This is a genomic window from Methylobacterium sp. WCS2018Hpa-22 (genome assembly GCF_031843785.1).
In the GTDB taxonomy this organism is placed as follows: domain Bacteria; phylum Pseudomonadota; class Alphaproteobacteria; order Rhizobiales; family Beijerinckiaceae; genus Methylobacterium.
The window spans coordinates 1-57,671 of sequence record NZ_JAVTJA010000012.1; the positions used below are offsets into that span (position 1 = coordinate 1).

Annotated in this window: 42 protein-coding genes (1 of these 42 running past the window's edge); 23 read left to right on the forward strand and 19 right to left on the reverse strand. The window is 67.8% G+C overall.

The annotated features are described in order from the left end of the window. On the reverse strand, nucleotides 1-14,916 hold a 14,916-nt coding region (locus tag RQI43_RS16400), incomplete at its 3' end, for a cadherin-like domain-containing protein (RefSeq protein WP_311275840.1). Nucleotides 14,917-15,365: 449 nt separating this feature from the next. Next, a complete protein-coding gene (locus RQI43_RS16405) occupies nucleotides 15,366-16,355 on the reverse strand; it encodes a LysR substrate-binding domain-containing protein (protein ID WP_311275841.1) in 990 nt (329 codons plus the stop codon). Nucleotides 16,356-16,484: 129 nt separating this feature from the next. Here RQI43_RS16405 and RQI43_RS16410 point away from each other — a divergent pair, with 129 nt between their 5' ends. The 6 genes from RQI43_RS16410 (at nucleotide 16,485) to RQI43_RS16435 (ending at nucleotide 21,608) form a co-directional block, all read left to right on the forward strand. Further along, complete coding sequence (locus RQI43_RS16410) at nucleotides 16,485-17,165, forward strand: phosphoribosyltransferase family protein (RefSeq protein WP_311275842.1); 681 nt, start codon at nucleotides 16,485-16,487, stop codon at nucleotides 17,163-17,165. After that, complete coding sequence (locus RQI43_RS16415; RefSeq protein ID WP_311275843.1) at nucleotides 17,162-18,436, forward strand: hydantoinase/carbamoylase family amidase; 1,275 nt, start codon at nucleotides 17,162-17,164, stop codon at nucleotides 18,434-18,436. Before RQI43_RS16410 ends, RQI43_RS16415 begins: the two co-directional genes overlap by 4 nt. Before the next feature lie 167 nt (nucleotides 18,437-18,603). After that, the gene (locus tag RQI43_RS16420) at nucleotides 18,604-19,392 is read left to right on the forward strand and encodes a transporter substrate-binding domain-containing protein (protein ID WP_405030650.1); all 789 of its coding nucleotides are present in this window, start codon (nucleotides 18,604-18,606) and stop codon (nucleotides 19,390-19,392) included. Nucleotides 19,393-19,497: 105 nt separating this feature from the next. Then, entirely contained in the window at nucleotides 19,498-20,160 is a 663-nt protein-coding gene (locus RQI43_RS16425; protein WP_056427766.1) for an amino acid ABC transporter permease, read from the forward strand. 9 nt (nucleotides 20,161-20,169) lie between these two features. After that, entirely contained in the window at nucleotides 20,170-20,811 is a 642-nt protein-coding gene (locus RQI43_RS16430; protein ID WP_056427769.1) for an amino acid ABC transporter permease, read from the forward strand. Continuing rightward, nucleotides 20,808-21,608, forward strand: coding sequence for an amino acid ABC transporter ATP-binding protein (locus RQI43_RS16435; protein ID WP_311275845.1), 801 nt, complete (start codon nucleotides 20,808-20,810; stop codon nucleotides 21,606-21,608). Before RQI43_RS16430 ends, RQI43_RS16435 begins: the two co-directional genes overlap by 4 nt. A 675-nt stretch (nucleotides 21,609-22,283) precedes the next feature. Here RQI43_RS16435 and RQI43_RS16445 read toward each other — a convergent pair. Then, on the reverse strand, nucleotides 22,284-23,000 hold the full coding sequence (locus RQI43_RS16445) for a sulfate transporter family protein (RefSeq protein ID WP_056427781.1): 717 nt from the start codon (nucleotides 22,998-23,000) through the stop codon (nucleotides 22,284-22,286). 266 nt (nucleotides 23,001-23,266) lie between these two features. On the opposite strand from RQI43_RS16445, the gene RQI43_RS16450 reads away from it, so the two are divergent. Continuing rightward, complete coding sequence (locus tag RQI43_RS16450; protein ID WP_311275846.1) at nucleotides 23,267-24,598, forward strand: NAD(P)/FAD-dependent oxidoreductase; 1,332 nt, start codon at nucleotides 23,267-23,269, stop codon at nucleotides 24,596-24,598. Nucleotides 24,599-24,777: 179 nt separating this feature from the next. Then, entirely contained in the window at nucleotides 24,778-25,782 is a 1,005-nt protein-coding gene (locus RQI43_RS16455) for an HD-GYP domain-containing protein (RefSeq protein ID WP_244483624.1), read from the forward strand. Nucleotides 25,783-25,827: 45 nt separating this feature from the next. Here the strand turns inward: RQI43_RS16455 and RQI43_RS16460 are convergent, their stop codons facing one another. After that, nucleotides 25,828-26,310, reverse strand: a complete 483-nt coding sequence (locus RQI43_RS16460; protein ID WP_056427788.1) for a YaiI/YqxD family protein — start codon at nucleotides 26,308-26,310, stop codon at nucleotides 25,828-25,830. Continuing rightward, the gene (locus RQI43_RS16465) at nucleotides 26,307-27,398 is read right to left on the reverse strand and encodes an adenylate/guanylate cyclase domain-containing protein (RefSeq protein WP_311275847.1); all 1,092 of its coding nucleotides are present in this window, start codon (nucleotides 27,396-27,398) and stop codon (nucleotides 26,307-26,309) included. The genes RQI43_RS16460 and RQI43_RS16465 overlap by 4 nt, the downstream gene beginning before the upstream one ends. A 312-nt stretch (nucleotides 27,399-27,710) precedes the next feature. Between RQI43_RS16465 and RQI43_RS16470 the strand changes: the two genes are divergently transcribed. Both RQI43_RS16470 and RQI43_RS16475 read left to right on the forward strand, forming a co-directional pair. Then, nucleotides 27,711-28,526 (forward strand): methyltransferase domain-containing protein, encoded by an 816-nt coding sequence (locus tag RQI43_RS16470; protein WP_311275848.1) that lies wholly within the window; start codon nucleotides 27,711-27,713, stop codon nucleotides 28,524-28,526. 23 nt (nucleotides 28,527-28,549) lie between these two features. Continuing rightward, a complete protein-coding gene (locus RQI43_RS16475) occupies nucleotides 28,550-29,797 on the forward strand; it encodes a glycosyltransferase family 4 protein (RefSeq protein WP_311275849.1) in 1,248 nt (415 codons plus the stop codon). Here RQI43_RS16475 and RQI43_RS16480 read toward each other — a convergent pair. Both RQI43_RS16480 and RQI43_RS16485 read right to left on the reverse strand, forming a co-directional pair. Further along, nucleotides 29,737-30,384 (reverse strand): alpha/beta hydrolase, encoded by a 648-nt coding sequence (locus RQI43_RS16480; protein ID WP_311275850.1) that lies wholly within the window; start codon nucleotides 30,382-30,384, stop codon nucleotides 29,737-29,739. The genes RQI43_RS16475 and RQI43_RS16480 overlap by 61 nt on opposite strands. 56 nt (nucleotides 30,385-30,440) lie before the next feature. Continuing rightward, nucleotides 30,441-31,373, reverse strand: coding sequence for a ring-cleaving dioxygenase (locus RQI43_RS16485; RefSeq protein ID WP_311275851.1), 933 nt, complete (start codon nucleotides 31,371-31,373; stop codon nucleotides 30,441-30,443). A gap of 129 nt (nucleotides 31,374-31,502) precedes the next feature. Between RQI43_RS16485 and RQI43_RS16490 the strand changes: the two genes are divergently transcribed. After that, a complete protein-coding gene (locus RQI43_RS16490; RefSeq protein ID WP_311275852.1) occupies nucleotides 31,503-32,429 on the forward strand; it encodes a LysR family transcriptional regulator in 927 nt (308 codons plus the stop codon). A gap of 8 nt (nucleotides 32,430-32,437) precedes the next feature. Here RQI43_RS16490 and RQI43_RS16495 read toward each other — a convergent pair whose 3' ends face one another. Together RQI43_RS16495 and RQI43_RS16500 are read right to left on the reverse strand one after the other, a co-directional pair. Continuing rightward, on the reverse strand, nucleotides 32,438-33,013 hold the full coding sequence (locus RQI43_RS16495) for a PilZ domain-containing protein (RefSeq protein ID WP_056427806.1): 576 nt from the start codon (nucleotides 33,011-33,013) through the stop codon (nucleotides 32,438-32,440). 135 nt (nucleotides 33,014-33,148) lie between these two features. Beyond that, nucleotides 33,149-35,071 carry a sigma 54-interacting transcriptional regulator gene (locus tag RQI43_RS16500; protein ID WP_311275853.1) on the reverse strand — a complete coding sequence of 641 codons (1,923 nt, stop codon included), beginning with the start codon at nucleotides 35,069-35,071 and terminating at the stop codon, nucleotides 33,149-33,151. A gap of 160 nt (nucleotides 35,072-35,231) precedes the next feature. Between RQI43_RS16500 and RQI43_RS16505 the strand changes: the two genes are divergently transcribed. The 6 genes from RQI43_RS16505 (at nucleotide 35,232) to RQI43_RS16530 (ending at nucleotide 40,311) form a co-directional block, all read left to right on the forward strand. Further along, nucleotides 35,232-36,593 (forward strand): CmpA/NrtA family ABC transporter substrate-binding protein, encoded by a 1,362-nt coding sequence (locus RQI43_RS16505; protein ID WP_311275854.1) that lies wholly within the window; start codon nucleotides 35,232-35,234, stop codon nucleotides 36,591-36,593. A gap of 3 nt (nucleotides 36,594-36,596) precedes the next feature. Further along, complete coding sequence (gene ntrB / locus RQI43_RS16510; protein WP_056147646.1) at nucleotides 36,597-37,436, forward strand: nitrate ABC transporter permease; 840 nt, start codon at nucleotides 36,597-36,599, stop codon at nucleotides 37,434-37,436. Nucleotides 37,437-37,446: 10 nt separating this feature from the next. Then, entirely contained in the window at nucleotides 37,447-38,409 is a 963-nt protein-coding gene (locus RQI43_RS16515) for an ABC transporter ATP-binding protein (protein WP_311275855.1), read from the forward strand. 65 nt (nucleotides 38,410-38,474) lie between these two features. Continuing rightward, nucleotides 38,475-38,963 carry a cyanase gene (gene cynS / locus RQI43_RS16520; protein ID WP_056427819.1) on the forward strand — a complete coding sequence of 163 codons (489 nt, stop codon included), beginning with the start codon at nucleotides 38,475-38,477 and terminating at the stop codon, nucleotides 38,961-38,963. A gap of 156 nt (nucleotides 38,964-39,119) precedes the next feature. Further along, complete coding sequence (locus RQI43_RS16525) at nucleotides 39,120-39,527, forward strand: DoxX family protein (RefSeq protein ID WP_056427822.1); 408 nt, start codon at nucleotides 39,120-39,122, stop codon at nucleotides 39,525-39,527. A gap of 151 nt (nucleotides 39,528-39,678) precedes the next feature. Next, nucleotides 39,679-40,311 carry an AAA family ATPase gene (locus tag RQI43_RS16530; RefSeq protein WP_311275958.1) on the forward strand — a complete coding sequence of 211 codons (633 nt, stop codon included), beginning with the start codon at nucleotides 39,679-39,681 and terminating at the stop codon, nucleotides 40,309-40,311. A 71-nt stretch (nucleotides 40,312-40,382) separates the two neighbouring features. Here the strand turns inward: RQI43_RS16530 and RQI43_RS16535 are convergent, their stop codons facing one another. Together RQI43_RS16535 and RQI43_RS16540 are read right to left on the reverse strand one after the other, a co-directional pair. Continuing rightward, the gene (locus tag RQI43_RS16535) at nucleotides 40,383-41,774 is read right to left on the reverse strand and encodes a dipeptidase (RefSeq protein WP_311275856.1); all 1,392 of its coding nucleotides are present in this window, start codon (nucleotides 41,772-41,774) and stop codon (nucleotides 40,383-40,385) included. 337 nt (nucleotides 41,775-42,111) lie between these two features. After that, nucleotides 42,112-42,789: an HD domain-containing protein gene (locus RQI43_RS16540; RefSeq protein WP_311275857.1), complete on the reverse strand. Its 678-nt coding sequence runs from the start codon at nucleotides 42,787-42,789 to the stop codon at nucleotides 42,112-42,114. A 118-nt stretch (nucleotides 42,790-42,907) separates the two neighbouring features. On the opposite strand from RQI43_RS16540, the gene RQI43_RS16545 reads away from it, so the two are divergent. The 4 genes from RQI43_RS16545 (at nucleotide 42,908) to RQI43_RS16560 (ending at nucleotide 47,938) form a co-directional block, all read left to right on the forward strand. Beyond that, a complete protein-coding gene (locus RQI43_RS16545; protein ID WP_311275858.1) occupies nucleotides 42,908-43,873 on the forward strand; it encodes a helix-turn-helix domain-containing protein in 966 nt (321 codons plus the stop codon). Between the two features lie 266 nt (nucleotides 43,874-44,139). Beyond that, on the forward strand, nucleotides 44,140-44,658 hold the full coding sequence (locus RQI43_RS16550; protein WP_311275859.1) for a 2Fe-2S iron-sulfur cluster-binding protein: 519 nt from the start codon (nucleotides 44,140-44,142) through the stop codon (nucleotides 44,656-44,658). Beyond that, the gene (locus RQI43_RS16555) at nucleotides 44,655-45,668 is read left to right on the forward strand and encodes a xanthine dehydrogenase family protein subunit M (RefSeq protein ID WP_311275860.1); all 1,014 of its coding nucleotides are present in this window, start codon (nucleotides 44,655-44,657) and stop codon (nucleotides 45,666-45,668) included. Before RQI43_RS16550 ends, RQI43_RS16555 begins: the two co-directional genes overlap by 4 nt. 14 nt (nucleotides 45,669-45,682) lie before the next feature. Continuing rightward, nucleotides 45,683-47,938 (forward strand): xanthine dehydrogenase family protein molybdopterin-binding subunit, encoded by a 2,256-nt coding sequence (locus RQI43_RS16560; RefSeq protein ID WP_311275861.1) that lies wholly within the window; start codon nucleotides 45,683-45,685, stop codon nucleotides 47,936-47,938. A gap of 87 nt (nucleotides 47,939-48,025) precedes the next feature. Here the strand turns inward: RQI43_RS16560 and RQI43_RS16565 are convergent, their stop codons facing one another. The 8 genes from RQI43_RS16565 to RQI43_RS16600 all read right to left on the reverse strand — a co-directional run bounded on the left by RQI43_RS16565 (nucleotide 48,026) and on the right by RQI43_RS16600 (nucleotide 55,089). After that, nucleotides 48,026-49,309, reverse strand: a complete 1,284-nt coding sequence (locus RQI43_RS16565; protein ID WP_311275862.1) for an MSMEG_0569 family flavin-dependent oxidoreductase — start codon at nucleotides 49,307-49,309, stop codon at nucleotides 48,026-48,028. A gap of 24 nt (nucleotides 49,310-49,333) precedes the next feature. Further along, nucleotides 49,334-49,621 (reverse strand): MSMEG_0570 family nitrogen starvation response protein, encoded by a 288-nt coding sequence (locus tag RQI43_RS16570; RefSeq protein WP_056427847.1) that lies wholly within the window; start codon nucleotides 49,619-49,621, stop codon nucleotides 49,334-49,336. After that, nucleotides 49,614-50,792: an MSMEG_0565 family glycosyltransferase gene (locus tag RQI43_RS16575; protein WP_311275863.1), complete on the reverse strand. Its 1,179-nt coding sequence runs from the start codon at nucleotides 50,790-50,792 to the stop codon at nucleotides 49,614-49,616. Before RQI43_RS16575 ends, RQI43_RS16570 begins: the two co-directional genes overlap by 8 nt. 5 nt (nucleotides 50,793-50,797) lie before the next feature. Further along, nucleotides 50,798-51,772 (reverse strand): sll0787 family AIR synthase-like protein, encoded by a 975-nt coding sequence (locus RQI43_RS16580; RefSeq protein ID WP_311275864.1) that lies wholly within the window; start codon nucleotides 51,770-51,772, stop codon nucleotides 50,798-50,800. A 2-nt stretch (nucleotides 51,773-51,774) separates the two neighbouring features. After that, nucleotides 51,775-52,320 carry an MSMEG_0567/Sll0786 family nitrogen starvation N-acetyltransferase gene (locus RQI43_RS16585; RefSeq protein WP_311275865.1) on the reverse strand — a complete coding sequence of 182 codons (546 nt, stop codon included), beginning with the start codon at nucleotides 52,318-52,320 and terminating at the stop codon, nucleotides 51,775-51,777. An 8-nt stretch (nucleotides 52,321-52,328) separates the two neighbouring features. Further along, nucleotides 52,329-53,417 carry an MSMEG_0568 family radical SAM protein gene (locus tag RQI43_RS16590; protein ID WP_311275959.1) on the reverse strand — a complete coding sequence of 363 codons (1,089 nt, stop codon included), beginning with the start codon at nucleotides 53,415-53,417 and terminating at the stop codon, nucleotides 52,329-52,331. Continuing rightward, nucleotides 53,362-54,453, reverse strand: coding sequence for a Nit6803 family nitrilase (locus tag RQI43_RS16595; RefSeq protein WP_311275866.1), 1,092 nt, complete (start codon nucleotides 54,451-54,453; stop codon nucleotides 53,362-53,364). The genes RQI43_RS16590 and RQI43_RS16595 overlap by 56 nt, the downstream gene beginning before the upstream one ends. Nucleotides 54,454-54,606: 153 nt before the next feature. Further along, nucleotides 54,607-55,089 (reverse strand): MSMEG_0572/Sll0783 family nitrogen starvation response protein, encoded by a 483-nt coding sequence (locus RQI43_RS16600; RefSeq protein ID WP_056427869.1) that lies wholly within the window; start codon nucleotides 55,087-55,089, stop codon nucleotides 54,607-54,609. Nucleotides 55,090-55,443: 354 nt separating this feature from the next. Here RQI43_RS16600 and RQI43_RS16605 point away from each other — a divergent pair, with 354 nt between their 5' ends. Continuing rightward, nucleotides 55,444-56,895, forward strand: coding sequence for a PLP-dependent aminotransferase family protein (locus RQI43_RS16605; protein WP_311275867.1), 1,452 nt, complete (start codon nucleotides 55,444-55,446; stop codon nucleotides 56,893-56,895). Nucleotides 56,896-57,182: 287 nt separating this feature from the next. Further along, a protein-coding gene (gene gntA, locus RQI43_RS16610; RefSeq protein WP_056427872.1) for a guanitoxin biosynthesis heme-dependent pre-guanitoxin N-hydroxylase GntA crosses the window boundary here: on the forward strand, nucleotides 57,183-57,671 show its 5' portion. It continues 240 nt past the right edge of the window; 489 of the gene's 729 nt are visible here — the first part of the coding sequence; the start codon lies at nucleotides 57,183-57,185; its stop codon lies off the right edge, out of view.

Here is a 57,671-nt window from a genome sequence, read left to right on the forward strand (position 1 = left end):
AGCGAACGCGTTGCCGCCGAGCCTGATGGCGTCCAGGCCGGTGTCGCTCATGGTTCTCAGCGTCTCGATCTCCTGACCGGCCGACAGCGTGAAGCTCACACTGGTCCCGACCGTGTCGGTGCCGCCGTCGGCCGCCTCGATCACACGATCACCGGCATTGTCGACGATATAGGTGTCGTCGCCGTCATACCCGGAGGCGCTCGTCCCCGGGCCGGTCAGCAAGAAGACGTTGTTGCCTGCATCGCCTCGGTTGGAGCCAGTGACAGTCACCCGCAGATGCGAGGAACCGGCGCCACCCTGTCCATCCGAGAGCGTGTAGAGGAAGTCGTCGACGACGCTTGCTCCCACCGCGACCCGGCCCTCGGCCTTGGCTTCGTACGTGTAGCTGCCGTTCCCCTTCAGGGTGAGCGTGCCGTAGCGGCCGGCGATCACAATCTCGCCGTCGACGGCCGTCCGGGCCGTGCCGGCGGTCACTGCCCTGATCGCGGTGATCGTCAGGGTGCCGCTGTCGGGGTCGATGTCGTTGCCGAGCACGCCACTCGCCACGGAATTTCGCTGAACAACCTCGATCACGTCGTCGGTCGCGACGGGGGCGTCGTTGACTGAGGCGAGAGTCAGCGCCCGGGTCGCTGCCGTGATGGCCGTGCCGTCGCCGACATCGTAGCTGAGCGTAACCAAACCGTTATAGTCGGCGTCCGGCGTAAGCGTGAAGGTCCCGCCCGTGATCGTCACCGTGCCATGGTCGGCCCTCAGGTTCGTGACCGCGAGCGTTGCACTGTCGGTGTCGGTGAAGCCCTTCAGTAGGTTGGAGAGCAGACCCGTATAGGCAGTGTCCTCCCTGCCGGCCGCGAGTGTCGCCTGGGTGCCGGTGAGACGCGGCGCATCGTTCACCGCCGTGATCGTGACGGTGGTGGTGCCGGTGGTAGTCCCGACGCCACCCGAGCCCTGGGCGCCGGTATTGCCGTCCGAGAACGTCCAGACCAGCGTGGCAGAGGTCGGAGGCGTGTCGGAGGTGTTGGCGTAGGTGACGGCGCGCGCCACCGCGTCGGCGAGTGCCGAGGTGGCCACCTCCGTGCCGGTGAAGGTGAGGGTGAGGGTGCCGGCCGTGTCGGTGAAGGTGGCGAAGGTCGCCCCGTTCGTGTCGAGCAGGTCGTTGCCCGAGACCGTGAAGGTCGAGGCGTCGAAGCCGAACGTGTCGCTCGCGTCAGCCCCGCCCTGGCGGGCAAGGGTCAGCGTGGCGCCGGCATAGTCGCCGACGCCGCTTTGCAGCGCGTCGAGTTCGGCATCGGAGAGGATGACGTCGCTGTCGAGGATGACGGCGGCGCCGTTCTCGGTGAACGCCACCGTGCCGCCGAGCGAGCTCTGCAGGTTGAACGTGGTGTCGAGGCTGCCATCCGCGTTGTAGCGCACCACCGCGAAGTCGTAACCGGTGCCGCTCCCGATGCCGTAGCCCGCGACGACGATCTTTCCGTCCGCCTGGACCGTGATGCTTTTGGCAATATCCTCCGCTGTGCGGTCGCTGACCGGGGTGAGTATCTTGCCGGTCCCGTCCGGGCCGAAGCCGGTGTCGAGGCTACCGTCCGCGTTGTAGCGCACCAACGTGAAGTCTTGCCCGCCGCTGCCTATGCCTTCGCCCGCGACGAGGATCTTGCCGTCCGCCTGCACCGTGACGCTGTAGGCCATGTCGGCCGACGTGCCGGCGCCGACCGGGGTGAGGATCTTGCCGGTCCCGTCCGGGCCGAAGCCAGTATCGAGGGTACCGTCCGCGTTGTAGCGCACCAGTGCGAAGTCGTAGCCGGTCCCGCTGCCCTGGCCGTAGCCCGCGACGACGATCTTGCCGTCCGCCTGCACGGTGACGCTGTAGCCGGCGTCGTTCGACGTGCCGACGCCGACCGGGGTGAGGATCTTGCCGGTGCCGTCCGGGCCGAAGCCGGTGTCGAGGCTGCCATCCGTGTTGTAGCGCACCGCAGCAAAGTCTTGGCCGTTGCCCCAGCCGGAACCCACGACGACGATCTTACCGTCCGCCTGGAGCGTGACGCTGTTGCCCTGATCTGACGCCGTGCCCGCGCTGATCGGAGTGAGGATCTTGCCGGTTCCGTCCGGACCGAATCCGGTGTCGAGACTGCCGTCCGCGTTGTAGCGCACCAGCGCGAAGTCTTGGCCGCCGCTGCCCTCGCCGTAGCCCGCGACGACGATCTTGCCGTCTGTCTGAACCGTGACGCTGTAGGCGATGTCGCTCGACAGGCCGGTGCCGACCGAGGTGAGGATCGTGCCGGTCCCGTCCGGGCCGAAGCCGGTGTCGAGGCTGCCATCCGCGTCGTAGCGCACCAGCGCGAAGTCGTAACGGTTGTCGGCACCTACGCCATACCCCGCGACGACGATCTTGCCGTCTGTCTGGAGCGCGACGCTACGGCCATAGTCTGACGCCGTGCCGGGGGCGGCGGGGGTGAGGATCTTGCCGGTCCCGTCCGGGCCGAAGCCGGTGTCGAGGCTACCGTCCGCGTTGTAGCGCACCAACACGAAGTCGCTGCCGCCGGTCCCGTCGCCATAGCCCGCGACGAGGATCTTGCCGTCCGCCTGGACCGTGACGCTTTGGCCGACGTCTGACGATCCGTCGGCGCCAACCGGAGTGAGTACCTTTCCGGTTCCGACACCGATGAACGACGGTGCGTCGTTCATCGGGGCGATCACCGTGCTCAGAAAGGCGGGCGTGCTGGCCGTGCCGTCGCCGTCTCCGACGCTGTAGCTGATCGTGATCTGGCCGCTGTAGTTCGCCTCCGGTGTGACGATGTAGCCGTCCGCCCCGTCGCTCACGATGGTGCCGTGGTCGACGCTGAGGTCGGAGAGGACGAGGGTGTTGCCCTCGGGATCGGTGAAGCCCTGCAGCAGGTCGTCCTTCGTCACGGTGAAGGCGGTGTCTTCCCGGCCGCCCGGGAGGAAGGCCGGGCTGCCGGTGAGCAGCGGCGCGTCGTTCACCGCCGTGATCGTGACGGTGGTCGTGCCGGTGGTGGTCGCGGCTCCGCCGGTGCCCTGGGCGCCGGTATTGCCGTCCGAGAACGTCCAGACCAGCGTGGCGGAGGTCGGAGGCGTGTCGGAGGTGTTGGCGTAGGTGACGGCGCGCGCCACCGCGTCGGCGAGATCCGAGGTGGCCACGTTCGTGCCAGTGAAGGTGATGGTGAGGGTGCCGGCCGTGTCGGTGAAGGTGGCGAAGACCGCCCCGTTCGTGTCGAGCAGGTCGTTGCCCGAGACCGTGAAGGCCGCGGCGCCGAAGCCGAACGTGTCCTGCGCATTCGCCCCGCCCTGGCGGGCAAGGGTCAGCGTGGCGCCGGCATAGTCGCCGGCGCCGCTTTGCAGCGCATCGAGTTCGGCATCGGAAAGGGTGACGTCGCTGTCGAGGATGACGGCGGCGCCGTTCTCGGTGAACGTGACCGTGCCGCCGAGCGAGCTTTGCAGGTTGAACGTGGTGTCGAGGCTGCCATCCGCATTGTAGCGCACCACCGCGAAGTCATTACCGGTATTGTTGCCTGCACCACGGCCCACCACGACAATCTTGCCGTCCGTCTGCACCATGACGCTTTGACCAATGTCTTGCGACGTGCCGGTGCCGACCGGGGTGGTGATCTTGCCGGTCCCGTCCGGGCCGAAGCTGGTGTCGAGGCTGCCGTTGGCGTTGTAGCGGATCAGCGCGAAGTCGCTGCCGGTCCCGGCGCCGTCGCCGAAGCCCGCGACGATGATCTTGCCGTCCGCCTGCACCGTGATGCTGTAGGCAAGGTCGCTCGACGCCCCGGCGCCGACCGGTGTGAGGATCTTGCCGGTCCCGTCCGGGCCGAAGCCGGTGTCGAGACTGCCATCCGTCTTGTAGCGCACCAGCGCGACGTCAATGCCGTTGCCACCGTTGGCGCCGTAGCCCGCAACGAGGATGCTGCCATCCGTCTGCACCGTGACGCTGTTGCCTTGGTCCTGCCCCGTGCCGGCCCCGACCGGTGTGAGGATCTTGCCGGTCCCGTTCGGGCCGAAGCTGGTGTCGAGGCTGCCGTCCGCGTTGTAGCGCACCACCGCGAAGTCGGTGCCACCGCCGCCGGCGCCATAGCCCGCGACGACGACCTTGCCGTCCGCCTGCACCGTGACGCTTGAACCGAGGTCGAACGACGTGCCGGTCCCGACCGGTGTGAGGATCTTGCCGCCCGTACCGAAGCCGGTGTCGAGGCTGCCATCCGCGTTGTAGCGCACCAGTGCGAAGTCGTTACCGGTTTCGCCGCTATTGGCGCGGTAGCCGGCGACGACGATCTTGCCGTCCGCCTGCATCGTGACGCTGTTGCCGACGTCTCCCGACGTGCCGGTGTTGACCGGGGTGAGGATCTTGCCGGTTCCGTCCGAGCCGAAGCCGGTGTCGAGGCTACCGTCCGCGTTGTAGCGCACCACCGCGAAGTCTTGGCCGCCGCTGCCGTTGCCGTAGCCCGCGACGACGATCTTGCCGTCCGCCTGCACCGTGACGCTTGAGCCGGCGTCGCTCGACGCACCGGTGCCGACCGGGGTGAGGATCTTGCCGGTCCCGTCCGGGCCGAAAGTCGTATCGAGGCTACCATCCGCGTTGTAGCGTACCAGCGCGACGTCGAAACCGGTGCCGTTACCCTGGCCATAGCCCGCGACGACGATCTTGCCGTCCGCCTGCACAGCGACGCTTTGGCCGGAATCGTACGATGTTCCGGCGCCGACCGGGGTGAGAACCACGCCGGTTCCGACACCGTTGAACGACGGTGCGTCGTTCAACGGTGCGATCACCGTGCTCAGGGTCGCGGGCGTGCTGGCCATACCATCGCCGACATCGTAGCTGATCGTGATCTGGCCGCTGTAGTTCGCGGCCGGGGTGACGGTGTAGCCGCCAGCCCCGTCGCTGACGATGGTGCCGTGGTCGACGCTGAGGTTGGAGAGGACGAGGGCGGTGCCCTCGGGATCGGTGAAGCCCTCAAGCAGCTGGGCCGCCGTCACCGTGAAGGCGGTGTCTTCCGTGCCGGCCAGGAGTGTCGCCTGGCTGCCGGTGAGCAGCGGCGCGTCGTTCGCCGCCGTGATCGTGACGGTGGTGGTGCCGGTGGTGGTCGCGGCTCCGCCGGTGCCCTGGGCGCCGGCATTGCCGTCCGAGAACGTCCAGGTGAGCGTGACCGAAGAGGCCGGCGCCTCGGAGGTGTTGGCATAGGTGACGGCGCGCGCCACCGCGTCGGCGAGATCCGAGGTGGCCACGTTCGTGCCGGTGAAGGTGATGGTGAGGGTGCCGGCCGTGTCGGTGAAGGTGGCGAAGGTCACCCCGTTCGTGTCGAGCAGGTCGTTGCCCGAGACCGTGAAGGTCGAGGCGCCGAAGCCGAACGTGTCCTGCGCATTCGCCCCGCCCTGGCGGGCAAGGGTCAGCGTGGCGCCGGCATAGTCGCCGGCGCCGCTTTGCAGCGCGTCGAGTTCGGTATCGGAGAGGGTGACGTCGCTGTCGAGGATGACGGCGGCGCCGTTCTCGGTGAACGTGACCGTGCCGCCGAGCGAGCTCTGCAGGTTGAACGTGGTGTCGAGGCTACCATCCGCGTTGTAGCGCACCACCGCGAAGTCGTATCCGGTGCCGTTACCCTGGCCATAGCCTGCGACGACGATCTTGCCGTCCGCCTGCACCGTGACACTCTGGCCGACGTCGGTCGATGTCCCGGTGCCGACCGGGGTGAGGATCTTGCCGCCCGTGCCGAAGCTGGTATCGAGGGTGCCGTCCACGTTGTAGCGCACCACCGCGAAGTCGGCGCCGTTACCGATGCTGGAACCTTGGCCCGCGACGACGATCTTGCCGTCCGCCTGGACCGTAACGCTGTAGGCGAAGTCTGGCGCGGAGCCGCCGCTGATCGGGGTGAGGATCTTGCCGCCCGTGCCGAAGGTGGTGTCGAGGGTGCCATCCGCGTTGTAGCGCACCAGCGCGAAGTCGATGCCGTCGCTGCCGGAAGCTTGGCCCGCGACGAGGATCTTGCCGTCCGCCTGCACCGTGACGCTTTGGCCGAGGTCGTTCGACGTCCCGGTGCCGACCGGGGTGAGAACCTTGCCGCCCGTACCGAAGCCGGTGTCGAGGCTGCCGTCCGCATTGTAGCGCACCACCGCGAAGTCGGTGCCGATCCCGCTGACGGTGCCATAGCCCGCGACGACGATCTTGCCGTCTTTCTGCACCGTGACGCTGTAGGCCTCGTCTGCCGCCGTGCCGGTACCGACCGTGGTGAGGATTTTACCGCCCGTACCGAAGCCGGTGTCGAGGGTGCCGTCCGTGTTGTAGCGCAACACGGCGAAGTCGTAACCGGTCGTGCCGCCCTCGGCTCGGCCTGCGACGAGGATCTTGCCGTCCGCCTGCACCGTGACGCTTCGGCCAAAGTCGATCAACGTGCCGGTGCTGACTGGGGTGAGAACCTTGCCGGTCCCGTCCGATCCGAAGCCGGTGTCGAGGCTGCCGTTCGCATTGTAGCGTACCACCGCGAAGTCGGTGCCGCCGCTGCCCTCGCCTTGGCCCACGACGAGAATCTTGCCGTCCGCCTGCACCGTGGCGCTCATGCCGTAGTCGCCTGACGTGCCGACAGGGGTTAGGATCTTACCGCCCGTACCGAAGGTCGTGTCGAGGCTGCCGTCCGGGTTGTAGCGCACCACCGCGAAATCGCTACCGGTGCCGTTACCCTCGCCATAGCCCGCGACGACGATCTTGCCGTCCGCCTGCACCGTGACGCTTTTGCCGAAATCGTTCGTCCTCCCGGTGCCGAACGGGGTGAGCACCTTGCCGGTCCCTGCGCCGAGGAACGACGGCGCGTCGTTCACGACCGTGAGGGTCGTGCTCAGGGTGGCGGGGATCGAGGTCGCGCCGTCTCCGACGCTGTAGCTGATGACGAGCGGGCCGTTGTAGTTCGCGGCCGGGGTGACGGTGTAGCCGCCCGCCCCGTCGCTGACGATGGTGCCGTGATCGACGCTGAGGTTGGACAGGACGAGGGTGGTGTCCTCGGGATCGGCAAAGCCCTGCAGCAGGTCGACCGCTCTCACCGTGAAGGCGGTGTCTTCCGTGCCCCCCGTGAGGATGGCCTGGCTGCCGGTGAGCAGCGGCGCGTCGTTCGCCGCCGTGATCGTGACGGTGGTGGTGCCGGTAGTGGTCGCGGCTCCGTCGGGGCCCTGGTCACCGGCATTGCCGTCGGAGAACGTCCAGGCGAGCGTGACCGAAGAGGCGGGCGCCTCGGAGGTGTTGGCGTAGGTGACGGCGCGCGCCACCGCGTCGGCGAGATCCGAGGTGGCCACCTCCGTGCCGGTGAAGGTGACGGTGAGGGTGCCGGCCGTGTCGGTGAAGGTGGCGAAGACCGCCCCGTTCGTGTCGAGCAGGTCGTTGCCCGAGACCGTGAAGGTCGAGGCGCCGAAGCCGAACGTGTCGCTCGCGTCCGCCCCGCCCTGGCGGGCAAGGGTCAGCGTGGCGCCGGCATAGTCGCCGGCGCCGCTTTGCAGCGCGTCGAGTTCGAGATCGGAGAGGGTGACGTCGCTGTCGAGGCGAACGCTGCTGCCGTTCTCGGTGAACGCGACCGTGCCGCCGAGCGAGCTTTGCAGGCCGAACGTGGTGTCGAGGCTGCCGTCCGCATTGTAGCGCACAACCGCGACGTCAGTGCCAGTCCCGCTGCCCTGGCCATAGCCCGTGACGACGATCTTGCCGTCCGCCTGCACCGTGACGCTGTAGGCAAGGTCTGACGATGTGTCGGTGCCGACCGGGGTGAGGATCTTGCCGCCCGTGCCGAAGCCGGCGTCGAGGCTGCCGTTGGCGTTGTAGCGCACCACCGCGAAGTCTTGGCCGCCGGTGCCGGTACCGTAGCCCGCGACGACGATCTTGCCGTCCGCCTGCACCGTGACGCTTTGGGCAATGTCTGACAACCTGTCGGCGCCGACCGGGGTGAGGATCTTGCCGGTCCCGTCCGTGCCGAAGGTGGTGTCGAGGCTGCCGTTTACGTTGTAGCGCACCACCGCAAAGTCGGTGCCACCGCTGCCGGCGCCGTAGCCCACGACGACGATTTTGCCGTCCGCCTGGATCACGACGCTTTGGCCGTAATCGTTCGACGTGCCGGTGCCGACCGGGGTGAGGATCTTGCCGGTCCCGTTCGGGCCGAAGCCGGTGTCGAGGGTGCCGTTGGCGTTGTAGCGCACAACCGCGAAGTCGTTGCTGGTCCCGCTGTCGACGCCAAAGCCCGCGACGACGATCTTGCCGTCCGCCTGCACCGTGACGCCGTAGCCGGCGTCGTTCGACGTGCCGGTCCCGGTGCCGACCGGGGTGAGGATCTTGCCGCCCGTGCCGAAGGTGGTGTCGAGGCTGCCGTTGGCGTTGTAGCGCACCACCGCGAAGTCGGTGCCGCCGCTGCCGTTGCCGTAGCCCGCGACGACGATCTTGCCGTCCGCCTGCACCGTGACGCTTTGTCCGATGTCGGTCGACGTCCCGGTGCCGACCGGGGTGAGGATCTTGCCGCCCGTGCCGAAGCCGGTGTCGAGGGTGCCGTCCGTGTTGTAGCGCACCAGCGCGAAGTCGGTGCCGGTTCCACTGCCGGCGCCAGAGCCCGCGACAATGATTTTGCCGTCCGCCTGGAGCGTGACGCTGTTGCCCTGGTCGTTCGATACGCTGCCGACCGGGGTAAGGATCTTGCCAGTTCCAGCCGTGCCGAAGGTCGTGTCGAGGCTGCCGTCCGTGTTGTAGCGCACCAGGGCGAAATCGGGAGGGCCATCGCTGCCCGTGCCAATTCCCGCGACGACGATCTTGCCGTCCGCCTGGACCGTGACGCCTCGGGCCATGTCGAACGACTCGTCGGCGCCGACCGGAGTGAGAACCACGCCGGTTCCGACACCGATGAACGACGGTGCGTCGTTCACGGCCGCGATCACCGTGCTCAGGGTCGCGGGCGTGCTGTCCGTACCGTCGCCGACGCTGTAGCTGATCGTGATCTGGCCGCTGTAGTTCGCGTCCGGCGTGACGGTGTAGCCGCCCGCCCCGTCGCTCACGATGGTGCCGTGATCGACACTGAGGTCGGAGAGGACGGGCGTCGTGCCGTCGGCATCGCTGAAGCCCTGCAGCAGGTCGTCCGCTGTCACCGTGAAGGCGGTGTCCTCCGTGCCGGCCAGGAGCGTCGCTTGGCTGCCGGTGAGCAGCGGCGCGTCGGTCACCGCCGTGAGCGAGAAGCTGCGGGTCGCTGGGGCCGGGGCGTTGGTGCCGTCGCTGACGCCGTAGGTCAGCGTCACCGGACCCGTGGCGTTCGCTACCGGCGTGATGGTGAAGGAGCCGTCCGAATTCGCCGTGACCGTGCCGCTGGACGAGGTCAGGCCCGACACGGTCAGCATCGCGGTGCCCGCATCGGCCCAGCCCTCGAGCAACTGCGCCTCGGTCACCGTGTAGGCGACGTCCTCCGTGCCGTCGGCGAGCACGGTCTGCGTGCCGGTCAGGGACGGGGCGGTGGCGTCTATGGCCAGGTCGGTATCGGCGCCCGTGGTCGCGCTGGAGACACTGGCCGGGTCGAAGGACAGCGCGGTGGTCGTGGTGTTGAGCAGCACCGAGACGGTTCTGCCGTCGTTATTCGCAACGAGGATGTCGAGCCGGCCGTCGCCGTTCACGTCGGCCACCGTCGCGCTGCGAGGCTCGGAGCCGACGGCTAGGTCGGTCGTGCCGCTGAAGCCGCCGGCCCCGTCGCCCAGACGCACCGAAACGGTGTCGTTGCCACTGTTCGCGGTGAGGATGTCGAGATGGCCGTCGCCGTTCACGTCGGCCACCGTCACGCTGAAGGGAGCGGAGCCGACGGATATGCCGGTCGTGCCGCTGAACCCGCCGACCCCGTCGCCCAGACGCACCGAGACGGTGCCGTTGCCGTTGTTCGCGGTGAGGATGTCGAGCTTGCCGTCGCCGTTCACGTCGGCGACCGTCACGCCGAAGGGATCGGCGCCGACGGATATGTCGGTCGTGCCGCTGAAGCCGCCGGCCCCGTCGCCCAGCCGCACCGAGACGCTGTTGCCGTTGAAGTTCGCGGTGAGGATGTCGAGCTTGCCGTCGCCGTTCACGTCGGCCACCGTCATGCTTGTGGGAGCGGCGCCGACCGATATGTCGGTCGTACCGCCGAAGCTGCCGGCGCCGTCACCCAGCCGCACCGAGACGGTGTCGTAGCCGCTGCTCGCGGCGAGGATGTCGAGATGACCATCGCCGTTCACGTCGGCCACCGTCACGCTGCCAGGCTCTGAGCCGACGGATACTTCGGTCGTGCCGCTGAAGCCGCCGGCCCCATCTCCCAGGCGCACCGAGACGGTGCCGCCACTGTTGTTGGCGGTGAGGATGTCGAGATGGCCGTCGCCGCTCACGTCGGCCACCGTCACGCTCATAGGCTCGGAGTCAACGGATACGTCGGTCGCGCCGCTGAAGCCGCCGACCCCGTCGCCCAGCCGCACCGAAACCGTGTTGCTGCTGTTGTTGGCGGTAAGGATATCGAGCTTGCCATCCTCGTTCACGTCGGCGACCGTCACACTCGCTGGCGCGCCGCCCACCGTGACGTTCGGTGCCGCCGCGAAGTCGAGCAGGCCGGGCCTGTCCAGCGATCCGCCGTTGAGTTCGAGGCCGGTGACGGTGAGGCTCGCGTCGTCCTCCCCGTCCGCGATCGTATAGGTGAAGGTCGCACGCCCTTCCCCGTCGAGGCCGGCATAGGTGGCGGTTGCGCCGTTGCTCAGGGTCAGCCGCGGCGCGCCCGCGACAGCGACGGCCGTTTCCGTCTCCAGCGTGAAGGTGACGGTGTCGCCCGCCTTCAGCGTGCCGGCACGGCTCGCCGTCGTGACGATGCCGGTCGCTTCGTTCAGGTCGGTGACGTCGATGATCAGGGTTCTGGCGACACCGGCCAAGCCCGCCGCATCGGTCGCGACCACCGTCAGCGCATGGCTGGGCGCGGTCTCGTAGTCGAGGTGTTGTCCCGCAGCCAGCGTGACCACGCCTGTGACGGGATCGATCGTGAACAGCCCATCCGCGTTGCCGGCGGTGATGGTGTAGCGCAGCGCCGAGTCGGCATCGTCCACGTCGGTCGCCGCGAGGGTGGCGAACACCGTGCCGGGTGCCGCGCTCTCTGCGACCTCGATCGTCACTGGCTGCGTCAGAACCGGCGCGTCGTTCACGGCCTCAAGGGTGGTGCTCAGGGTGGCGGGGATGGAAGCCGCGCCGTCTCCGACGCTGTAGCTGATGACGAGCGGGCCGTTGTAGTCGGCGGCCGGGGTGACGGTGTAGCCGCCCGCCCCGTTGCTGACGATGGTGCCGTGGTCGACGCTGAGGTCGGAGAGGACGAGGGCGGCGCCCTCGGGATCAGCGAAGCCCTGCAGCAGCTGGGCCTCCGTCACGATGAAGGCGGTGTCCTCCGTGCCGGCCACGAGCGTCGCCTGGCTGCCGGTGAGCAGCGGCGCGTCGTTCACCGCCGTGATCGTGACGGTGGTGGTGCCGGTGGTGATCGCGGCGCCGCCGGTGCCCTGGGCGCCGGCATTGCCGTCCGAGAACGTCCAGGCGAGCGTGACCGACGAGGCGGGCGCCTCGGAGGTGTTGGCGTAGGTGACGGCGCGCGCCACCGCGTCGGCCAGCGCCGAGGTGGCGACGTTCGTGCCGGTGAAGGTGACGGTGAGCGTGCCGGCCGCGTCGGTGAAGGTGGCGAAGACCGCCCCGTTCGTGTCGAGCAGGCTGTTGCCCGAGACCGTGAAGGAGGAGGGGGCGAAGCCGAACGTGTCCTGCGCATTCGCCCCGCCCTGACGGGCGAGGGTCAGCGTGGCGCCGGCATAGTCGCCGACGCTGCTCTGCAGCGCGTCGAGTTCGGTATCGGAGAGGGTGACGTCGCTGTCGAGGATGACGGCGGCGCCGTTCTCGATGAACGCCACCGTGCCGCCGAGCGAGCTCGGGGCGTTGAACGTGGTGTCGAGGCTGCCATCCGCGTTGTAGCGCACCACCGCGAAGTCGGTGCCACCGCTACCGGCGGCTTGGCCCGCGACGACGATCTTGCCGTCCGCTTGGACCGTGACGCCGTAGCCCTGGTCAGACGAGGTGCCGGCGCCGACCGGGGTGAGGATCGTGCCGGTCCCGTTCGGGCCGAAGCCGGTGTCGAGGCTGCCATTGGCGTTGTAGCGCACCACCGCGAAGTCTTGGCCGTCGCTGCCCTGGCCGTAGCCGGCGACGACGATCTTGCCGTCCGCCTGAACCGTGACGCTGTTACCCGAGTCGGGCGACGTGCCGGTACCGACCGGGGTGAGGATCTTGCCGCCCGTGCCGAAGCCGGTGTCGAGGGTGCCGTTGGCGTTGTAGCGCACCACCGCGATGTCGGTGCCACCGCTGCCGACGCCGCGGCCCGCGACGACGATCTTGCCGTCCGATTGAACCGTGACGCTGTAGCCGATGTCGCTCGACGTGCCGGTACCGACCGGGGTGAGGATCTTGCCGTCCGTGCCGAAGCCGGTGTCGAGGCTGCCGTCCGCATTGTAGCGCACCACCGCGAAGTCGTTGGCGGTCCCGCTACCAGCGCCGGTGCCCGCGACGACGATCTTGCCGTCCGCTTGCACCGTGACGCTGTTGCCGTAATCGGTCGACGTGCCGGCGCTGGTCGGGGTGAGGATCTTGCCGCCCGTGCCGAAGGTGGTGTCGAGGCTGCCGTCCGTGTTGTAGCGCACCACTGCGAAGTCTTGGCCGGTACCGCTGCCGGCGCCTTGGCCCACGACGACGATCTTGCCGTCCGCCTGCACCGTGACGCTGTTGCCGGTATCGCTCGACGTGCCGGTGCCGACCGGGGTGATGATCTTGCCGCCCGTGCCGAAGGTGGTGTCGAGGCTACCGTCCGTGTTGTAGCGCACTACTGCGAAGTCTTGGCCGGTCCCGCTGCCGCTGCCCCAGCCGGCGACGACGATCTTGCCGTCCGCCTGTACCGTGACGCTGTTACCGACGCCGTTCTCCGTGCCGACCGGGGTGAGGATCTTGCCGCCCGTGCCGAAGGTGGTGTCGAGGCTGCCATCCGTGTTGTAGCGCACCACCGCGAACTCGAGAGAGCCACCGCTGCCCACGCCATAGCCGGCGACGACGATCTTGCCGTCCGCCTGGATCACGACGCTTTTGCCGAAGTCGCCCGACGTGCCGGCGCCGACCGGGGTGAGAACCGCGCCGGTCCCAACGCCGCTGAACGACGGCGCGTCGTTGACCGCTGTGAGCGAGAAGCTGCGGGTCGCGGGGGCCGGGGCGTTGGTGCCGTCGCTGACGCCGTAGGTCAGCGTCACCGGACCCGTGGCGTTCGCCGCCGGCTTGATGGTGAAGGAGCCGTCCGGGTTCGCCGTGACCGTGCCGCTGGACGAGGTCAGGCCCGACACGGTCAGCATCGCGGTGCCCGCATCGGCCCAGCCCTCGAGCAACTGCGCCTCGGTCACCGTGTAGGCGACGTCCTCCGTGCCGTCGGCGAGCACGGTCTGCGTGCCGGTCAGGTCCGGGGCGGTGGTGTCTATGGCCAGGTCGGTATCGGCGCCCGTGGTTGCGCTGGAGACGCTGGCCGGGTCGAAGGACAGCGCGGTGATCGAGGTGTTGAGCAGCACGGAGGCTGAGTTGCTGCCGCCGGTGTTCGCGGTGAGGATGTCGAGCCGGCCGTCGCCGTTCACGTCGGCCACCGTCGCGCTGCGAGGCTGGCCGCCGACGGTTATGTCGGTCGTGCCGCTGAAGCCGCCGGCCCCGTCGCCCAACCGCACCGAGACGGTGCCGCTGTCGCCGTTCGCGGTGAGGATGTCGAGATGGCCGTCGCCGCTCACGTCGGCGACCGTCACGCTGAATGGGGTGGCGCCGACGGCTATGTCGGTCGTGCCGCTGAAGCCGCCGACCCCGTCGCCCAGACGCACCGAGACGGTGCCGCTGGCGTTGTTCGCGGTGAGGATGTCGAGATCGCCGTCGCCGTCCACGTCGGCGACCGTCACGCTGAAGGGGTCGGAGCCGACGGCTACGTTGGTCGTGCCGCTGAAGCCGCCAGCCCCGTCGCCCAGACGCACCGAGACGGTACCGTTGCCGCCGTTCGCGGTGAGAATATCGAGCTTGCCGTCGCCGTTCACGTCGGCCACCGTCACGCTGAAGGGGTCGGCGCCGACGGCTATTTCGGTCGTGCCGCTGAAGCCACCGTCCCCGTCACCCAGCCGCACCGAAACCGTTCTGTTGCCGCTGTTCGCGGTGAGGATGTCGAGATAGCCGTCGTCGTCCACGTCGGCGACAGTCACGCTCATAGGCTCGGAGCCGACGGCTACGTCGGTCGTGCCGCTGAACCCGCCGGCCCCGTCGCCCAGTCGCACCGAGACGCTATTGTCGGCCATATTCGCGGTAAGGATGTCGAGCTTGCCATCTCCGTTCACGTCGGCGACCGTCATGCCGATAGGTGCGAAGCCGACGGATACGTCGGTCGCGCCGCTGAAGCCGCCGGCCCCGTCGCCCAGCCGCACCGAAACCGTGCTGCTGCCGATATTCGCGGTGAGGATGTCGAGCTTGCCATCCTCGTTCACGTCGGCGACCGCCACACTCATAGGGTCAGAGCCGACCGCTACATTCTGTGCCGCCACGAAGCCGAGTTGGCCGGGCCTGTCCAGCGATCCGCCATTGAGTTCGAGGCCGGTGACGGTGAGGCTCGCGTCGTCCTCCCCGGCCGCGATCGTATAGGTGAAGGTCGCGCGCCCTTGCCCGTCGAGGCCGGCATAGGTGGCGGTTGCGCCGTTGCTCAGGGTCAGCCACGGCGCGCCCGTGACAGTGACGGTCGTTTCCGTCTCCAGCGTGAAGGTGACGGTGTCGCCCGCCTTCAACGTGCCGGCACGGCTCGCCGTCGTGACGATGCCAGTCGCCTTGTTCAGGTCGGTCACGTCGGTCGTCGAGTTCGGCAGCGTCATGACTCATCCCCACGGCTCCGCCGCATCGCGAGGCCGCCCTTCGTTCAGGTTCGTGGAAGGCTCCACATCGGGAGCCAATGCAATGCGAGGCCCTGGGGGGGGCATGGGGTCGTCGGCACCATGCCTTCTGGGGCGCCCCTCCCTACTGCGAATTATCGGACTGTTCTAGTCAAAAAACAGATATACGCACTAATTATCGTATCTGTACTTATAAAAGTGGCCCTTATCAGCCAAGTCTTAATTAATGTTTTACGGATTACAAATTATAAAGGCCATGTTGTAAATCATATCGCAGCATGCAGCCGTCACGAGCAAAACTCGAAAGCAAATGTGAGATAATTTACAATAAGACTCGTCCCGTTAGCTTGAATTATTACAGTTTACCCACGCGGCCGCACAAAGTTTTTTCGTCCGCAGGGCCTCAGCGAGCCTGACTCATGGATCATGGCTCACTGAAGCTTGGTATCGGCGACGGCTTCCGGCGCGAGAAGCCCCTCGACGAACCGCATTGCCGGCCCCGACAGGGCTGCGAAATCGACGGCATAGAGGTTGAGGGCGCTCACCGCCCAGGCATCGGTGAGCTCGGCCGCATGCAGGTGGCGCTCGCCCAGGGCCTGGAAGGCACCTTCGGCCATCACGCCGATGCCCATGCCGCACTCGATCATCCGGCACATGGCCGAGAGGCTGTCGACCTCGACCCGCTGACGCAGGGCGCGCCGGGCCTCGCGGGCGACCCGGTTGAGGTGGATCTGCACCGTGCTGCTGCCGCGCATGCCGACCTGCTCGAAATCCAGGGATTCGGCGTAGGCCACGTGGCTGCGGACACCCAGCGCATGCCCTTGCGGCATCACCAGGACGAGGCGCTCGGTGCGGTAGGGCCGCGCCGACAAGGGAAGGCCGGGCTCGCAGGCGCCGCAGATGCCGAGATCCGCCTCGCCCTCGATCACGTCCTGCGCCACGCTGCGGCTGCTGCGCTGGCGCAGGTCGATACGGATGTCGGGATGCGTCCGCGCGAAGCGGGCCATGTCGCCGGGCAGGAACTGCTCCACCGCCGAGGCGCTGGCGCTGAGGCGGACGCGCCCACGCACCCCGCCGGCGAATTCGGAGAGGTCGCTGCGCAACTGCTCTACGTTCAGCAGGATCGTCAGGGCGTCCTGGCGCAGCTGATCGCCGAGGAAGGTCGGCCGGACGCCGCGGGCATGGCGGGCCAGCAGCGGATGGCCGATCACCGCTTCGAGTTCGGCGACGCGGCGGCTCAGGGCGGAGGCCGCGATCTGCCCGCGCTCGGCCGCCCGCGCGATGCTGCCGGTCTCGCAGATCAGCACGAACAGCTCCAGCGTCCCGAGATCGAGCTGGCGAAGGAAGTGGCGCGGCGACGGCACGAAGGGGCTTTCCGGCTTGACGAAGTTCGCCGTGTCGGCAGGCAAAACCGGCGCCATCGCGGGCCGACGGTCGGCCGAGCCGTCGCGGAATGCGATGCCTGGACGCCGGAGATTGAACTTCTCGGGCCCCGAGCCCCTGCCTAGGTTGCGGCCTCGCTTCCCCCGACACTCCCGGAAAACGTCGCGATGTCCTCAACCTTCCAGCCGGCCGCGTCCTCCGCGCGGGTGGCCCAGGCGCTGGTGCAGGTCGGTGCCGTGCGCCTCACCACCGGCCAGCCCTTCATCTACACCTCCGGCTGGGCGAGCCCGGTCTATGTCGACACCCGCCTGCTGATGTCGGATGTGGCCCTGCGGACCCTGGCGATGGATCACGCGGCCGCGCGCCTCGCCGGGACTGTCGCCGAGAGCGGCGTCAACGCGATCATTGGGGCAGAGAGTTCCGGCATCGCCTTCGCGGCCTGGATCGCCGAGCGCCTGCGCCTGCCGCTTCTCTACCTGCGCAAGAAGCCGATGGGCTGGGGCCAGGAAGCCCGCCTGGAAGGACGCCTGCCCCACGAGGCCCGCCTTCTCCTCGTCGACGATGTCACCACGGACGGCCGCTCCAAGATCGCGGCGGCCCGGACTCTGCGCGAGGCCGGAACCGCGATCGCCGACGTCCTCGTCGTGGTCGATTACGGGATCTATCCCGATTCCGCCGCGCGCTGGGCCGAGCATGCCCTGGCCCTCCACGCCCTCACGACGTGGCGCGACCTCCTCGCCGCCCTGCGGGAGGCCGGGGAGCTCAGTCCGGAGGCCGGAGCGATGCTCGACGCCTTCACGGCGGACCCGGTCGCGTGGTCCCTCGCCCATGGCGGAGTCGGCGCGTGAGCCGGCCCCTACACCTGGCGAACCGCATCCTCGACGCGGTGGCGGATCTCTCGCGCGACGGGCTCGGCGTCACCCGCGAGGCCTACGGCCCGGGCGAAGAGGCGGCGATGCGGGCCATCGAGGGCTTCGCCGCCGAACTCGGCCTCGCGGCGGAGCGCGATCGCTTCCAGAACCTCTGGCTGCGACTGCCCGAGGATGCGCGCTCCGAGCCGCCGGTCGTGATCGGCTCGCACCTCGATTCGGTGCCGCAGGGCGGCAATTTCGACGGTCTCGCCGGGGTCGTCGCCGGCCTGCTGGTGCTCGACCGCCTGCGCGGCCGGGCCGGACTGGCGCCGCCCCTGCGGGTCCTGGCCCTGCGCGGGGAGGAGAGCGCCTGGTACGGCAAGGCCTATACGGGCTCGCTGGCCCTTCTCGGCCGGCTGCCCGCCTCGGCCCTGGCCCTGCCCCATCGCGCCGGCCGAGGCACCCTCGGCGAGGCCATGGCCCGCAGCGGCGTCGATGTCGATGCGGTCTCGCGGGGCGAAGCGTTGCTGCGGCCGCACGAGATCGCCGCCTATCTCGAACTCCATATCGAGCAGGGGCCGGTGATGATCGCGCGGGGCTGGCCCTCGGCGGTGGTCACGGGCATTCGCGGCAACATCCGCCGCCACCGCATTCGCTGCGTCGGCGAGGCCGGGCATTCCGGGGCGGTGCCGCGCTGGCTGCGCAAGGACGCGCTCCTCGCGGTGGCCGAACTCCTGTCGAGCATGGACGAGCATTGGCGCGTGCTGCTCCAGATGGGCGTCGACCTCGTGATGACGGCGGGCATCTGCACGACATCCGTACAATCGCACGCCGTCTCGGTCATACCCGGCGAAGTCACGTTCAGCTTCGAGATCCGAAGCCAGGATTCGGACACGCTGGCGCGGTTCGACCAGCTGTTCCAGGAGGCCTGCCGGGGCATCGCCGCGAGCCGGGGCGTCAGCTTCGACTTCGACGCCGCCCTCACGTCGGCCCCGGCCGCCATGGATGCGGGCTGGATCGCACGGCTGGAGGCGGCCGGCGCGGCGCGGGGCGCGCCGGTGGAGCGCGTCCCGAGCGGGGCGGGCCACGACGCCGCGGTCTTCGCCGGGTCCGGCGTGCCCGCCGCGATGGTGTTCGTGCGCAACGCCAACGGATCGCACAACCCGCACGAGGCCATGGACACCGCCGACCTCCTCGACGGCGTAGACCTGCTGCTCGCGGCGCTGACCGGGGCGGCGGCGAAGGACGTGTCCGGGCTCGCGGCTTGACGGTCGTCACGCCCTGTCCCCCGACCGCGCTGCCAAGTGCACAAGAATTGCACAGGCCTCGCGAATGCAGAGGCCCCCGCAATCGCCGATGCCCCGCGGCGGTCTTCGCAGCGGCGGTCTCTGCAAGAAAGCTCGTTTCCCCAAGAGAGTTTGATTTGCCGATGTCCCTGACCAAACGCAGCCTCCTCCTCGCCCTCGGCCTGAGTTCCGCCCTGCTGTCGATGGGGAGCGTTCAGGCCCAGGAGGCGCTCGGGCAGATCGAGAAGTCCAAGGTCGTGAAGATCGGCGTGCCGGCCGATTACCCGCCCTACGGCTTCGTCGGCCTCGACCTGAAGCCGATCGGCCTCGACATCGATGTCGCCAACCTCATCGGGGCCAAGCTCGGCGCCACGGTGGAACTGGTGCCGGTGGTGAGCGCCAACCGCATCCCCTACCTCCAGACGAAGAAGATCGACCTCATCGTCTCGACGCTCGGCAAGAACGAGGAGCGGGTGAAGATCATCGATTTCAGCGCTGCCTACGCGCCCTTCTACCAGGGCGTGTTCGCGCTGAAATCCCTTCCCATCAAGAGCTTCGACGACCTCGCGGGCAAGTCCGTAGCGGTGACGCGCGGCGCCATGGAGGACGAGATGCTGGGCAAGGTCGCCCCCGCCTCCACCCAGATCCAGCGCTTCGAGGATCAGGCCGCCACCACCGCCGCCTTCGCGGCCGGGCAGACCCAGGTCATCGCCACCAGCGTCTCGAATATCGGCGTGCTCAGCCGCAAGAGCCCTAATCTCGGCATCGAGTACAAGCTGCTGCTACGTGACAGCCCATGCTTCGTCGGCATCGCCAAGGGCGAGGGCGCTCTCCTGAAGAAGGTCAACGAGATCGTCCTGGCCGCCAAGGCGGACGGCACCCTCGAAGCCCTCTCGCAGAAATGGCTGAAGCGCGGGACCGGCGACCTCCCCCTGTAGAACCCGCCCTAGATAACCTGCCGCTCTGAAACTCGCCCGTCCGCCGAGGGCCGTCCCGCTGGGCCGGCTCTCGCTCACGCCGCCTGCCGGGGTCCCCGACCGTCCATGCCGCTGCAACTCGACTTCGCGAGCATTCTCGCCCAGTGGCCCCTGCTCGTGCGGGGGGCGGCCTGGACCATCGGCCTGACGGCGGTCGCCACCCTGCTGGGGGGAATGATCGGCATTCTCTGCGCCTGGGCGCGGGCCAGCGGGCCGCGTCCGCTGCGCTGGCTCGCCGGCGCCTATGTCGAGCTGATCCGCAACACGCCCTTCATCGTACAGCTGTTCTTCATCTTCTTCGGCCTGCCGGAACTCGGCATCCGGCTGTCGCCAGCCCTGGCCTCGATCCTCGCCATGACCATCAACCTCGGGGCCTACGCCACCGAGATCCTGCGCTCCGGCATCGAGGCGACGCCGCGCGGGCAGATCGAGGCCGCAGAGAGCCTCGCTTTGACCCGGGCGCAGGTCTTCACCCGGGTAGTGCTGCCCCCGGCCCTCAAGAAGGTCTGGCCTGCCCTGGTGAGCCAGATCGTCATCGTCATGCTGGGATCGGCCGTCTGCGGCCAGATCTCGACGGAGGAACTGAGCTACGCCACCAACCTGATTCAGAGCCGGAACTTCCGGGCCTTCGAAGCCTACATCGTCGGCACCCTGATCTACCTCGCCCTCGCGATCCTCGTACGCAACCTGCTCAACTGGGCCGGGCCGCGCTTCCTGTTCGGCCGGTAGGAGGTCGCCATGCCGGAATTCACCCTCTGGGACATCGTCCGTAACCTGCTCCTCGCCGCGCGCTGGACCGTGGCGCTCTCCCTGATCGCCTTCCTCGGGGGCACGATCGTCGGCCTTGGCCTCCTGCTCCTGCGGCTCTCGGGACGACGCGTCCTTGAGCGCGGCGTGGGCGCCTTTGTGCAGCTCTTCCAGGGCACGCCCCTGCTGATGCAGCTGTTCCTTCTGTATTTCGGCCTTGCGATGGTGGGGGTGAACACCTCCGCCTGGCTCGCGGCCTGCGTGGCGCTGACCCTCTACGCCTCCGCCTACCTGACCGAGATCTGGCGCGGCTGCGTCGCCGCGATCCCGCGCGGGCAGTGGGAAGCCTCCGCCAGTCTGGCGCTGAGCTTCGGCCAGCAGTTCCGCCACATCATCCTGCCCCAGGCCTTGCGGATCGCGGTAGCGCCCACGGTGGGCTTCCTGGTCCAGGTGGTGAAGGGCACGGCGCTCGCCTCGGTGATCGGCTTCGTGGAACTCACGAAGGCCGGCGGCATGATCGCCAACGTCACTTACGAGCCGATGCTGACCTATGCCTGCGTGGCGGCAATGTACTTCGCCCTGTGCTTCCCCATCAGCCTCTATGCCCGTGTCCTCGAAAGGAAACTCGCATGAATGCCGTTCCCGAGCCGCTGCCGACGGGCGGCCTCGCCGGTACGCCCCACACCCGGGTCGGCGCCCCGATCCTGAGGATCACGGCATTGCGCAAATCCTACGGCACCCACGAGGTCCTGCGCGGCATCGACCTCGACGTGGCGCGCGGCGAGGTGCTGGCGATCATCGGCAAGAGCGGCTCCGGCAAGAGTACGCTCCTGCGCTGCATCAACGGCCTGGAGGTGTTCCAGCACGGCTCGCTGATCGTCGACGGCCGGCACCTGCTCTACGACAACGCCAAGGCCATGCGTGAGCTTCGCCAGGGCGTCGGCATGATCTTCCAGAACTTCAACCTGTTCCCGCACCTCTCGGTGGGGCGCAACGTCATGCTGGCGCCGCACCTCGTGAAGAAGCGCGGGGGACCCGAGAACGAGGCCCGCGCCCGCCAGCTCCTCGCCCGCGTGGGTCTGGCGGAGAAGTTCGACGCGATGCCGGACAAACTCTCCGGAGGCCAGCAGCAGCGCGTGGCCATCGCCCGGGCGCTGGCCATGGACCCGGCGATCATGCTCTGCGACGAGATCACCAGCGCGCTGGACCCCGAACTTGTCGGCGAGGTTCTGCGGGTGGTGGAATCGCTGGCCGAGGAGGGCATGACCCTCCTGATGGTCACCCACGAGATGAACTTCGCCCGCAAGGTCGCCGACCGGGTGATCTTCATGCATCAAGGGCTGGTCCACGAGATCGGCCCGCCCGCGGAGGTGTTCGGCGCTCCCAAGACGCCCGAGCTGCGTCAGTTCCTGTCGTCGCTGCACGATTGAGGATGCTGGCGATGCCAAGGAGGCGAACCTCGTCGGGCTGCAGGAGCCGCGGATCATAACCCATCTGGCTCCGGGGCGGGGGTGTCACGGCGAGACGGATGGGGCCGGTCGCCGGAAGCTGACGAAGACGTCCCCGATGCGTGCGATGACGGCGCGGTTTAAGCGGCGGGCGGCCGCAGGAAGCAGGTGGTCGAGCGCGTGTTTGGGTAGATCGAGCAGACCCGAGGCTCGCGCCGGTTCCTACCCCGAGGCCTCGACAAGATCTGGGGCGCATGAGCGATGTATCTGCACCATCGGCAACTTCCTCGAGCTGGCGAAGGCCGGGAAGTGAACCCAAAGCAAGTGACATGACCGTCAAAACTCCCATGCCAATCCCGACGCGCGAAGCCATTACTTAGACAGACGCGGTGATTGGGGTCCGGCCGCGGGTCCGCTGAAGGCGGCTGCTCCTATCGAGATGTGAGATCGTGGGCGCGGTTGAATCTCCACGACATCAGGAAAGGTCAGCCATGACGCACCCTTCCCGGATTTACGTCCCCCTTGAAGAGACCGCCATCTGTGTGGTCGACGAGGCAGGTCGGAACATTGAGTAGCCGAGAGCCTTCGGCCAAGGGCAGGCCCTACAACTCCGATCTCGACCTCGGATTTTGGCGACGACCTGCCCTGAACGGGGCATTATCCGAGCCGCTTGCGCGGATCCGGTCCGGTCAAGGCAGCCTTGCGGCTCAATCCCTTATGGACATGCACCATGAGGGCGATGCCGAAGAGCGGCGTCAGCAGGTTGAGGACGGGCACCACCATCAGCCCCGCCAGCATGGCGCCGGCTGTCATGGTGGTCATGCCGAAATGCCGGCGCATCTCCCCCGCTTCCGCCATGGGCCGGAAGCGCCCGGCGGCGAGTTCGAAATACTCGCGTCCGAGCAGGTAGGTGTTGGCGAGGAAGAACGCCACGAGGTTCACGCCCGGCACGAAGAACAGGATCAGCGCCACGAGGTTGACCAGCAGGGCGAGCCCCGCGAAGCGCAAGGCGTAGAGCATCGCCGAGCCGATCGGCAGTGCCGTGCCCGGGGCGTCACCCGGAAAATCGGTGCGCTCCACGATGGCCGCCGCGTCGTCGAGGAAGTAGCCCGCGACCAGGATCGAGACCGCCGGCATGACATAGGCGAGGCCGATGAACAGGCCGGCGCCGGCGAAGAAGACCGCCAGGGTATCCAGGAACGGATAACTCGCCGAGAGATGATGGTTCGCCAGGAACCAGTCGATCGCCTTGGTGAGGCCGGCCCAGATCAGGATGAGAAGCCCGATCGTCAGGGCGAGCGACTTCCACAGGATGGCGCGCAGAGGCGGCGAAAGCACCTGCCTGAGGGCAGCGTAGGCAGCCTGAATGAGCATGGCGGCCGAATCCTTGTTCCGCACGAGGGAAGACGGGTGCCCGGACAGGCCCGGCCGTCAGCGCCGGGTTCTGGCGTCGCCTGCGCTGCGGCGCAACCCCGGCCGGTTTTTCGCGGTGCGGCATGGCCTCTCCAGCGATGCGACATGAACGACGAGCCTCACACGAGTCCGTGTAATGTTCTCCCACCGTAACGGCTGGTAGAGAATCACCACGCACTCTCCCCCGCTTCGCCGATCACGGACATCCCCCGGAAACAGCCCTCCGCATGGTCCCCACACCCCGTCCCGCCCATAGCCACTTGCGGCAGAGCATCGCGCCGCGCCTCGCACCGCTGTCCGACCACGCGGATGTGATCGTGGTCGGCGCGGGCGCCGCCGGCATCGCCGCGGCGCGGACCCTTACGGAGCGGGGCATCTCGGTGGCGGTGCTGGAAGCGCGCGATCGGATCGGCGGTCGGCTGATCACCACGATGCTGCGCGGCCACCCGGTGGATCTCGGCGGGCATTGGCTCCATGCCGGACCGATCAATCCGCTGGTTCGCCTGGGCAAGGCGCGTGGCGAGCCCCTGCGGGTCGCCGCGCAGGAGGGACACCTGCTCGTATCGGGCCGGAAAGGGCGCCGGGCGGAAGTCGCGGCCCATGCCCGTGCCTTCTCGGTGGCCGATCGCGCCCTGACCGGCCAGGCCGGCCTCGAAGGCCCCGACCGCCCGGCGTCCAGTGCCCTCCCGCCCGGTCTGGGCCCTTGGGCGGAACGCATCGCCCTCGTCCACGGCCTCGTCTCCGGGCGCCCCCTCACGGAGATCTCCCTCCACGACTTCCCCAGCATGGAATACAGCGACAATTACTTCATCGCCGGCGGCTTCGGCGGCTATCTCGCCCGTCTGGCGCAGGGGCTTCCCATCGCCCTGAACACGCCGGTCGTGCGCATCGACTGGTCGGGAACCGGTGTCACCGTGGAGGTGGCGGACGGATCGGTGCGGCGGGCCGCGGCGGTGATCGTGACGATCCCGATGATGGTGCTGCGCGCAGCACCGCTCTTCACCCCGTCCCTGCCGCCCGAGACGCGCGCGGCCATCGACGGGTTCTCCAGCGGGATCTACGAACACGCCGTGCTGCACTGGCCGTCCGCACCCTTCCTCGGGCGCGACCGGCTCGCCGCCCTGACGGGCGGACGCCACAAACCTCCCGGACTGCTCACACGGGTGGATGGGACGCCGTTTCATCTGTTCGAACTCGACACGCCGATGACCCAGGCCCTGGATGCCCGTGGCCGGAACCCGGATTCCGTCCGGCGCCTCGTGCGCGCTGTCCTGGCGGACCATGTCGGCCATCGCGCCCTGCACGATCTCTCCATTCCGGCCATCAGCGAGTGGCGCCACGACCCCTGGTCGCTCGGTTCATGGGCCGTGGTCCCGCCCGGACATGCTCCGGCACGGACGCAACTTCAGGCATCGCTGGGCAACAAGATCTGGTTCGCCGGGGAGGCGCTGTCCCGCCTGCAATGGGGAACCGCCGGTGGAGCCTATGAAGAAGGTATGAGAGCGGCGAATGAAGCTGCAACCTCCATTTCGACACATCTCAAGTTGCACGCTCAGTAGGTCACGCCCTGTCGAATGTCACTTTGTACTTTTATCATTATGCATCATGACTGGATTAAGCTTCTTTCCATGTTTGCAAATTATCACGAACCCGCGGGTATCGCCGGATCTCGGGCTTAGTGCGAATGCTGGATGGGACAGTCCTATTAATCACAGACCGGCCGGACAGCAGCGAGATCTTGCGCGGCGAACTGAGCCTCGTAGCGGATTGCAAGGTCGTCCGGTTCGATGCGGCCTTCGACATCACGCGTGAGACGATTGGTGCGATATCCGATGTGACCCTCGCTCGGCGCGACGCCGTGACCGCCATGCGCCGGGCCTTCGCGAAGCTCAACGGCGCGGACGTTCCCATCATCTGCCTCTTGCGCAACACGAGCGAGAACGGCCTACGCGACGCCAAGAACCTCGGCGCGACGTGCTGCCTCTCGGCGCACACGCCCCCCGCCATGGTCGCCCGCACGATGATGACGCAGGTGATCCAGGACCGTGCGGACAGGCCGGTGCGGAGCATCGAGCGCGGCGTGGCACGGGCCACCGAAGTCCTGACCCGCCTGTTCGATGGCGCCCGGTCGAATGGCCCGGTCGCTCTGGCACAGGTCGATGCCAGCCTCGAACCGATCATCGAAGCGGTTCGCGACGGCGGGTTGACCCGTTGGCTCGACCGGGTCTGGACGCATGATGACGCCACCTACCAGCATTGCCTGCTGGTGGCAGGCGTTGCCGCCAAGTTTTCGCTTCACCTCGGCTTCTCGGCCAGCGACCGCAATCACTTCGTCCGCGCCGCTTTGCTCCACGATCTGGGGAAAGCCCGGATTCCGCTGGCGATCCTCAACAAGCCGGGCCGGCTCGACGAAGGAGAGATGACGGTCATGCGCACGCATCCGGTCATCGGCTACGAGAAGCTGAAAGCGGCCGGCTGCGATGCCCTCACCCTCGGCGCCGTGCGGCATCATCACGAGATGCTCGACGGTTCGGGCTATCCCGACCGCCTCAGCGGGGATTCCATCGGCGATACCGTGCGGCTGATGACGATCTGCGACATCTACTCGGCGCTGACCGAGAAACGCGCCTACAAGCCGGCCATGCCGAACGCCGTCGCCATGGCGATCCTCTCGGACATGAAGGGTCGGCTGGAGGACAGGCTGGTCCAGTCCTTCGGCGAGGCCATGGGGAACGGCTCGTGACGAAGCCGAAACGAATCCCGGACGCGGCTCGGGACAGGGCGAACCTCAGCCGAAGCCGCCCCGCTTGAGCCGCATCACGGTCCGATCCAGCGCGCCGAGATAGGCCGAGCGGTCCCGGGCCGAGAACGGTCGCGGGCCGCCCGTGACCGTGCCCGCCTCGCGTAGGTCCTGCATCAGGTTGCGGGTCGCGAGGGCGAGGCCGATTCCGCTCTCGCTGAAGGGCTTCCCGGTCGGCGCGAGCACCTCGGCGCCGGCCTTCACGCAGCGGCTGGCAAGGGGTACGTCCGAGGTGACGACGACGGCCCCCGGCCGGGCGCGCTCCGCGATCCAATCGTCGGCGGCGTCGAAACGATCGCTCACGACGACGCGCTCGATCCAGGGTTCCCGCGGCAGGGTGATGAAGCTGTTCGCCACCACGTAGACATGCAGGCCGTAGCGGCCGGCGACCCGGTAGGTCTCGTCCTTCACCGGGCAGGCATCGGCGTCGATGTAGACGACGATCGAACGGTCGGCGGCCGGCTCGCTCACGCGGACGCCGCCAAGGGCGCGGACAAGGGCGCGGCCACGCTCCGTCCGCCCTCGGCCTCCTCGAGCGCCGGAACCACCCGCTCCAGAGTCGAGACGGCCAGGGGTTGGCCCCGGCCACGCAGGGCGTGGGCGCCGAGCGAGCGGGCGCGGATGCCATCAGGCAGGCGCGGAAGGCGGGCGAGGAGATCGTCCGAAATCAGGATCTCGGTGCCCAGGGGCCGGCACAGGGCCTCGATCCGCGAAGTCACGTTCACCGTGTCGCCGAAATACGCGATCTTGTGTCGGTCGACCCCGACTTCGGCCGTGACGATGGATCCGCCATGCAGCGCCGCCCGCAAACGGGGTACGACGCCGAATCGGGCCTGCCAGATCGACGCCTCGGCCTCGATCCTGTCGAGGACGTCGAACACGCAGGCGACGCAGCGCCCGTCCTTGAGGCCCCGCTCCATCGGCCAGGTGATCATGGCCATGTCGCCGATGTAATCGTCGGTGGAGCCGTGGTTGCGGCGCACGGGCTCGGCGAGGGCGGCGAAGACCGCGCCGAGATAGGCCTGGGCCTTCAGGTCGCCATGGGTCTCGGCGAAGGCGGTGGAGCCGACGACGTCGAGGAAGAGGAAGATGCGGTCCTCGCGCACCGGCTTGTGATAGCGGCCGACGAGAAAGTTCACGAACACCTCGCCGCCGATGAGATCGCGCATGCGGATGACGAAGACGAGCATCGCCGACACCGCCAGCGAGTAGGCGAGGACCCGAGGCGTGATCTTGACGGCGTCCTTGAGCGCGTCCCCGGTCAGGCCCAGGGCCCAGACGACGAGGCCCCCGAGCGCGATGCCGCTGGCGATCATCAGGACATAGGCGAGCTCGGCCGTGAGCACGTAGATCTTCGCCGGCAACTGGCGCAGGCGCGCCTGAAGGCCGCCGAAGATCAGGCCACGGTCGAAGGCGAGGGTGGTCGCCCCCACCGCGAGGCCATAGATCACCCCGGCCAGCGGCGAGGCGCCGTTGGCGAACAGAAGGTCGTAGAGGAGCCCGGCGCCGCTGCAGGCGACGAGAATGAGCATCCAGAACCAGCGGTGCGGCGGTAGCATCAGGCGTCACCCCGGTCTGGCTCGTCACGAAGACGATGGCGTCGCGCGGGGAGAAGCAAGGCGTGGCATCCTTCGGAAGGCCATCGTCGGAAGACGCGGGTGAGTTACCGCGCCGAGACGACCGGCCCACCCTGAACAACGGTCCATGATGGCGCGATTAAGGCCATGGGCCGTTAAGGCTGCCTTCGAAATTCATTGACCGCCCGGAAGACCGTGAGATCTCCGTAACCGGGTACGCTTTAGGCTCGTTGTCAGATAGGCAGCCCTCACTGCTGCAACGCGGCTCGACCGCTTCAGAAGGCGCGCATCGCGATGAGCATGACGAGTGCGAACCCGGATCCGACCACCCCCAAGGCGTCGGCGACACGCACGCTGGTGGCCCCGCGCGACATTCGCGCCATCGCGCACGACCTCGGCTATTCGCCCGACTGGAACTGGAGCTGGGAGAACTACAAGAACACGATCGTCGCCCTCACAAACGAGTACGACCTTCGCGACCATTTCGAGATCGGCGGCGGGCGCGACCCGGTCTTCCAGCCGCCCGAACTGCTGCGTCACGGGATCAAGGTGACGATCAACGACATCTCGCAGAAGGAGCTCGATCTCGCTCCTCCCGAATTCTCGAAACTCTGCTGCGACATCGCCTCGCCTTCCACCCTCGACACCATCGGCCGAAACCGGTTCGACTTCGCCTATTGCTCGATGGTGATGGAGCATGTGCCGGACGTGGCGCAGATGTGGCGCAACATCCATGGCCTTCTAACCCCGGGCGGCGCAGCGCTCAGCTTCTTTCCCACCCTGTTCGCCCCGCCCTTCGTCGCCAACCAGCTCATGCCGGAGGCCCTGTCGCGCGCCGTGCTCCACACCCTGTTCCCGGACCGCAGGGACGATGGCGGCAACCCGAAATTCCCGGCGCATTACAATTACTGCCGGGGCAGCGAGGCGGTGATCGTGCCGCTCCTGAAGGAGATCGGCTTTCGCGAGATCGTCGTGCTGCCGTTCTACGGCTACAGCTACTTCCACAAGCTGCCCGGCCTGCGCCAGATCGACGACGCATTCACCCGCCTCGCCCGGAGCCGCGACTGGCGGACCTTCACGAGCTTCGCTTTCGTCATCGCGCGTAAATGACCATCACCCGGTCCGATGCGGTCATGAATGTCATCATCGTCGCCGATCACGCCTTCATCAACGGTGGGCAGGCGAAAGTCGCCATCGAGAGCGCCCTCGGCCTCGCGAGGCGCGGCCACCGCGTCGTGTTCTTCGCAGCCGTCGGCCCGGCCGATCCGCGTCTGGCGGCCGCCGGTATCGAGGTGATCGTGCTTGGCCAGACCGACGTGGCGCTCACGACTTCGCTCGCCAGTTTCGGCGTGCAATGGCTTTGGAACCGGCCAGCGGCGCTCCGCCTCCAAGCGCTCCTCTCCGGTTACGATCCGGAAGACAGCGTCGTCCACGTCCATGGCTGGGCCAAGGCCCTGTCGCCCTCCATCGGGCCGGTGCTCAAGGCGACGAGGGTGCCGGTGGTGTTCACCATGCACGAATACTATCTCGCCTGCCCCAATGGCGGCTTCTACGATTACCCGATCTCGGCCGCCTGCCACCGCACCCCGCTCTCGCCCGCCTGCATCGCCTACAATTGCGATTCCCGGAGCTATGCCCGCAAACTGATGCGGGTCGGCCGCCATGCCTTGATGCGGGGGTCGGGGCTGGTGGGCAGCGCGGCCACCGTCATCACCATCAGTCGGCTGCAGAAGACCGTTCTCGCCCCCTACCTGCCGAAACGGACACGCTATTTCGAGGTCTCGAACCCCGTGGACGCGGAGCCCCTCGGGCGGAAAGCGGATCGGCCTCTGGGCGACATCGTCTTCGTCGGGCGGGTCTCGCCCGAGAAGGGCGCGAACGTCTTCGCCGAGGCCGCCCGCCTCGCCGGGCAGACGGCCGTGTTCATCGGCGACGGCCCGCAGCGGGCGCAGTTGGAGTCGGACTATCCGGAGGCCCGCTTCCTCGGCTGGAAGAACCCGGCCGAGGTCAAAGCGCTGATGCGCGCGGCCCGCGCCCTCGTCTTCCCCTCGGTCTGGTACGAGGGCCAGCCCCTCACCGTACTCGAATCCCTGGCGGCGGGGACGCCGGTGATCGTCAGCGACATCTGCGCCGGACGGGAAGCGGTGGAGGACGGCGTCAACGGTCTCTGGTTCGCGTCCGGCAAACCGGATTCCCTCGCCGCCGCCCTCATGCGTCTCTCCAACGACGCGGAGGCGCGCCGGATGTCGGATGCGGCCTACGACCTGTTCTGGGCCGATCCGCTGACCCTCGACCGGCATCTCGACGGGATCGAGGCGGTCTACCGAAGCAGCCTCGCTTCCGCGCGCTCCCCCTCGACCATCCGGGCCATCCACGCCTGAACCGCCGTGACGTCGGCCTGGCCGAGCCCGTGCCCGGCCGGCTGGATGTCGTGCGTCACATCCGCCCCGGCCCGGCCGAGGATTCCGGCGAGACGCGCGGCGTTCTCGGCCGGCACGATCGGATCGGCCATGCCCGACAGCATCAGCACGGGCGTGCCGGTCAGGTCGGGAACGGGCGGCTCCGCCAGCGGCATCATCGGCCGGAGCAGCGCCGCTCCCGCCAGCACGCCCGGATGAAGCAGGAGAAGGGCGGCGGCGATGTTGGCGCCGTTGGAGAAGCCGAGCGCCACCGGAGCGGCGATTCCGTAGGCCTCACGGGCCTCCGCGATGAAATCCGCGAGCTCCCGCGCACGACGCCGGAGGTCGGCCTCGTCGAAGACACCCTCGGCGAGTCGGCGGAAGAAGCGCGGCATGCCGTTCTCCAGGACGGCTCCGCGCGGCGACAGCAAGGCGGAGCCCGGCGAGACGGCGCGACCCAGGGGCAGCAGGTCGCTCTCGTCGCCGCCGGTGCCGTGGAGCAGCAGGAGCGGAGGCGAGCCGGCCACGGTCGCGGCCTCGAAACGGTGAGTGAAGGACAGCTTGGTCATGACGGCCTCGCGAAAAGTGCGTGGGAACCGCCCCTCCTCGCGGAGGGGCGGCCATGTCAGGCGATGACGGGGAGAACCTCCTCGATCCGCGCGCGGTGCGCTTCGAGGAAGGCGGGGAGCTTGAGCGCCTCGCCCAGCGTCTCGGCCGGCTCGTCGATGGCAAAGCCCGGGATGTCGGTGGCGATCTCGAACAGCACGCCGCCGGGCTCGCGGAAGTAGACCGAGCGGAAATAGGCGCGGTCCCGCTGCTCGGTCACCTGCAGGCCATGGGTGCCGGTGAGATCGGCCACCATGGCGGCCTGCTCGGCATCGTCCTTCGCCCGGAAGGCGATGTGATGGACCGAGCCGGCACCGGGCCGGCCGCGCAGGAACTCGCCCACCGCCCGGAGGGTGACGAACCCACCGACGCCGCTACCATTGGCGTAGCGGGTCATCGCCCCGTCGCGCCCGGCCTCGGAGAAGCCGAACACCCCGGTGAGGATCCGCGCCGTCGGCTCCGCCTCTTTGAGGAGCAGGGTGACGCCGTGGAAGCCCCGGATGGCGTGCTCGGCCGGAACCTCGGCACCGGTCCAGGAAGGCGCCCCCTCGGTGGCCTCGTCGACCCCGACCAGGGCCAGCACCATCCCGTCGGGATCGCGCAGGCGAAGGACCGGCTCGCCGAAGAGCTGGACCAGGGCGTCGTGGTCGACGCCCTTCTCGATCAGCCGGTGGGTCCACCAGCCGATGGAGGCGCGGGGAACGCGGAAGGCGGTCTCCTGCGTCTCGCCGATCCCGACCCGTCCCCGCGCGGCATGGGCGACGGGAAAGAAAGTCAGGATCGTGCCGGGGTGGCCGGCCTCGTCGCCGTAATAGAGGTGATAGGTCGAGGGATCGTCGAAATTGACGGTCTTCTTCACCAGGCGCAGGCCAAGAACGCGGCGATAGAAATCGAGGTTGCGCTGGATGTCGCCGGCATAGGCGGTGACGTGGTGCAGGCCGTTATCGGACATGATCGTGTCTCCCGGACGCGCTGGCCGGTGGATGGCCACCGCGCCGCTTCGTGATGACGACAATCTGGGGCTTGGCATGCCGCATGAAAACAGAAACGATGGAAACCTATCGTTTCTGGAAATGCGCATATGAAACTGCCGGATTTCGAAGCCTGGGCGATCTTCGCGAAGGTCGCCGAGAGAGGGTCCTTCGGGCGGGCGGCGGATGAACTCGGGCTGTCGAAGGCCACGGTCTCGAAGGCGATCACCCGCCTGGAAGCCCGGATCGGCGGCCGCCTGTTCCACCGGACCTCGCGCAAGATCGCCCTGACGGAGATGGGCCATGCGGCGCGGGACGGCGCCGCGCGCATCCTCGCGGAGGGCGAAGCGGCGGAAGCCCAGGCCACGGCCTCGTCATCGGTTCCGCGCGGCATGGTGAGGCTGGCCGCCCCCATGTCGTTCGGGATCCTCCACGTGGCCCCGATCCTTCCGGATTTCCTGAGTCAGTATCCGGAGGTCTCGGTGGACCTCCATTTCAGCGATGCCCTCGTGGATCTCGTGGGCGGGGGCTTCGATATCGGCCTGCGCATCGCCGCGCTGGCGGATTCCTCCCTGCGGGCGCGGCGCCTCTGCCTTGTGAACCGCGCCCTCGTTGCGTCGCCGGATTATCTCGACCGGCATGGCAGGCCGGAGCATCCGCGCGATCTCGCCCGCCACGCCTGCCTCGGCTACGCCTATCTGCCGAGCCCGGACCGCTGGATCTTCACGAGCCGCGAGGGCGAGGAGGCGGTCATCCTTCCCGCCGGGCCGCTGCGGGCCAACAATGCCGACGCCCTGACTCCCGCCCTTCGCGCCGGGCTCGGCCTCGCAGTCCAACCGGATTTCATGGTCTGGGAGGATCTTCGGGCCGGGCGACTCGAACGGGTGCTGCATGGATGGGAGCTTCCGCCCATCGCCCTGCATCTGGTCACGCCGCCGGGAGACCCGCGCCCGGCCCGCGTGCTTGCGCTCATCGCCTTCCTGACAAGCCGGTTCGCGGCAGCACCCTGGTCGAACGGCGCCGCCGCACAGCCCTGAGACCGCGATCAGAGCACGACATGCGGGCCGACCGCGTCTTCGTGGAGCGGCGAGAGAAAGGACGCGCCGATGCCGTTGTCGAACCGACGGGCGACCTTGGCTCTGGTGTTTCCGATGACGATCAGCGTGCCGACGTCGAGGGGCTCCTCCATGGAAACGGCCACACCCGATGCCGAGATGTTGATGACACGGCCGGGAAGCATCGATCCGGCCTCGGTCGTGACCAGCACGTCCTGGATCTCCGGCACGATACGCGGATGGATGCGTGTCACCAGAGGCTGTGGATTCTGCGATTTGGCGACGCTGAGGAGGCTCTGCACCACGAGCCCGAGGGGATGGTCGGCGCTGAGAACGCGGATGGCGAAGGAAGCGGCCTCCGCTCGAACGACGATGGCTTCGAGGGATCCGGCATGGCGGATACTGCAGGTCAGTCGCTCATCGACGGCGGGCACGACCGATGACTTGAAACGAATGCCGTCCGAGGAGAGATCGTCGGTGACCGCATAAAAATTCTGCCGATGCCGCCCCCAGCAAAGAGCTGGCAGGATGACCTTGTATCGCGCCTCCGACCGCCTCTCGCTCATCACATCCCTTTTTGTGTTGAGCACTTTTATGCTGGCGACTCTTCAAGCGAAGCTTTCACAATCGAGAAAATTCGATTCAATATCCTACATCAACAACTCGAACCATCCGAGATACACGCAGGACGAGTTGATCGACTAGAACCGAGCTTTGTCGTTAGAGCGGCCTACACCCGTCAGGCCATGCACTTTGATGCGGGAGGCGAGCGTCGTCGGCTTGACGCCGAGCAGTTCGGCCGCCCCTCCGGCCCCAAAGACGCGGCCCTTGCTCAAGACCAGGGCGGCGGAGATATCGGCCCGGTCGCGCGCCCTTCGCTCGGCCTCGGTGGCGGGGGTGAGGCCAGGTGAGACCTCGCCCTGCGGGCGCCTGCCCTCGAGGGGACCAGGGCTCTCGGCCTCGGGCAGGTCGAACCGCAACCGCCCGCGCACGGCCAGGATCGCTGCCCGCTCGACGATGTTCTCCAGCTCGCGGACATTTCCGGGCCAGTCGTAGCGCGCGAGGCGGCGGACATCGCCTTCCGTGAGACGCAGGTCGGGCATGGCGAGCCGCCGGGCCACGCCCTTCAGGAAGTGCTGGGCGATGAGGGGAATATCCTCCGGCCGCTCGCGCAGGGGCACGGCCGCGATGGGAAACACGTTGAGGCGGAAATAGAGATCCTCGCGAAAGCGCCCCCGCTTCACCTCGGCCTTGAGGTCGCGGTTGGTGGCGGCCACGAGACGGACGTCGACGAGGCGGGTCCGCTCCTCGCCGATCCGCTCGAACTGGCGCTCCTGCAGCACGCGCAGGAGCTTGCCCTGCAGGTCGATGGGAATTTCGCCGACCTCGTCGAGGAACAGGGTGCCGCCATCGGCGAGTTCGAAGCGCCCGACCCGGTCGCGCAGGGCGCCGGTGAAGGCGCCCCTTGCGTGGCCGAAGAACTCGCTTTCGAACAGTTCACGCGGGATCGCCGCGCAATTCACCCGGATCAGCGGCCGGTCCCGGCGGCGGCTCGCCTCGTGGATGGCGCGGGCGATGAGCTCCTTGCCGGTGCCGGATTCGCCGGTGACGAGGACGGTGGCGTCGGTGCCGGCCACGAGGTCGATCTGCCGGAGGGTCGCCTCGATGGCCGGCGAACGGCCGATGATGCCCTGGTGGTGCCCGCCCTCGCGGATTTCCTCGCGCAGATAGGCGTTCTCGAGTTCCAGGCGCTGGCGCAGGGAATCGACCTCCGCCAGGGCCTGGCGCAGGCGCTCGTCGGCCTCCCGCCGCTGGCTGATGTCGCGGAACACGATGACCGCGCCGAGGAGCCGGCCCCGGTCGCGGATCGGCGTCGACGTGTATTCCACGAAGATCGGGGTGCCGTCCCGGCGCCAGAACACCTCGGTATCCACCTGATGCACGGCCCCATCGCGGAAGGCGGCATAGATCGGGCAATCCTCATGCGGGTAATGGCAGCCATCCGGGTGGCTGTGATGGACGGTGGCATGCATGTCGCGCCCGACGAGGTCGGCGGCGTCCCAGCCCAGCATGCGCTCGGCCGCCGGGTTGATGAAGGTGGTGATGCCCTCGGCATTGACCCCGTAGATGCCCTCGCCGGCCGCGCGCAGGATCAGCTGGTTCTCGCGCTCGATATCGCGAAAGATCCGCTCCATCCGCTGCCACTCGGTCAGACCGGCGCGCATATGCGCGTCGGCCTCCGTATCCACGAGGCGGCGGCGACGCTCGTCGAGGTCGAACAGGCTCACGAGGAGGAGCGCAGGCTCGCCCGGCAGGATCGTCCCGCTATATTCCACATGGAGGCCGTGCCCCTCCGCGTGCCTCGGCGAGAGGGCGTGAGTCCAGTCGCGCCCCCGCGCCTGCACGGCCTGGGTGAAGACGATCAGCGTCGGCACCTGGTCGGGATGAAGGCCGGTGACGCGCATGCCCCGCAGGACATCGGGATCGTAGCCGAGCAGCCGCGCGGCGGACGGGTTGGCGTCCCGGATCTCGTCGGCCACCGGATCGAGCACCAGCATCGCCTCCGCCGCCCTGTCGAAGGCGGGGCCATAGGCCGAAGCAGGCGGCGCGACTGAGTTTTCCATCACGATATCTCGTAGCATGCGTCACGAAAAACCGTAATCGACGATATTTCGTAATGTTCGTCTATCTCTCAAACCATTGCTCCGGCTTTGCTTTTTGTTGAAATGGCGGCTGGCACAGCGTTTGCCATGAAGAGACCGTCTCCGCAGAAAGGTCCGCGACATGGCGCTCTTCGACGATCCGTTCAACGCCCGGCTGACCTTGAAGCGCGGGGGCTGCTCCTGCGGAAACCATCGCGATCAAGCCGCGCACGATGCCGAAGCTCCGTCCGGCGACGCCGCGATCACGCGGGCCGTCGAAGGTGCGGTGATGCGGGCCCTGTTCCCCGAGGATGCCCAGCGGCGCGCCTTCCTCAGGAGCGTCGGCGCGGCGACGGCGCTGGCCGCCGTGAGCCAGTTCTTCCCAACGAAATTCGTGGCGGAGGCCTTCGCGCAAGGGGCGAAGCCCGAGAAGACCGATCTCAAGGTCGGCTTCATCCCGATCACCTGCGCCACGCCGATCATCATGGCGAAACCCATGGGTTTCTACGAGAAGCAGGGGCTGAACGTAGAGGTCGTGAAGACTGCCGGCTGGGCGGTGATCCGCGACAAGACCCTGAACAAGGAATACGACGCCGCCCACATGCTGGCGCCGATGCCCATCGCCATCTCCCTCGGCGTCGGATCGAACCCCGTCCCCTACACGATGCCGGCGGTGGAGAACGTCAACGGCCAGGCGATCACCCTGGCGATGAAGCACAAGGACAGGCGCGACCCGAAGAGCTGGAAGGGCTTCAAGCTCGCGGTGCCCTTCGACTATTCGATGCACAATTACCTGTTGCGCTACTACCTCGCGGAGGCCGGGATCGACCCCGATACCGACGTGCAGATCCGCGCCGTCCCGCCGCCGGACATGGTCGCCAACCTGCGGGCCGACAACATCGACGGGTTCCTCGCCCCCGACCCGGTGAACCAGCGCGCGGTCTATGACGGCGTCGGCTTCATCCACATCCTCTCGAAAGAGATCTGGGACCGGCACCCGTGCTGCGCCTTCGCGGCCTCGCAGGATTTCGTCACCCAGACCCCGAACACCTACGCCGCCCTGCTCCGCGCGGTGATCGAGGCGACGGCCTATGCCTCGAAGATCGAGAACCGCAAGGAGATCGCCGCGCAGATCGCGCCGGCCAACTACCTCAACCAGCCGGTGACGGTGGTGGAGCAGGTGCTCACCGGAACCTTCGCCGACGGCCTCGGCAATGTTCGCAAGGTGCCGGACCGCGTCGATTTTGACGCCTTCCCATGGTCGTCCTTCGCGGTCTGGATCATGACACAGATGAAGCGCTGGGGTCAGATCAAGGGCGATGTCGATTACAAAGCAGTGGCCGAGAAGGTCTATCTCGCCACCGACGCCGCGAGACTGATGAAGGAGGCCGGCCTCACCCCGCCGACCGCCACGTCGAAATCCTTCTCGGTGATGGGCAAGGTCTTCGATCCGGCCAAGCCCGAGGAGTATCTGAACTCCTTCGCGATCAAGCGGGCGGGCTGAGCCATGAAGGCCTCCCTCTCGCTCCGCGCCGGCATCGTCTCCCTGGCCGTCCTCGCCGCCTTCCTGCTGCTCTGGCAGATCGCGGTGGGCGGGGTCGCCAAGACCGAGGCCATGGACCCGGAATACGCAGCCCTCATGGGTGCGAGCGCCACCACCGGCAAATCGGCGATGCCGGGTCCGCTCGACGTCGCCGCCACCGCCTGGAAGCACCTCAGGGACCCGTTCTACGACCGTGGCCCGAACGACAAGGGGCTCGGCATCCAGCTCGCCTATTCCATCGGCCGGGTGGCGCTGGGCTACGGACTCGCGGTGCTGGTGGCCATCCCCATCGGCTTCCTCATCGGCATGTCGCCGCTGATGGGCCGGGCGCTCGACCCCTTCATCCAGCTTCTGAAGCCGGTCTCGCCGCTCGCCTGGATGCCCCTCGCCCTCTACACGATCAAGGATTCGAGCCTGTCGGCGATCTTCGTGATCTTCATCTGCTCGCTCTGGCCGATGCTGATCAACACCGCCTTCGGCGTTGCCGGAACGCGCAAGGAATGGCTGAACGTCGCCCGGACCCTGGAGGTCGGGCCGATCCGCCGCGCCTTCACGGTGATCCTGCCGGCGGCCGCGCCCACCATCCTCACCGGCATGCGCATCTCCATCGGCATCGCCTGGCTCGTCATCGTGGCGGCCGAGATGCTCGTGGGCGGAACCGGCATCGGCTACTTCGTCTGGAACGAGTGGAACAACCTCTCGATCACCAATGTGATCGTCTCGATCCTGGTCATCGGCCTCGTGGGCATGATCCTCGACCAGTTGCTGGCGCGCGCCCAGCGTCTCGTCACCTTCCCCGAGTGAGGTCGCGCCCATGAGCAAGCTCATTCCCTTCGCGCGGCGCTTCGCAAGTGCCGCTCCCGACCCCGCCGCCGGGACCAGCCGCATGTCGTCCTCCGAAAAATTCATCTCCATCGAGGGGATCGCCCGGCGCTATCCCGCGCCCGGCGGCAAGCAGAACACCGTGTTCGAGAACCTGTGGCTGCCCATGCGGCGGGGCGAGTTCGTCTGCATGATCGGCCATTCCGGCTGCGGCAAAACCACGGTGCTCAACATCCTGGCCGGGCTGGAGGCGCCGAGCGAGGGCGTCGTCATCGTCGACGGGCAGGCGATCGAGGGAACCAGCCTCGACCGGGCCGTGATCTTCCAGGGCCACGCCCTGCTGCCCTGGCGAACGGTGCTCGGCAACGTCGCCTATGCGGTTTCCTCGCGCTGGCGCAAGGCGTCCCGCGCCGAGGTGGAGGAGCGTGCCCGCAAGGCCATCGCGACGGTGGGCCTCGCCGGCTCGGAGCATAAGCGCCCGTCCGAACTCTCGGGCGGCATGAAGCAGCGTGTCGGCATCGCCAGGGCACTCGCCATCGAGCCCAAGATCCTGCTCATGGACGAGCCGTTCTCGGCGCTGGACGCGCTCACGCGGGGCACCCTGCAGGACGAGGTGCGCCGCATCTGCATCGAGACCGGCCAGACCGTCTTCATGATCACCCACGATGTCGACGAGTCGATCTACCTCGCCGACCGCATCGTGCTGATGACCAACGGCCCCGAGGCCAAGGTGGCGGAGATCGTAGAGAACCCGCTGCCCAAGCGCCGCGAGCGCGCCAACCTCCATCACGCGCCGGGCTACTACGCCCTGCGCAACCACCTGATGGACTTCCTCGTCAGCCGCTCGAAGAGCCTGCGGGACGCCATGCCCGCCGGCTACGACCAGCGCCACCCGCCCGTGGTGCGGCCTGGTGCGGACGAGCCGAAGCCGATTGCTGTCCCTGCCGCGTCGTAGATCCGCGCCTCGCAGACTCACGCGCCGCCCCTCACCCCCGTGTCTCGATCCATCGGAGAACTCATATGAAGCGCGAAGACCTCACGGAAAAGCTTCTCGACATCAAGCGCGAGAAGGGCTGGACCTGGAAGCATATCCAGGACGAGATCGGTGGAATCTCGCCGATCCTCATCACCGCCGCCTGCATGGGGCAGATGAAGCTGCCGAAAGCCCAGGCGAAGAAGGCGGCGGAGCTGTTCGGCCTCACGGAATCGGAGGAGCGGATGCTCAACGAGGCGCCCTATCGCGGGTCCATCGCGCAGATGCCGCCCACCGACCCGCTGATCTACCGGTTCTATGAGCTGGTGATGGTCTACGGCACCACCTGGAAGGAGCTGATCCAGGAGGAGTTCGGCGACGGCATCATGTCGGCCATCGACTTCAACATGACGATGGAGCGCGAGCCCAACAACAAGGGCGACCGGGTGAAGATGAACCTCTCGGGCAAGTTCCTGCCCTACAAGTATTACGGCAACGAGGAAGGCGTGCCTGATTACGGCTTCAAGGAGCCGTAGCCGGCGCAGCATCGACGCGAACTGGTAAAGGCATCGCGGCTCATCGGGCCGCGTTGCCTTTTTTCGCGCAGGACGAGTCGACGCAGGCCCCGGTTTCGTGCTGATTGCGCAGGCTTGGCCGTAAAAGCGGCCGCCCCGTCGGAGACTGTCGCCCGCATGAACCTCAACGCGATCTCGGCCACCTGGGCCCCCCGGCTCCTCAGCATCCTGCGCATCGTCGCCGGGGTGCTGTTCCTGGAACACGGCACGCAGAAGCTGTTCGGGTTCCCCGTGCGCATGGGCGGCGGCAGCGCACCGGCCCTGTTCACGCTCTTCTGGTTCGCGGCGATCCTCGAAATCGTCGGCGGTGCGATGATCATCCTCGGCCTGTTCACGCGGCCGGTGGCGTTCATCCTCTCCGGCCAGATGGCCTTCGCCTATTTCATCGCCCATGCGCCAAAGAGCCCGTTCCCGGCCCTCAATGGCGGCGACGCGTCCATTCTGTTCTGCTTCCTCTTCCTCTACCTCGCCGCCGCGGGCGCCGGTCCGTGGAGCCTCGACGCGCAGCGCCGCGGACGGTTCTGAGACCCGGAGAAAGCGGTCGGCCGCGCTTCCCGCTTCGGGTGGGAGCGGGTCGCCCCGGAACGAGGGAGAGAATGCGGATGCTTGCCCATCGTCACCCCAGGTCGTCCGGCTTCCCGGCGTGACGACCGTCTCCTCCGCCGAAGACCGGCGGATGCGCGTCATGGCCGTGGCCGTTCAGAAGGGCGGGACCGGCAAGACGACCCTGGCGGCGTCGCTCGCCGTCGCGGCCGCGGAATCCGGCGAGCGCGTCGTCGCCTACGACCTCGATCCGCAGGGCTCGCTGATGGGATGGGGCGCCCTGCGCCGCCAGAACGGCATCACGGTCGACCGCATCCAGGCCTGGGAGATCGGGCAATTGCCCGACATCCTCGACCAGACGTCAGAGAACGGGACGACGCTGGTCTTGATCGATACCGCCGGCGCCGCAACCGGCGCCACCCCCGCGCTCCGCGCCGCCGACCTCGTCCTGGTGCCGGTCCGCCCGTCGCGGCTCGACCTCGTGGCCGCCCGGCCGACCTTGCAGGCCCTCGTTGGCCTCGGCATGCGGAGCCGTCTGGCGCTCGTGCTCAATCAATGCCCGCCCCCGCCCTCAGCGCGCACCGACGCCTATGCGGCGCAGCTGCGCGGCCTCGGCGTCCTGGCAGAACCGGGGATCGTCCAGCGCGTCGACCACCAGGACGCCGTGGCGGCGGGGCTTGGCGTCACCGAATACGCGCCCCAGGGACAGGCCGCCGGGGAGATCCGCGCACTCTGGGGCTGGATCGACGCCAAGATGCGAGGCTGACGCCTCGCGTCGCGCGGAGAGCGGGGCGCTGTCTCGCCCCGCTTCGCGAAGTAGATGGGGCCATCTCTCGCCTACGCTTCCTTCGCCCCGAATGCCGCCAGGATGCGCGCCCAGGAGCGCGTGCCTTTGTGGAAGCTCCTGAGATCGTACTTCTCGTTGGGCGAATGGATGCGGTCGTCATCCAGGCCGAAGCCGATGAGGAGCGTGTTGCGATCGAGCAGCCGCTTGAAGTCGCCGACGATGGGGATCGAGCCGCCCGCTCCGATGGTGACAGCGGGAACGCCCCATTCCTCGGCGAGTGCCCCCCTCGCGATGTCCAGTTCGGGCATGTCGAAGGGCAGGCTGATGGCGCGGCTGCCCTTGTAGCAGATCACCTCCACCGAGCAGTCCGACGGGATTCTTTCGCGCACGAAGGCCTCGAAGGTCCGGGCGAGCTGTTCCGGGTCCTGGTCGTCCACGAGGCGGAACGAGACCTTGGCGCTGGCCTCTCCCGCGATGACCGTCTTGGTGCCCTCGCCGGTATAGCCGCCGATGATGCCGTTGACGTCGCAGGCCGGGCGCGACTGGATCAGCTCGATCAGCATGCGGCCGCGCTCACCCGCCGGCTCCGACAGGCCGATGGGGCCGAGGAACTTGTCAGCCGTAAAGTCGAGCCCGCGCCATTGCTCCAGGATGTCCGCGGGCGTCTCGCGCACGCCGTCGTAGAAGCCCGGCAGGGCCACCCTTCCATCCGCGTCGTGCAGGTCGGCGATGATCTTCGACAGGACGTGGATCGGGTTGCGCGCCGCACCGCCGAAGAAACCCGAATGCAGGTCACGGTCGGCGCAGGTGACCTTCACCTCGAAATAGGCGAGGCCCCGCAGCGACGTGGTGATGGCCGGCGTGGTCGGGTTCCACATGCTCGTGTCACAGACGAGGACAATATCCGCCGCGAGCTTCTCCCGGTTGGCCGCGACCCATTCCGGCAATCCTTGAGAGCCGTTCTCCTCGGCGCCCTCGATCAGCAGAGTGACGCCGCAGGGTAGCTCGCCCTCCATGGCGATGAAAGCGCGGCAGGCTTCGACGAAGGTCATGACCTGACCCTTGTCGTCCGAGGCGCCGCGCGCCACGATCTGTTTCTCGCCGTTGGCGTTCACCGAGATGCGCGGCTCGAAGGGCGGCGTCGCCCAGAGGTTCAGCGGGTCCACCGGCTGCACGTCGTAATGGCCGTAGAACAGCACGTGCGGCTTGCCGGGTTTCGGCGCATGCGCCAGCACCACCGGATGCAGTGATGTCTCGTGGATGGCCGTCTCGAACCCGAGCGCCGTCAGATTGCTCTCGAGCCACTGCGCCGCGTCGCGGCAATGCCCGGCATAGGCCGGATCGGTGGAGATCGAAGGGATCCGCAGGAAGGCGAACAGCCGCTCCAAGGCATTGTCGAGGTCGCGGTCGATATCGTTGAGAACCGGGTCGAGGGCGGCCATCGCGCGTCCTTGTGGCAAGCGGGGATGGCGACAGGGTTAGCCGAGGGGATGGGTGGGCGCAAACCACCGACATTGCCGCTCAGGGCTGCAAACCGGGCTGGACGACTTTCGACATGCAGGAAGGTTCAGGGGGCCCACGATTCCGGAACCGTGTTCCGGTCATCGAGGAGCGTTTGGGCTCGCATGGTCGGCACCTGACGAATGATATGCCGGGACGCCGCTCGTCGGGATGCGGTTTGCGGCGCCCCACCCGATCCCTCACCGAACGACGCGACTATCGGACCTTCAGGTGCGACACGGGAAGAGAACCTACCCGCTCGCCGCGAGGGTCCACGCTTCAGCCACGATCAGCGCAGCCGCATCCCGGGGCATGGGCGCCGGTGGGCCAGCGCGAGCGACGGATCAATTTGCAGAAGTTGCCCTTGTGGAAGCCGGGCTCCTTGTCGGCGATGACGTCCGCCTTAACGTTGCCGAACGTCGTGCCCGGCTTGTGTCGGATGCCGTCGTAGAAGGCCTGGATGATATCCTCTTTGAAGTCGGGCGTCCGAGGGAAAGCCGACACAACCGCCTCACGCTCGGCGTCCGAATACTCTCCGTAGGTCAGACCGAGCACATCCATCTCGACGCCGGCCGTGACGAGTGCCACCACCGGATGCATGTGGACCGGGATTCCCGGCGTCGTATGCAGCGCGATGGCGGTCCAGACCGTATACACATCCGCCTCCGGTACTCCGTGCGCTGCCAGGAAGTCGCGCGCCGCATTGGCGCCATCGACCTCGAAGCGCTCCTCCGTGCTGCTGTGGTCCGGCATCAGGCCAACGTCGTGGAACATCGCTCCCGCGTAGAGAAGTTCGCGGTCGAAGCTCAGATCGCGGCGGATGCCTGCCAAGGCGCCGAATTGGTAGACCCGGCTCGAATGATTGAAGAGGAGTTCGGTTTCCGTGTCCCGGACGAACTCAGTGACGGCACGGGCCAATTTGCTGTCTGGAATGGTGGCCAAGGTGGGAATGCTCATGAGCGGGTTTCCTTTGTGCTGAGCCTCCCAACGAGCTACGAGACATCCTTAATGGCATCAATCATCGTGTAGCGGCATTTCCTGCCATCATTCATGCATCCTCAGCCACGGAGCCCCAATGGTGCCCCGACTCGTCGCCATCCTCGCCCTTCCCGGGGTCCAATTGCTCGACGTGGCCGGCCCGCTCGACGTCTTTGCCGAGGCGAACGTCCAGAGCGGCGAGGATGTCTACGATCTCGCCATCGTCGGAACGGCCGCAGATACGATTCTGACGTCGTCGGGACGGCGTCTCGTGGCGGATCTCGTCGCTCCCGGCACCGACCCGACTCGCTTCGACACCTTGCTGGTCGCGGGAGCGCCTCGCATGCACGAGGCGGGCGTCGACAACGGCCTCTTGGACTGGCTCGCGAAAGTCGCGACGCAGTGCCGGCGCTACGGTTCGGTCTGCAGCGGGGCGTTCCTGCTCGGTCAGGCCGGCCTGCTGGACCGCCGGAGAGTGACGACGCATTGGGCCGTGGCGGAAGTGCTGGCGGCGCGCTACCCCGAGGCGTCGGTCGAGCCCGATGCGATCTGCCTCTTCGACGGTCCGCTAAGGACGGCGGCCGGGGTCACCGCGGGACTGGACCTCGCGCTGGCGCTCGTCGAAGAAGATCTTGGCGCGGAGATCGCGCGCCGGGTCGCCAGCCAACTCGTGATGTTTTTTCGACGCGGCGGCGGGCAGATGCAGTTCAGCCGACGCGGGCTCAGTGCACCGGCCGGCCGATCGGCCTTGCAGGAGGTGCAGCGCTGGGTGGCTGCGCATCCCGCGCAGGATCACGCGGTCGAGAAGCTCGCGGCGCGTGCGGGAATGAGTCCGCGCCATTTCGCGCGCCTGTTCCGGACCGAGACGGGACTGACACCGGCCGCCTACGTGGAAAACGTCCGGATCGAGGCTGTCCGGCGCCTTCTGGAAACGGACGACATCGTTCTCAAGCAGGTCGCGAGCGCTTGCGGGTTCCTCGACGCCGACACCCTCCGGCGGGCCTTCATGCGGCGCGTCGGGACAACGCCTGCGGAATATCGACGACGACATCTGCATCGCTGAGCCGACGGCGCATCTGAGCCTGCACGCCCGTTCGAACTTTCAGATCCGGCGAATCGGCGCTCATCCGGCGGCGGCGCCTCGAACCAGCCCGGTGGCGCCCGACATCCTTCTCGCCAGCGGAAACACCCCACCGGGGAACAGGCTCAATTTGGAACGGTTATTGAGTGGGCGGGCGTGGGGCGCGGAAGATCTTCCCCCCGCGGCCGCATCGCCATTCGAGAAACCCGGCCGGCATCTCACCGGTCCCGATCCCTCAGGACATGCCCATGCTCATCGACAGCGGATCACCCGGGGCGCCAGCCGCCATCGGCATCAGCCTGACCATCAACGGCGAGGTCCGTGAGCTTCAGGTGGCTCCTTGGACCACACTCCTCGATCTGCTGCGCGAGGAGCTCGACCTCACCGGCACCAAAAAGGGCTGCGACCACGGCCAGTGCGGCGCCTGCACCGTGTTGGTGAACGGCACGCGGATCAATTCCTGTCTAGCACTCGCCGTGATGAAGGACGGCGCCGAGATCGTCACCGTCGAGGGGCTGGCCAGACACGCCGGCCAGGACGGCGCGATGCATCCGCTCCAGGCCGCCTTCGTGGAGCGCGACGCCTTCCAGTGCGGATACTGCACCCCCGGTCAGCTCTGCTCGGCCGCCGGCATGATTGCGGAAGGTCACGCTAGGTCCCGCGAAGAAATCCGTGAGGCCATGAGCGGCAACATCTGCCGTTGCGGCGCCTACACCAACATCGTCGATGCCATCGAAGACGTGATGCACGCGGGAGCCGCCCGATGAACCGCTTCGATTACGTCCGCCCGACCACGGTCGAGGAGGCGGTGAGGGCCATCGGCTCGGCTGCCAATGCGCGCTTCATCGCCGGCGGCACCAACCTCGTCGACCTGATGAAATACAATGTCGAGCGGCCGGAGCGCCTCGTCGACATCACCCGCCTGCCCTTGGAGGCCATTGAGCAGCGCGACGGCGGTCTCGGCATCGGCGCCCTGGTGACCAACGCGACCGTGGCCTATGACGAGCGGATCAAGAGCCGCTATCCGCTCCTGTCGAGCGCGATTCTGGCTGGTGCCTCGGGCCAGTTGCGCAATGCCGCCACCACCGGCGGCAACCTGCTCCAGCGTACCCGCTGCTATTACTTCTATGACGACGCGATGCCCTGCAACAAACGCGATCCCGGCACCGGCTGCCAGGCAATCGGCGGGGTCAACCGCATCCACGCCATCTTCGGCACGAGCGACAAGTGCATCGCCACCCACCCGTCCGACATGTGCGTGGCCCTTGCGGCGCTGAACGCGATGGTACGGGTCACCGGGCCAGCGGGCGAGCGGATCATTCCCTTCGGTGAGTTCCACCGCCTGCCGGGGGACGAGCCGCAGCGGGACACCACCCTCGCGGCCGACGAGATCGTGCTGTCCGTCGATCTGCCGGACGAGGATTTCGGCGCCCACCACACCTACCTGAAGCTGCGCGACAGGCTCTCCTACGCCTTCGCCCTGGTCTCGGTGGCCGCCGTGATGAAGCGCGATGGCGACACGATCACCGAGGCGCGCTTCGCCCTCGGCGGCGTCGCGCACAAGCCCTGGCGCAATGCGGAGGCGGAAAGCTCCCTGAAGGGCAAGCCCGCCACCCGTGAGACGTTCGAGGCCGCCGCCGACATCGTCATCCGTCAGGCTCAGCCGCAATCCGAGAACGGCTTCAAAGTCGAACTCGCCCGGCGCGCCATCATCCGCGGCCTGAGCCAGGCCGCGGCCGGCACGCCGCAGTCGCAATCCGACAAGCGCATCGCCTGAGGACCCGTCCAGACATGGCAAACAGCATTTCCTCCACCGGCACGGACAGCTTCGTCGGCACCGCGCGCAGCCGCGTCGACGGCCCTGCCAAGGTCACTGGCCTCGCGAAATACGCGGGCGAATTCACCGCGGCCGACCTCGCCCATGGCTACGTCGTCTCCGGCGGCATCGCAAAGGGCCGCATCACCGCCATCGACACAGCAGCGGCGGAGGCCGTCCCTGGTGTGGTCAAAGTCTTCACCCACGAGAACCGCCCCCGCACGGCGTGGCTCGACTATAATTATCAGGACGCCGTGGCGCCCCCCGGCTCGCCGTTCCGCGCCCTCTACGATGACAAGATCCTCTACAGCGGCCAGCCCGTCGCGCTGGTCGTCGCAGAGGATTTCGACACTGCCCGCTATGCCGCCTCGCTGATCAAGGTCGCCTACGAGGTCGAGGAGCCCCTCACCGATGTCGAGCGCCAGCGCGAGTTCGGCTACGTACCGCCGATGAAGCGCGCGGGAATCAAGCCGCCGCCGGAGCCCTGGGGCGATGCCGAGGGCGCTTTCGCCTCTGCGCCGGTGCGGCTGCGCAACGATTACACGCTCGCCGTCGAGCATCACAACCCGATGGAGCCGCACGCGTCTACCGTTGTGTGGGAGGGCGATGGCCGGATCACCGTCTACGACAAGATCCAGGGCGTCTCGAACAGCCAGGGCTACATCGCCGGCGTGTTCGGCATGGACAAGGACAAGGTGCGGGTGCTCAACCCGTATCTCGGGGGTGGCTTCGGCCTCGGCCTGCGCCCGCAATACCAGCTCTTCCTCGCGGTGATGGCCGCGCGCGAACTGGAGCGCTCGGTGCGCGTGGTGCTGACCCGCGACCAGATGTTCACGATGAGCTATCGCCCCGACGTGCGCCAGACGATCTCGCTGGGCTCCGACGAAGGAGGCAAGCTGCTCTCGCTCCGTCACGAAGCCTTGTCCGGCACCTCGCGGTTCGAGGATTACCAGGAGGTCGTCGTCAACTGGTCGGCGATCCTCTACGGCGGCTGCGAAAATGTCGCCCTCGACTACAGACTGACGCAGATCGACACGTTCACGCCGTCCGACATGCGCGCGCCTGGGGCGGTGACCGGGGTCTTCGCCCTCGAAATCGCCATGGACGAACTCGCCTACGCGACGAAGCAGGACCCGATCACCCTGCGCCTGAAGAACTACACCGATAGGGACCCGACCGAGGGCAAGCCCTTCGGTTCGAAATCCCTGCGCGCCTGCTACGAGCAGGGCGCCGAGCGGTTTGGCTGGTCGGAGCGCAATCCCGAGCCGCGCTCCATGCGCGACGGCAAGGAACTCGTCGGCTGGGGCATGGCCACGGGCGTGTGGGAAGCCCTGATGCAGAAATCCTCGGCACAGGCGACGCTCACCGCCGATGGCAAGCTCGTGGTCGGCAATTCCACCGGGGATATCGGCACCGGCACCTACACGATCCTCACCCAGATCGCGGCCGATGCCCTTGGCCTGCCCATGGAGGACGTGACGACGAAGCTCGGCGACACGGATTTGGCGGAAGCCCCCGTCGCGGGCGGTTCGTGGACGGCGGCCTCGTCCGGCACGGCGGTGATGAAGGCCTGCCGAAAGATCGCGGCGGATGTCTTCGCCATGGCCCGCGCCATGGACGATTCACCGTTGGCCAATGTCGATCTCGAACGCGTCGTCTTCACCGGCGGGCGGATCGAAGTGGCGGGTGATCCGTCGCGCAGCGTCTCGCTGGTGGAGGCCATGGCGGCTGCGGGCGTCGACAAGGTCGAGGCCACGGAGAGCGCGGGGCCCGATGCCGGGCACGCGAAGGAATTCGCCTCCTACACGCATTCGGCCATCTTCGCCGAGGTGAAGATCGACGAGGAACTCGGCCAGGTCCGGCTCACGCGGATCGTGTCCGCCATCGCGGCAGGCAAGATCATCAACCCCAAGACCGCGCGCAGCCAGATTCTCGGTGGCGTGGTGATGGGGATCGGATCAGCCCTGGAGGAAGAATCGATGCTCGACCACGCGGTCGGCCGGTTCATGAACCACAATCTCGGCGAGTATCACGTGCCGGTGAATGCCGACATCCACGACATCGACGTGATCTTCGTGGAGGAAGAGGACAAAGCCAACCCGATGGGCGTGAAGGGCCTCGGCGAAATCGGCATCGTCGGCACCGCCGCCGCGATTGCCAACGCGGTGTTCCACGCCACCGGCAAGCGTATCCGCGATCTGCCGATCACCATCGACAAGATCATCGGGTGATCCAACAGTCGAACTGTAAGTAGGTGCTGAGTCACCCGGACCGTACGCAATGGTCCGGGTGACTCGATGGAGGCGGTTTTTGTTGCCTCAACTCGCCATCGAAAGGGGCTCCCCGACAGAGCGTTTCGCCCGCATATCCACCACCCGCTCCGCCAAATACTCTGTATCCCGCGCGATGCCGGAGAAGCGGCCGGAGCCCCAGGTGTGGAGCCAGGGCAGGCCGACGAAGTAGAGCCCATCCACCGGGGTCACGCCGCGCGTGTGAATCGGCAGGCCGCGCCCGTCGAAGGCAGGGGCGTCGATGAAGCTGTAATGGGCGCGGAAGCCCGTCGCCCAGATCACGCTGCCGATCCCGGCCGCCTTGGTATCGAGGCTCGGCGCGTGAGGTCCCGGCGCCCAGAGCGGGGTGTAATGCGGCTGTTCGGGAGCATCGATCCCCTTGGCGGTGATGTGCCTGTCGATGGCGCCCTGGATGCCGGTATAGACTGCATCCGCGTTGTCGAGGTTCCGGCTCAGATCGTCGGCGAAACGGAGCACCGGCCCGTCGATGGAGTCGAGGCGGCCGTGGAGGCTCATGCCTTCCAGGGCGAAACGGCGCAGGTCGATGTCGCGGCCGCCGTCGCGGCCGGTGAGGTAGTGGTTGGCCTTGCGCCGGACATCCTCCTTGAGCGGGTGGTTCTCCACGGGGAGGTCGTACTGGCCCATATCGGCGAGCCAATCGACGGCGTCGCGCCCACGATAGGTGCGCGGGCAGCGCGGCGCACTGCCGACCACGAGATGGACCTTGCGGCCCGCCAGATGAAGATCTTCGGCAATCTGGCAGCCGGACTGGCCAGAGCCCACCACTAACACCGCACCGTCCGCCATCTGACCCGGATTGCGATAGGTCGAGGAGTGGATCTGCCGCAATCCGGCGGGCAGCCGCGCGGAGAAGGCCGGGATCGACGGCACGTGATAGCCGCTGATCGCCATCACCACCTGGTCGGCCGTGTGATCGCCACCGCTCGTGGCCACGGCGAACCCGCCGTCCGCGCGGCGGCGGATCGACGTGACGGTCACCCCCTCTGCCACGGGGGCTTCGATCGCCCGGGCATAGGCCTCGATGTACCGGACGATCTCGTCCTTCGGCATGAATCCATGCGGCTCGGCACCCGGATAGGGGAAGCCCGGCAGCTGGCATTGCCAGTTCGGCGTGACGAGGCAGAAACTGTCCCAGCGCTGCGTCTTCCAGGCATGCGCGATGGTGTTCTTCTCGAACACGATGTGGTCGATGCCGTGCTGCCGGAGCTGATAGCTCATCGACAATCCGGCTTGGCCACCGCCGACGACGATGACGGAATGGTGCGAGGGGGGCGTCAGGATCTGGTCCATGGGGCGTCCTTCAGGCTCGGTCCGCTATTCCTCGAAGGCCTCGACCCGCACGCGGGCATCGGGCAACGCGGCGAGCGCCCTGGCACCGGCCTCGATCCGCGCGAGCTGCCCGAGGGCGAGGCTGCAGGGAAACCCGTAGCGCGCCTCCACCCGCTGGCTGGCGATGGTCAGCGCCGTCCGACTGCGGGCGACGAACTCGTCGAGGGCGTAGGTCTCGCCGACTCCGAAATGCTCCTTGATGACGAGGGAGGGCGAGTAGCAGGCCTCGCGCCGGCCATCCGGCCAGCGCACGTGGAAATGCATTTCAGGCATCCGACATCTCCTGCTTGCGGGCGGCGAGCGCCGCATAGGCGGACTCGTGCTTCTCGGCGCAGGCGCGCCAGGAATGGGCCTCGGCGACAGCGATCCCTGCTCTCGCCAACCGGCCGCGGAGGGACGGTTCGAGGATTGCGCGCAGGCCCTCGAGGATCGCACCCTCGTCCTCGGGATCGACGAACACGGTGTCTCCGGTCGTCAGATATTCCGTGAAGGGTGGCCGGTCGGACACGAGGGTGGGCGTTCCGCTCGCCATCGCCTCCAGCACGCAGAGGCCGAAGCCTTCCCTCAGCGAGGGGAAGACCAGTGCGTCGGCCAGGCGATAGAAGGCCGGCATCGCCGCCTGAGGCGCCGGTCCCGTCTCCACCACCGCCCGGCCGGGGCCGAGGGTGAGGCCGTTCCGGTCGAGCGCGGCCCGGCACCGGGCCTGGTAGCCGGAATGGTCGAGGAGCGAGGCACCGCCGACGACGAGAAGCTGCGCGTCCGGTCGCTCACCCCTCAAACGCGCGAAGGCCTCGATGATGGCGAGGGTGTTCTTGCGCTCCTCGAACCCACCGACGCTGAGGAGCACGGGACCGTCACCGAGGCCCCAGTGCGCACGGAGCGCCGCATCCCCCTCCCCCGGCGCGGGGCCGAAGGCGCCGGTATCGACACCGTTGCCGACATTGAGCGCGTCGAGACCGTAATCCCGCGTCAGTGCGCCCTGCCAGAGGCTGCTCACACACAGGAGGGCGGTGGCGTCGAAGATCGCCCGGTCGTGCCAATAGGCGAGCTGGGGGTCGGAGAAGAGGTCGACATGATGGACCGTCCGCACGAAGCCGGGGATCAGGCGGCGGCGCGCGAGGGTGGCAAGCGCATTGCCGCTGATGGCGTCCTGCGCATGGAAGACATCGTAGTCGCAGGCCGCCGGCGATGCGAAATGGCGCAGGTAATCCTCGATGCGGATGCGCACGAGCTCTACCGTGGAGCCCGAGACCGGCCGTGCGGCGACCGAGGTCACCGGGCAGGCGGCCCGGCGGAAGAAGCCGCTGCCCGAAGGGTCCGGCGCATGGACCACGGCCTCGTGGCCGAGGGCGACGAGCGCCTCGCCGAGGGCCAGGGCATGGACCACCCCGCCGCGCGGATTGGTGGAATGCGCCAGGATGGCGATGCGAAGCGGCTCACCCATTCGCGTCACTCCCCTTGCCCGCAACCGATGAGGGGACCGGCCGCGAAATCCCAGATGACGGCCTCGTCCTCACCGTCGGCGAGGGTGGCGACACGGCTCGCATCGATGCCGCCGATGGCGGCGGCCGCGATCCCCCGCTGCGTAAAGCGCTCCAGCACCGCCTCGACATTCCCGGGCGGAACGCTGAGCAGGTAGCCGAAGCTCGGGAAGGCGGTGAGCCAGCGAACGAGGTCGATCCCCTCGGGGCGCGGGATGCGGTCCAGCCGGATCGACGCGCCGACGCGGGAGCATTCGAACAGCATCAGCGCCGTACCGACGAGGCCGGCCATGCTGATGTCCTTGGCCGCCTTGGCGAGCCCGTCCTCGGCGATGCCGCTCAACAGTTCGATATCGCCGCGCAGGCGAAGGGCCGGTGCGGCACTGGCCGCGTCCCAATAGGGGTGCGGACCGCGAAAGGCGCCGCGCAGGTCGATCGCCGCCACGAGGCTGTCGCCGGGCCGGGCGTCGAAGCTGGTGAGCAATGTCTTCGCACGGCCCAGGATGGCCACGGCGAGATGCTCGCCCGCGTTGCGCGTGTTGCTGTGGCCGCCGACGATGGGCACGCCGAAGGTCTCCGCCCCCGCCCGCAAGCCCCTGAGCATGGGGTCGGCATGGGCCTGGTCGCGGCTCCACAGGGCGTCGACCACGGCGATCGGGCGTCCGCCCATGGCCGCGATGTCGCTGACATTGACCATCACCCCGCAGAAGCCGGCGAAATACGGATCGTCGGCGACGAACCCATCCATGAACCCTTCGATGGCGAGGAGGAGGTAGCCGTCGCTATCGGGAATCGCGGCACAATCGTCGCCCAGGGGCACGGCGAGCGCACGGTCGCCCAGGCCGAGCCGCCCGATGACCGCGTCGATGTCGCGTTTATGGGCGAGGCCGCGCCCGTCTCGGAGATGTCGCGCGATCTCGGCAAGGGACTGTATCTGGCCCATGCTCACGCCGCCTGTTTCAGGAGGGTGACGAGGCCGTGCTCCGGGTCCGCCATGGCTGGGTAATGGGCGAGATCGGCCTGCATCAGGTGATGCGGCCGCCCATGAAGTTCGATCTCGGCGAGACTCGTCCAGTGCAGAGCCTGGAACAGGACCGCGTTGGCACTCTGCACATGGGCGAGAAAGCGCGTGCATCCGCGCGCATGGGCGGAGGCCACCGCCACGTGGATCAGGCCGGCGCCGAGGGCACCGATCCGGCGGTGATCCCGCGCCACGGCGAGGCGCGAGCCCCACCATTCACCGGGATTGTCGGTCGTCTCGTGGATGCGCACGGTGCCGACGACGACGTCCGGAGCGCCGCCCAGGGTCGAGAGGGCGCAGATCGGGACCGCCGCCGCGTCGATGGCATCGCGGTCGTCGCCCTCGAAGATCCCCTGCTCGAAGCAGAAGACCTGGCGACGCAGGGCGGCCGTTCCGTCCCGCTCCCAGGGCGCGGTGGCGAACTTGATCCGGAAATGGCTCGACCGGTAGGCGGGGACGGGCTCGAACATCGTCCAGCTCACCGCTCGTAAGTGGACAGCGCCGAGCAGGCGCCGCAGCGTCCGCAGCCGGCCTTGATGTCGGTGGAGCGCAAACCCGCCCCAACCAGCATCGCCGCGAGCGGCTCGAGCACGGAATGCATGAAATCCGGCGAGGGGGCGGGATGGTCCTCCAGCGGCGTGCCGGAAATCGGCACGAACGGCACCACGAACGGGTAGACTCCCATGCCGATCAGGCGCTCGGCCATGGCGAGGATCGCCTCCGCCGTGTCGCCGAGACCGGCGAGGATGTAGGTCGAGACCTGGCCCTTGCCGAAGACCGGCACGGCGGCGGCGAAAGCGTCGAAATAGCGGTCCAGCGGCACGCTCGCCTTGCCGGGCATGATTCGCGCCCGGACCTCCGGGGTCACCGCCTCGAGATGCAGGCCGAGCGCATCGACGCCCGACGCCTTCAGCCGGGCGAACCAGCGGTCGTCGTCCGGCGGCTCGCATTGGGCCTGGATCGGAAGATCCACCGCCGCCTTCACCGCGAAGGCGCTCTCGCAGAGAACTGCCGCCCCTCGGTCGGTGGCGTTGGGCGTGCCCGTGGTCATCACCATGTGCTTGACGCCGTCGAGGAGCACGGCGGCGCGGGCGACCTCCGCGAGTTGCTGCGGCGTCTTATGGGCGACGGTTCGCCCGGCCGCGAGCGACTGTCCGATGGAGCAGAACTGGCAGGTCTTGGTGCGGCTCTGGTAGCGGATGCAGGTCTGCAGCACCGTGGTGGCGAGCACGTCGCGCCCGTGCAGCACGGCGATCTTCGAATAGGGCACCCCGTCGAGGGTCTGGAGCCCGTAGAACCGGGGCTTGCCCGGAAACGTCACCCGACCGATCACGGTGCCGTCATGCTCGATGAGGCTCGACCCGTCGGCATCCGGCCGGCGCACGAGATAGGGCGAGTCGAAGGCGCCCGCGGTATGGACCGGCACCATCACGGTGCGGCCTGCGATGGTCATCGCCTTGTGGTCGGAGGGACCGGCCCCGCCCCGGCGGCTGGCGACCCCGGCGCGAGTGTCAGCCAACCTGACTCCGTAGGATTGGAGCGCGTTGATCAGGCGCTCCGTCGGCATCCCCTGGTAGACCGGGGACGGCACCGGCGAGGAAGCGGCCGGGGAGGTCAGCAGCGGAGAGTCGCTCATGGTCGGTGCTCCGGGGATGCGGGATGTCCGATGCGGGCGTGGTCACCACCGTGCGGGCGGGACGTGCGTCATGGTTGAGGCTGAGGAGTTCGGGGCGGGCGTAATGGCCGACCGAATCCATCATCCGCTTGCGCTTGGTGACCAGCGCCATGTCCATGTCGGCGACGAGGATGCCCTCGCCCTCCGTCATCGGCGGAACGAGGTGCTTGCCTTCAGGCGAGACGATGGCGGTGCAATTGCCGCCGCGCAGGGCCCCGCGCATCCGCTCGTCGGGAGAGATCTTGGCGATCTGTGTCTCGGTGAGCCAGCCGGTGGCGTTGACGACAAAGGCGGCGGCCTCGAGGGCGTGGTGCCGGATCGTCACCTCCATCTGGTCGGCGAAGATCTGCCCGACCATGGAGCCCGGGAACTGGGCCGCGTGGATCTCCTGATGCTGCGCCATCAGGGCGTAGCGGGCGAGCGGGTTGTAATGCTCCCAGCAGGCGAGCGCCCCGACCCGGCCCACCGCCGTCTCGACCACGGTGAGGCCGGCACCGTCCCCCTGACCCCAGATCATGCGCTCGTGGTAGGTCGGCGTGATCTTGCGGCGCTTGAGCAGCAGCGTCCCATCCGCGTCGAAGATGAGCTGCGCATTGTAGAGCGAGCCGTGGTCGCGCTCGTTGATGCCGAGCACGATCACCGCGCCATGCCGGCGCGCGGCGGCCGAGACCGCCTGCGTCACCGGCCCCGGCACGGTCACCGCGCCCTCGTAGAGGCGCAAATGTTCGGGCCCCTGCGCCGCCGGCGGGGCGATGAAGGAGAAGTACGGGTAGTACGGCACGAAGGTCTCGGGGAACACGATGAACCGCGCGCCCTTGCCCGCCGCTTCGTCTGTCGCGGCGAGCACTTTCTCCAGCGTCCCGCCCGGCCGCTCCAGATCCGGGGAAATCTGGACGGCGGCGGCGCGCACGATGCGTGACTCGGACATCGGCCTGTTCCCTGTTCGCCATGGTCCGCGAGCATTCCCTCTCCCCTCTGCGGGAGAGGGTGGCCCACGAAGTGGGTCGGGAGAGGGGAGCGCCATCTCCGGAGAGGTCGCCCCTCTCCCGCCTCCACCACAGAGGGGGAGGGTCGTCCGGCCTCAGACCGTCCAGGTGTCGATGACCACGGCGTTGTCGCGCTTGTGCAGCAGCACCAGGTCGAGGACGTCGGTGGGGGCGATGGGGCGGATGCCCTCGATCAGCGAGGGCTCGCCATGGCCGTAGAGCGCCTGCAGCGCGAACCGGCAGGCATAGACCTTGCCGCCCTCGGAAAGGAACTTCACGATCTGGTTGTTCATGTTCATGTGGCCGGGAAAGGCCTCGTCGCCGAGCGTCGGGAAGCCGCGCTGGACGCCGAGCGTCACGCCCGGCCCGTAGAGCAGGACGGAGGTCTCGAAGCCCTTGCGCAGCAACCGCGTCGCCTGGAGCAGGTTCACGAAGCCGATGGAGCCCTCGAAGGCCACGGTGTGGAAGGTGACGAGGGCCTTCTGGCCCGGCTCGGCCTTCACGTCCTCGAAGACCTTCTCTTCGTAATCCACGAAGTAATCGCCCTTCTTATGGTGCTCGGCGGTCACGGCTGGCATCGCAAATACTCCCCGTCATCTCGATATCCGCCGCGATCACGAGCAGCGACGGCTGATGAGGAGATGGCAAACCGCATGCCAGCAACCGGAGGAGTTCGATCCAGCCAAATCCGCGCTGACGGATACAGTCAATCATGCGGTCAATGTCCGTCGAATGCGAAGGCTCTGACCAGCGTGCCGATCGCTTAAAAAGCGAGCATTGGATGCATACATACTCGACACAATGGACACTATACTCACGATCTATTTGAATGCATTGACCGGAAATTCAGATCCAGAACCTTACGGTATATCGCGGCATGGCGGTTGCTTTCCATACAATACCGGATTGAATGGATATTGATCGGTTTCGCGATGACCAGCAGCCACCGATCGGGCAAGTCCGCCCGGCCGACCTTGCCTCTCCTCGTCTCGCCGGAGGGATGGACGCCGGACCTCCGCCGCTGGGGCAAGCCGCATTACCTCGCCATCGTCGAGGCCATTGCCGACGATATTCGGACCGGGCGTCTCGCCATCGCCGAGCGTCTCCCGCCCCAGCGCGTCCTCGCCGAGCGGCTGGACCTGAACTTCACCACCGTGGCGCGCGGCTATGTTGAGGCGCAGCGTCGGGGGCTCGTTGAAGCGCGGGTGGGCCAGGGGACCTTCGTCGCCGAACCGGCGCTCCGCGTCACGCAGCCGAGGGCGGCACCGGAGCGCCGGCACGGCCCCGTCGATTTCACCATGAACCTGCCGCCGGAACCCGACGACCCCGCTTTGCTCGAGCGGATGAGGGGCGGCCTCGCCTCGGTCTCGGAGAATCTCGCCAATCTGCTGCGCTACCAGGGTTTCGGCGGGACGCCCGACGACAAGGACGCGGCGGTGGAATGGCTGCGCCGCCGCGGCCTCGACGCGCCTCGCGACCGACTCCTGATCTGCCCCGGCGCCCATGCGGCGCTCGGAGCCGTGATGAGCCTCGTGGCGCAACCCGGCGACACAATCTGCTGCGAGGCGCTGACCTATCCCGGCGCGCGGGCGCTCGCCGCTCATCTCAACCTGCGCCTCGTCGGCCTGCCCATGGATGGCGAAGGGATCGACGCCGCGGCCTTCGCGGCCACCTGCACCCGTCATGCGCCGAAGGCGCTCTACCTCAACCCGACCCTACAGAACCCGACCACGATCACGATCTCGCCGGAGAGACGCGAGGCCATCGTCACCGTGGCGCGACGCTACAACGTGGCGATCATCGAAGACGACGCCTACGGTTTCGTGCCGATGATTCCGGTTGCGAGTTTCTACCGCCTTGCGCCGGAGATCACCTATCACGTGGCCGGCCTCGCCAAGTGCCTCGGTGCCGGCCTGCGGCTCGCCTACATGCTGGCCCCCAGTGCCCGCGCGGCACTCCAACTGACGTCCGCCCTGCGCGCATCGACGGTGATGGCCTCCCCCATCACCACGGCTCTCGCGACGCACTGGATCAACGACGGCACCGCCGAAGCGATCCTGGCCTTCGTCCGCTCGGAATCCCAGGTTCGCCAGGGCATCGCCGCCGGGATGCTGGGGCGGCACGGCGTGACCGCCGACCCCGCCGGCTTCCACCTCTGGCTGTCCCTGCCCGAAGGCTGGACCCGTTCGGCCTTCGCGAGCCAGGCGCGCGCAGCCGGAATCGGCGCTGTGGCGAGCGACGCCTTCCTCGCCGCAGGAGAAGCGCCTGAAGCGGTGCGGATATGCCTCGGAGGACTCGCCGGCCGCGCCGAGATCACGCAATCGCTGGAGGTGCTTGCCCATGCCCTGTCGCATTCACCGGAGCTGGCTTCCGCCTATATTTAGCAGCACGCGACAAACGGCCGGAGCGGTAGCAAGAGAGCGTCAAGGTGTCCCATGACAACGACCCCTTTATCTCCATGACAATGTACGAAAGAAGACCGACCTAGATTATCCTAATTTATCGAGATCCTGGGTCTCATCTGTTGGTGATTCCGGAAACTCTGTGGACAGCGACGTTCTAGCTCAACGAGAGTCGGAACCTCCCCTGCCGCGATTGGTTGGCCATGTCCTCGCAGCGCGGGCCTCCGGGTCCGCTTGCGGAGCTCAGACCAGAGACGATCCGGAGCACCATGCTGTTTCCCACCGACGATGCCGGGCATCCGCTCGCTCAGGAATTTCACGCCTTCATCAAGAGTCAGCCTTTCCCCTGCGTCGGTGCGAAATCGGCTCTCGCCAAGGGGCAACTGAAGGTTCTCGTGGCCCGCGACATCGCCTCCGGCTGGGACGATACGCGGATCTATCCGGCGCTTCTGGCCTTCATCTGCCGCTACCGGGCCGACCCGAAACTGTTCCAGAGCTTCGCCGTCGTCTTCGAAGCGTCTCAGCGCCAGAGCGAAGAGGAGTTCGAGCGGCACCTGTGGGCGCGTGTGCAATCCCTCTCCGACAAGGACGTCTTTCTCGGCCAGCGCTACGACAAGCGGGTGCAGGCCGACCCGGACGACCCGCATTTCTCCCTGTCCTTCGGCGGGGAGGCGTTCTTCCTCGTCGGCATGCATCCGGGCGCGAGCCGTCCGGCCCGCCGCTTTTCCCACCCCGTCCTCGTCTTCAACGTCCGCGCT

Coding starts and splice junctions, on each gene's coding strand:
- RQI43_RS16405 (WP_311275841.1), bottom strand. CDS start 16,355: ATGGCGCCGGTTTTGCCTGCCGACACGGCGAACTTCGTCAAGCCGGAA.
- RQI43_RS16410 (WP_311275842.1), top strand. CDS start 16,485: ATGTCCTCAACCTTCCAGCCGGCCGCGTCCTCCGCGCGGGTGGCCCAG.
- RQI43_RS16425 (WP_056427766.1), top strand. CDS start 19,498: ATGCCGCTGCAACTCGACTTCGCGAGCATTCTCGCCCAGTGGCCCCTG.
- RQI43_RS16430 (WP_056427769.1), top strand. CDS start 20,170: ATGCCGGAATTCACCCTCTGGGACATCGTCCGTAACCTGCTCCTCGCC.
- RQI43_RS16435 (WP_311275845.1), top strand. CDS start 20,808: ATGAATGCCGTTCCCGAGCCGCTGCCGACGGGCGGCCTCGCCGGTACG.
- RQI43_RS16445 (WP_056427781.1), bottom strand. CDS start 23,000: ATGCTCATTCAGGCTGCCTACGCTGCCCTCAGGCAGGTGCTTTCGCCG.
- RQI43_RS16450 (WP_311275846.1), top strand. CDS start 23,267: ATGGTCCCCACACCCCGTCCCGCCCATAGCCACTTGCGGCAGAGCATC.
- RQI43_RS16465 (WP_311275847.1), bottom strand. CDS start 27,398: ATGCTACCGCCGCACCGCTGGTTCTGGATGCTCATTCTCGTCGCCTGC.
- RQI43_RS16470 (WP_311275848.1), top strand. CDS start 27,711: ATGAGCATGACGAGTGCGAACCCGGATCCGACCACCCCCAAGGCGTCG.
- RQI43_RS16475 (WP_311275849.1), top strand. CDS start 28,550: ATGAATGTCATCATCGTCGCCGATCACGCCTTCATCAACGGTGGGCAG.
- RQI43_RS16480 (WP_311275850.1), bottom strand. CDS start 30,384: ATGACCAAGCTGTCCTTCACTCACCGTTTCGAGGCCGCGACCGTGGCC.
- RQI43_RS16485 (WP_311275851.1), bottom strand. CDS start 31,373: ATGTCCGATAACGGCCTGCACCACGTCACCGCCTATGCCGGCGACATC.
- RQI43_RS16490 (WP_311275852.1), top strand. CDS start 31,503: ATGAAACTGCCGGATTTCGAAGCCTGGGCGATCTTCGCGAAGGTCGCC.
- RQI43_RS16495 (WP_056427806.1), bottom strand. CDS start 33,013: ATGAGCGAGAGGCGGTCGGAGGCGCGATACAAGGTCATCCTGCCAGCT.
- RQI43_RS16500 (WP_311275853.1), bottom strand. CDS start 35,071: ATGGAAAACTCAGTCGCGCCGCCTGCTTCGGCCTATGGCCCCGCCTTC.
- RQI43_RS16505 (WP_311275854.1), top strand. CDS start 35,232: ATGGCGCTCTTCGACGATCCGTTCAACGCCCGGCTGACCTTGAAGCGC.
- ntrB (WP_056147646.1), top strand. CDS start 36,597: ATGAAGGCCTCCCTCTCGCTCCGCGCCGGCATCGTCTCCCTGGCCGTC.
- RQI43_RS16515 (WP_311275855.1), top strand. CDS start 37,447: ATGAGCAAGCTCATTCCCTTCGCGCGGCGCTTCGCAAGTGCCGCTCCC.
- cynS (WP_056427819.1), top strand. CDS start 38,475: ATGAAGCGCGAAGACCTCACGGAAAAGCTTCTCGACATCAAGCGCGAG.
- RQI43_RS16525 (WP_056427822.1), top strand. CDS start 39,120: ATGAACCTCAACGCGATCTCGGCCACCTGGGCCCCCCGGCTCCTCAGC.
- RQI43_RS16530 (WP_311275958.1), top strand. CDS start 39,679: ATGCGCGTCATGGCCGTGGCCGTTCAGAAGGGCGGGACCGGCAAGACG.
- RQI43_RS16535 (WP_311275856.1), bottom strand. CDS start 41,774: ATGGCCGCCCTCGACCCGGTTCTCAACGATATCGACCGCGACCTCGAC.
- RQI43_RS16540 (WP_311275857.1), bottom strand. CDS start 42,789: ATGAGCATTCCCACCTTGGCCACCATTCCAGACAGCAAATTGGCCCGT.
- RQI43_RS16545 (WP_311275858.1), top strand. CDS start 42,908: ATGGTGCCCCGACTCGTCGCCATCCTCGCCCTTCCCGGGGTCCAATTG.
- RQI43_RS16550 (WP_311275859.1), top strand. CDS start 44,140: ATGCTCATCGACAGCGGATCACCCGGGGCGCCAGCCGCCATCGGCATC.
- RQI43_RS16555 (WP_311275860.1), top strand. CDS start 44,655: ATGAACCGCTTCGATTACGTCCGCCCGACCACGGTCGAGGAGGCGGTG.
- RQI43_RS16560 (WP_311275861.1), top strand. CDS start 45,683: ATGGCAAACAGCATTTCCTCCACCGGCACGGACAGCTTCGTCGGCACC.
- RQI43_RS16565 (WP_311275862.1), bottom strand. CDS start 49,309: ATGGACCAGATCCTGACGCCCCCCTCGCACCATTCCGTCATCGTCGTC.
- RQI43_RS16570 (WP_056427847.1), bottom strand. CDS start 49,621: ATGCCTGAAATGCATTTCCACGTGCGCTGGCCGGATGGCCGGCGCGAG.
- RQI43_RS16575 (WP_311275863.1), bottom strand. CDS start 50,792: ATGGGTGAGCCGCTTCGCATCGCCATCCTGGCGCATTCCACCAATCCG.
- RQI43_RS16580 (WP_311275864.1), bottom strand. CDS start 51,772: ATGGGCCAGATACAGTCCCTTGCCGAGATCGCGCGACATCTCCGAGAC.
- RQI43_RS16585 (WP_311275865.1), bottom strand. CDS start 52,320: ATGTTCGAGCCCGTCCCCGCCTACCGGTCGAGCCATTTCCGGATCAAG.
- RQI43_RS16590 (WP_311275959.1), bottom strand. CDS start 53,417: ATGCCGACGGAGCGCCTGATCAACGCGCTCCAATCCTACGGAGTCAGG.
- RQI43_RS16595 (WP_311275866.1), bottom strand. CDS start 54,453: ATGTCCGAGTCACGCATCGTGCGCGCCGCCGCCGTCCAGATTTCCCCG.
- RQI43_RS16600 (WP_056427869.1), bottom strand. CDS start 55,089: ATGCCAGCCGTGACCGCCGAGCACCATAAGAAGGGCGATTACTTCGTG.
- RQI43_RS16605 (WP_311275867.1), top strand. CDS start 55,444: ATGACCAGCAGCCACCGATCGGGCAAGTCCGCCCGGCCGACCTTGCCT.